The organism is Burkholderia sp. Ed8 (assembly GCF_040761425.1).
Classification (GTDB): Bacteria; Pseudomonadota; Gammaproteobacteria; order Burkholderiales; family Burkholderiaceae; genus Burkholderia; species Burkholderia seminalis.
Map to the genome: position 1 here is coordinate 2,443,831 of NZ_CP142886.1, position 57,671 is coordinate 2,501,501.

The window sequence follows — 57,671 nt, forward strand, 5'->3', positions numbered from 1 at the left end:
CAAGAATCCAATTTGATTGGGCAGGTAAGTACTCGATTGGCTGACAGAATTAAAGGCGACGTAAGGCTGGCGGCGACATTTGCACCAGGAAAAATTTCTTGCCCTGTCTATCTTTGTGAAGCTGAAGAGGGTCGAGCATTTGCAGACCGGAGCGGTCTACTCGAAGTGAGCGATCAGTTCAAAGCGGTCAAGCGTATCGGAGGAAACCATTTTACGATCCTTAACAAAGAAAATGCAAGCGACATTGCGCAATTTATTTCGTCGATTCTAACGAATCGGAGTTTTCATTGAGGATTTTAGAGCGCTAGTTGCGATTTTCAATCGGAGAAAGTGATATGGTTGGTGCAGCTTACGAAGCAGCGTCAAAAAGCTCTAGCGCCCATAAGGGTATGTTGGACTGGGTCGCGTTAGAGAAGATCTCTGGCTCTAACGATCGCCTGGCGATAGAGGTAATTGTTAACTCCCTTGTTGAGCTTGGGATGAATAGTGAATTAGCTGGTGCCAATTCGTTGGCCGATTGTGTCAGCCAATTGAAAATTCGACCGGCCTATCGAAAACTGGTTTCCAGATGGATTCAGACGGCGTGTGCACTGGGTTGCTTTAGTGATGCCCGAATGGAATCCGAGATTCAAAAAAAATCGATTTCGGACGGAAGAGTTCCGGAGATTGTGCGTATCTGTACTGACGTCGTTCTTGGTCGGCGACATATTTTGGAATTTATCTTCGGCTCAGCTCGACCAGATTGGTTTAAGGCTTATACGCCTGACGATTATGATGCGGACCCTGTTTCTAAATACTTGCACGAAATCACTAAATCAATTGTCTCGACTCGGGTGGCTGGGGCTGATGGTGGTAAAACGCTTCGTATACTTGAGGTGGGTGCTGGAATGGGAGGATTGAGTGCGCACATTTTTCCATTGTTTGAGCGATTTGGAAAGTATGAGTATGTTTACACGGACATCAGTAAAGCACTTCTTCGTCAAGCGGCGCAGCGATTTTCTGGTGTAGAGAATATTTGTTATCTGGATTACGACATAAACAAGAACCCGCGAGAATGTGGCATAGTTGGGCGGTTTGATCTTATTCTAGCCTTTGATGTACTGCATTGTGCAAAGAACTTGCAGGCAACACTCGTCCATCTTGCGGATTTGCTCAACGAGGACGGTTGGTTCGTAAACGAACAATTGATCGAGAATCGCGATAGTCATATGCTGATTCCGGGGTTGATGCCAGGATTTACAGATTTTGAAGATGAGCGCCTTGACACGTTCAGGACGCTTATATCTGAATCTAAATGGAAGGAGAAGTTGAGTATCGCTGGTCTAGCTTGTACGAGCTCGTTCCCAGAGGATGCGCGATGCAAAGAAATTCTAGGGCACGCTGTTATTGTGGCAAGCCGATTTTAAATATTGCTTGATGATTTTGATGCGATGCAGCCGATCTTGGCATATACAACAAAGGGATAGTACGTTGATATGAACAAAGAAGAGTTTGTGGCGTATTACTCGGGACTCGATGAAGGGCAGCGCGCTGCCGTGAAGGAGTTGTTAGCAAGCAAGGGAATGATGAATGTCTTGCCCATGGTGGCGGTATCGAGGCAACAGTCATTGGCACTGTCATTTGCGCAGGAGCGGCTATGGTTCCTGGACCAGCTTGATGAGCGCAGTGCGAACTACAACATCCCGGTGGCATTGCGGCTCGAGGGAAGGCTACAGGTTCGGTTGCTGGCGAGCGTGCTGCAGGAGGTGGTGGAACGTCATGAGTCGCTGCGTACAACATTCGAGACGATTGAGGGATTGCCAAGGCAACTGATCCGGCAGCACATGGATGTGCCGCTGGAGGTTGAGGATTTGAGCGACCTGCCGCCCTCGCAGCGGGAGGTGCGGGCACGAGAGTTTGCACAGCAAGAGGCACAGCAGCCATTCGATCTGAGCGAAGGACCATTGATCCGGGCCCGGGTAATCCGGTTGGATGAACAGGACCATCTGCTGTTGCTTACGATGCACCACATTGTCTCCGATGGGTGGTCGATGGGGGTGCTGGTTCGCGAAGTGGCGGCGCTGTACGCGGCATATGTGAACGGTCAGGCATCGCCGCTGCCGCCGCTGGCGATCCAGTATGCGGATTTTGCGCACTGGCAACGCCAGTGGCTTAGTGGAGAGGTGCTGGAGCGGCAGCTCGGTTACTGGAAGCAGCAGTTGCAGGAGGCGCCGACGCTGCTGAGTTTGCCAACGGACAGGCCGAGGCCGGTGGTGCAAAGCCACCGTGGAGCGACACTGGAGTTTGTGCTGGATGCGCCGCTGACGGCAGGGCTGCAGGAGTTGGGGCGGCAGACGCAGGCGACGTTGTTCATGGTGCTGACTGCGGTGTTCAACGTACTGCTGGAGCGTTATTCGGGGCAGGCGGACATCTGCATAGGTACGCCGATCGCAAACCGCAACCGGACTGAGATCGAGAACCTCATTGGTTTCTTCGTCAACACGCTGGTGCTTAGGACGCGGGTGTCGGGGGATGAGACGTTTGCGGGCTTGCTCGGGCAGGTGCGCAAGACGGCCCTGGAGGCGTATGCGAATCAGGATGTGCCGTTCGAGCAGTTGGTGGAGGTTCTCAAGCCGCAGCGGCATATGAGCCATTCGCCGCTGTTCCAGGTGATGCTGGTGTTGCAGAACGCCCCGATGGGCGAGCTGGAGTTGCCGCAGTTGAATCTGCAGCCGATGTCCTCGGACAGTGCGACGGCCAAGTTTGACTTGACGCTGAGCTTCACGGAGTCGCAGGGGCAGTTGTACGGTGCGCTGGAATACAACACGGATCTGTTCGATGTACAGACGATCGAGCGGATGGTTGGGCATCTGCGACGGCTGATGCAGGAGGTGGTGGCGGATCCGCGCAAGAGGCTGGGTGACCTTCAGATGCTGGACGATCAGGAGCGTCATCAAGTGCTGGTGGAGTGGAACGACACGCGGGTGACGTATGACCGGGAGCAGACGATTCACGAGTTGTTCGAGGCGCAGGTGGAGCGCAGCCCGGATAGCGTGGCGGTGGTGTTTGAGGGCGAGCAACTGACCTACGGGGAGCTCAACGAGCGGGCAAACCGGCTGGGGCACTACCTGCACGGGCGCGGGGTTGGGGCGGACAGTCTGGTAGGTATTTGCGTGGAGCGCAGCCTGGAGATGGTGGTGGGGTTGCTGGGGATCTTGAAGGCGGGCGGTGCGTATGTACCGCTGGATCCGGCTTATCCGCGGGAGCGGTTGGAGTTCATGCTGGGTGATGCGAGGCCGGTGCTGGTGCTCACGCAAAGTGAGTTGCTGGGGGCGTTGCCGATGCAGGGTGTGCCGACATTCTGTCTGGACAGTCAGTGGTCGGAGCTTGGGCAGATGCCGCAGCAGAACCTGGCCAACGTCACGCACCCCGAGCACCTGGCGTACGTCATCTACACCTCGGGATCTACAGGCAGACCCAAGGGAGTGGGGATTAGCCACCACAATTTCTGTCGACTGCTCGCGGCGACCGAGGGCTTTGGCTTCGGGCCAGAGGATGTCTGGTGCCTATTCCACTCATTTGCGTTTGATTTTTCCGTTTGGGAGATGTGGGGCGCGCTGCTGCACGGTGGTAGGTTGGTCGTGGTTCCATTCATCGTATCGAGAAGTCCGGAACAGTTCCTGCGGCTTCTGCAGCGCGAACGGGTCACCGTGTTGAATCAAACGCCGTCGGCATTTCACGCTCTGCTGGAAGCAGATCTGGGGGGCGGTGCTACAAACGAGTTGCAGCTTCGACGGGTGATTTTTGGCGGTGAGGCGATCGACAAACTCTCGCTGGGAGATTGGCTGCAGAAGCGGCGTGGGGTCGAGCTGACCAATATGTATGGGATCACGGAGACTACCGTCCATGTGACTTGGATGCATCTAAAAGAACGCACGAGCTTCGGATCATCGGTGGGGCGGCCCATTAACGATCTGAGCGTATACATCCTTGACGGTGAACTGAACCCGGTACCGATAGGAGTGGCCGGGGAGTTGTACATAGCAGGCGCTGGTCTGGCGCGCGGGTATCTGAACCGGCCCGGGCTGACGGCGGAGCGGTTTGTGCCCAATCCGTACGGTGCGCGAGGTTCGCGCATGTATCGCACCGGAGACCTTGCACGTTATTTACCGGACGGCAACATCGACTACCTGGGACGAATCGACCAGCAGGTCAAGATTCGAGGGTTTCGTATTGAGTTGGGTGAGATCGAGGCGGCGCTCAGCGGGTTTGAGGGCGTGCAAGAGGCGGTGGTGCTTGCCCGTGAAGACGAACCTGGAGAGAAGCGGCTGGTGGCGTACGTAGTGGGTGCGCAGGAGGGCGAAGAGCTTGAGGTATCGAGGCTGCGGGCACATCTGCAAAGGAGCGTACCGGAGTACATGGTACCGGCGCATTTCGTGCTGTTGCAGGAGATGCCGCTGACACCGAACGGGAAGGTGGACCGCAGGAAACTGCCGGCGCCGGAGACGAGTCGGGGAGAGCAGGGATACGTCGCACCGAGGACACAGACGGAAGAGGTGATAGCGCAGGTATGGGCAGAGGTGCTCAAACTTGACCGCGTAGGAATCCACGACAACTTCTTCGAGTTGGGTGGACATTCGCTGCTGGCAATCAAAGCATTGCATCTTATCAATCAGCGGCTAACAACGGAAGTTCGATTATCCTCGTTTTTCCACAGCGTCACTCCTGTGGAATTGGCCCAGCGAATTGGCGAATCTCGAGGCACGAAAGACGCTCCTGATGCGGGTGCAATTTTCTGTGGTGCAAGTCCAATTCTTTCCGATGCAGATGGATGGAAAGATCCATTTCCTGTAACTGATATTCAACGGGCATATCTCGTTGGCCGTCACGGTGATCTAGAGCTCGGAGGGGTCGGTGCGCATGTCTACGCCGAGTTCGAGTTGCCGGAAATTGATATCAATCGTGTAGAGGTAGCAATCAACGTACTCGTCCAAAGGCACGGAATGCTGAGAGCGGTTTTCAGTGATACAGGTAATCAATCGATTTTGGAACATGTTCCTTACTATCAGATCAAATTATTTGATTTGAGCAATCTCGATTCCGTCGAAGCAGAGGCGCGGCGTAAAGAATTTAGAGAAATTCAGTCGCATCAAGTTTTTATGCCGAATTCCTGGCCGCTGTTTAACGTTTGCGCTACACGCTTGCCGAACTCGCGGATTGTGCTGCAAATTAATATGGATGCGTTGATAATTGATGCGGGAAGCACCGAAATTTTGAGAAGAGAATTTGAGGCTATTTATGTGAATCCTCGGATTGATTTTCACCCGCTGACGATATCTTTTCGTGATTATGTCGTTGCTTTGGAAAAATCGGCAAAACCAAATTTAGAAAATGTGCTCGAATATTGGGATGGCCAGTTCCCATCGATGCCTCATCCTCCATCGCTCCCGAGGCGTGAAGTAAATGGCGCAAGAAATAATAATAAATTTGAAAGGCGGTTTCGCATTTTTGATAAGATCGAGACTTGTCGATTAAGAGATTCGGCAAAATCCATGGGGGTGACCATAACCGCCTTCATTCTTGCTGCCTTCATCGAAATTTTGGAGAACTGGAGTAAAGATCCAGATTTCACTCTAAATGTTACAGCTTTCAATCGACAACCACTTCACCCGGAAATTGACGATATCGTAGGTGATTTCACCACCATGATGATGTTGAAGTCCGATTCGAATGTGATGGATTTTGAAGGGCGTGCAAAATCTGTTCAAAAAAAGATTTTTCTGGGTCTTGAAAATTCGGTTTTAAGTGGGATGGCTATCAATCGTGAGTTAGCTCGCCGGAAAGGAATGCGAGAGCAGCTTTTGCCAGTTGTATTTACTAGTACAATGGGAATTGCAAGGGATTTTAATGATTCTGATTTGTTGATGGATCCAGATTATGCAATTACTCAAACTCCGCAAGTCTGGCTCGATCATCAATTGAGTGAACGGGACGATCAAATATCGATTGTCTGGGACTCCGTTGTCGATTTTTTTGAATTGGGTCTGTTAGATGAAATGTTCCTTGCTTATGTCACCAGATTGGAGCAGCTCTCGAATGACATGGATGCACGGAGACGTGGGCTGGAGCTGACATCAGATCCGGTCCAACACGTGTTACCAGCCAAGGGCCTTCTTCATGCCGGATTCGAAGCACAGGCCCTTGCACGCCCCGATGCAATAGCGCTTGTGTCAAGCGATGAAGAGATCACTTACGGTGAGTTGCGGACTCGTGCAAGAAATCTCGCTTTTCATCTGCAAACAGCCGGGATTGGCAATAACGAGCTGGTTGGGGTGTGCACAAATAGAGGCGTGCACCAGGTTGTCGCGGCCCTTGCCGTTTTGTACTCCGGTGCCGCGTATTTGCCGATTGATGCAGAGTGGCCTGCGGAGCGCGTGAACAGAGTCATTGTCGATTCGAGAGCCAGAGTGGTATTGGTTGACAAAACAACGGAAGCACTGGTTGACTCGCGAAACGAAAAATTGAATGCAGATACAGTTACAATTTCAAATGAAGAAATAAGGCTGTCATGTAATCCTAGTCCTGAAGATCTCGCCTATGTTATCTATACCTCGGGTTCAACGGGAAAGCCGAAAGGAGTAATGATTCAGCATTTTTCGGCTGTAAACACTATCTGTGATATTTGCACTTCCTATGGATTGACTGATGCTGATAGTGTGTTGGCGGTATCGGCATTTACCTTCGATCTTTCGGTGTTTGACATATTCGGATTGTTGTCTGTGGGCGGTCGCGTAGTGCTTTTAAATAGCGCCGAGGCAATGAATCCGGGGTTCTGGCGTTATCAGGTCGAAAAGCATGCTATTACGTTTTGGAATAGTGTTCCTGCGCTGATGACATTGCTGCTCGATGGTGCGTCAAAGGATTCTTGTGAAAAGCTGTCTTCGCTAAGGACAATTTTTTTGTCAGGTGATTGGATACCATTAATTCTGGCAAAGCGATTAAAAAATATATTTCCAGATGCGAGGGTTGTTAGCCTTGGTGGTGCTACCGAGGCATCAATTTGGTCTATTTTTCACGAGATTAAAGAACTTCCGGAGGAATGGATAAGCATTCCTTATGGCAAGCCTCTGCGGAATCAAGGCGTATTCGTTCTAGATCAAGAGTTGCGTCAAAGATGTACTCATGCTGTCGGGGAGATCTACATTGCAGGAAGTGGATTGGCAGCCGGATATTGGAATGATGATTGCCGGACAATGCAAAGTTTTGTGCAGCATCCGAGAACCGGAATTCGCTTATATCGAACGGGAGATCTTGGGCGATACATGAGTGATGGAAGCATTGAGTTCCTTGGCAGGGAAGATCATCAGGTAAAAATTAATGGTTACCGCATCGAGTTGGGGGAAATTGAGGCAGTGATCGATTCATATCCTATGATCGCTAACTCCGTCGTGGTTAGTGATGATACGAAGAGTGGATCTAAGACGTTGGTTGCATTTGTAGTAGAGAGTACCGGTGAAAAATTGGAAATCCATAGATTAAAAGATTTTATCTCGGCGCAGTTGCCGCGCTATATGGTTCCTAGCCAAATTTGGGTTGTTCCTTCTCTTCCATTGACTGCGAACGGGAAGGTAGATAGAGCAGTGTTAGTTGCAAATAGGTCAGAGGATAATGCTTCAATTGATGATGTCGCCGAGTTGAGTGAAACAGAGAGGCGAATTGTTGTTCTTGTTCGAGAGACGTTGCATCTTCCCACTCTTGATTTGCGGGAGAATCTGCTGGTTGCTGGGGCATCTTCGCTAGATCTTGTGAGAATTTCTAATGCTTTAGCAAATGAATTTGACTTCGAGCCGGATCTCATGCGCTTTTTGGATGAGCCTTGTGTTCTTGAAGTTTTACAAATGTATCGCGAGTGGGATATTAAACGGGGTGGATCGGTTCCGGGGGTGGACATGGAGGAAATCAACCTGTGAAAGCACTTGACCTGATCGACTTTGTCTCAAATTCGGGTGGAAGTTTGGAGGTCGTTGACGGACACGTCCGATGCAGAGCACCTCGCGGTGTGTTGAGTCTTCAAATAATCGAATTGTTGAAGGTTCATCGGGATGAACTCGCAACATTGCTCGCGGAGCGTCGTGTACGGCGGGTAAATCGGCTGCAGGAGAACCAACGTGAAAAGCCGTTGGCACTGTCATTTGCGCAGGAGCGGCTATGGTTCCTGGACCAGCTTGATGAGCGCAGTGCGAACTACAACATCCCGGTGGCGCTACGGTTAGAAGGGACGCTGAGTCTTGATGCGCTAGAGAAGACCTTTAATGACGTGGTTCGTCGGCACGAGATACTGCGCACTACATTTATCGTGGTCGACGCACAGCCGGCACAGGTGATCTCTGAGTTGCAAGAAGTGCCGCTGGAGGTTGAGGATTTGAGCGACCTGCCGCCCTCGCAGCGGGAGGTGCGGGCACGAGAGCTTGCACAGCAAGAGGCACAGCAGCCATTCGATCTGAGCGAAGGACCATTGATCCGGGCCCGGGTAATCCGGTTGGATGAACAGGACCATCTGCTGTTGCTTACGATGCACCACATTGTCTCCGATGGGTGGTCGATGGGGGTGCTGGTTCGCGAAGTGGCGGCGCTGTACGCGGCATATGTGAACGGTCAGGCATCGCCGCTGCCGCCGCTGGCGATCCAGTATGCGGATTTTGCGCACTGGCAACGCCAGTGGCTTAGTGGAGAGGTGCTGGAGCGGCAGCTCGGTTACTGGAAGCAGCAGTTGCAGGAGGCGCCGACGCTGCTGAGTTTGCCAACGGACAGGCCGAGGCCGGTGGTGCAAAGCCACCGTGGAGCGACACTGGAGTTTGTGCTGGATGCGCCGCTGACGGCAGGGCTGCAGGAGTTGGGGCGGCAGACGCAGGCGACGTTGTTCATGGTGCTGACTGCGGTGTTCAACGTACTGCTGGAGCGTTATTCGGGGCAGGCGGACATCTGCATAGGTACGCCGATCGCAAACCGCAACCGGACTGAGATCGAGAACCTCATTGGTTTCTTCGTCAACACGCTGGTGCTTAGGACGCGGGTGTCGGGGGATGAGACGTTTGCGGGCTTGCTCGGGCAGGTGCGCAAGACGGCCCTGGAGGCGTATGCGAATCAGGATGTGCCGTTCGAGCAGTTGGTGGAGGTTCTCAAGCCGCAGCGGCATATGAGCCATTCGCCGCTGTTCCAGGTGATGCTGGTGTTGCAGAACGCCCCGATGGGCGAGCTGGAGTTGCCGCAGTTGAATCTGCAGCCGATGTCCTCGGACAGTGCGACGGCCAAGTTTGACTTGACGCTGAGCTTCACGGAGTCGCAGGGGCAGTTGTACGGTGCGCTGGAATACAACACGGATCTGTTCGATGTACAGACGATCGAGCGGATGGTTGGGCATCTGCGACGGCTGATGCAGGAGGTGGTGGCGGATCCGCGCAAGAGGCTGGGTGACCTTCAGATGCTGGACGATCAGGAGCGTCATCAAGTGCTGGTGGAGTGGAACGACACGCGGGTGACGTATGACCGGGAGCAGACGATTCACGAGTTGTTCGAGGCGCAGGTGGAGCGCAGCCCGGATAGCGTGGCGGTGGTGTTTGAGGGCGAGCAACTGACCTACGGGGAGCTCAACGAGCGGGCAAACCGGCTGGGGCACTACCTGCGCGGGCGCGGGGTTGGGGCGGACAGTCTGGTAGGTATTTGCGTGGAGCGCAGCCTGGAGATGGTGGTGGGGTTGCTGGGGATCTTGAAGGCGGGCGGTGCGTATGTACCGCTGGATCCGGCTTATCCGCGGGAGCGGTTGGAGTTCATGCTGGGTGATGCGAGGCCGGTGCTGGTGCTCACGCAAAGTGAGTTGCTGGGGGCGTTGCCGATGCAGGGTGTGCCGACATTCTGTCTGGACAGTCAGTGGTCGGAGCTTGGGCAGATGCCGCAGCAGAACCTGGCCAACGTCACGCACCCCGAGCACCTGGCGTACGTCATCTACACCTCGGGATCTACAGGCAAGCCTAAGGGAGTGGGGATCCGACACAAGGCTGCGGCAGTGTTTCTTGGATGGGCTGGACAAACATTTAGTTATGAAGCCCTTGCGGGAGTGCTTGCTTCTACATCGATCTGTTTCGATCTGTCGGTCTTTGAACTGTTTGCGCCCTTGTCCAAGGGTGGTAAATGTCTATTGGTAAAAGACATCCTGGAGGTTGTGCAGAGCGACTTCATCGGCTCTGCAGTAAGGTTGATCAATACAGTCCCGTCGGCTATCGCTGCTGTTTCTCGACTTGGATGGCGAGAGACAGATTTGCAGGTAATAAATCTCGCAGGGGAACCACTAAGCCAGGAACTGACAGCTCATCTGAAAAGGGCTTTCCCGACCACCCAGATCTTCAACCTCTACGGACCAACAGAGGACACCACTTACTCAAGCTATCGGCAAGTCGACTGTTCTAGCGGAGTGAATATCGGTAGGCCGCTGGCGAACACACAGATCTACATCCTTGATGGTGAACTGAACCCGGTACCGATAGGAGTGGCCGGGGAGTTGTACATAGCAGGTGATGGTCTGGCGCGCGGGTATCTGAACCGGCCCGGGCTGACGGCGGAGCGGTTTGTGCCCAATCCGTACGGTGCGCGAGGTTCGCGCATGTATCGCACCGGAGACCTTGCACGCTATTTACCGGACGGCAACATCGACTACCTGGGACGAATCGACCAGCAGGTCAAGATTCGAGGGTTTCGTATTGAGTTGGGTGAGATCGAGGCGGCGCTCAGCGGGTTTGAGGGCGTGCAAGAGGCGGTGGTGCTTGCCCGTGAAGACGAACCTGGAGAGAAGCGGCTGGTGGCGTACGTAGTCTCGAGCCCTATTTTAAACGAACGAGACCGTCCAAGTGACGAGCGAGTTATGCAGTGGGCCGCGACATTCGATAATATCTATTTGGAAGCAGATAAGTCAGTCATCGGTAAAGAATTTAATACAGCGGGGTGGACAACTCGCTCTGACGGAAGTGCGATTCCAAATCAGCAGATGCAAGAATGGGTGTCTTCAACGATTTCTCGCATCCTCGGGCTGAAGCCGGAGAAGTTAATCGAGATAGGTTGCGGCACTGGATTGCTGGCACATCAAATTGTTGGAAACTGCGCTCGGTATGTGGGAACGGATATCTCTGCTGAAGTTATTCGGCAGTTGGAGTCCGATCTGGCTAAAAATAACGAAAACGTTGAATTGTTTGTCAAATCAGCCAATGATTGGGTTGGATTTGGTGAGAATGAGTTTGATGTCGTTGTTATAAATTCTGTATCGCAATATTTCCCCGGAGAATCATATCTCATTGAGGTGCTTAGTGCCGCAGTTAATGCGACTTCCGATGGAGGGCATATCTTCGTTGGGGATATACGAAATCTCTCTTTATCAACAGCATTTTATGCATCTGTTGTGATGGCACGGGCAGGCGAAAAACTGTCGACAGCTTCTGCTCGAGAGCAAATCAACCAGATGTATGATCTGGAAGCCGAGTTGTTGATAGATCCAGAGTTTTTTCAAAAATTAAAGTCGATCCTCCCTAGGATTTCAGCTGTTCATATTCTTCCGAAGATTTCGCCTTATGCCAACGAGATGACTAAATTTCGCTATGACGCGATCATTTCTGTCGGCCATAAATCATGCATTGAAAAAATAAAGCCATCATGGGAGAGAAGTCTCCTTAGTGGGGAGGAGATTCTTGAAAAATGTATAGAGGAGGGTTGTGAGTGCAAGGCTATTCTTGGTTTGACGAATCGTGTAGTTGCTCCAGACCTGCATGCTGCTCGCCTCATTGAAGAGAATGCTGATGCGTCATCTACTATCGAGTCGATCCGCTCATTGATATCGAGCGAGGATTATCACGGAGTCGATCTTTGGAAGATTTCCGAGGCAGCGGGAAAGGCGGGATGGAACTGTCAGTTTGCAATGAATTCTGAGGGCGAAATACATCTTTTCTTGTCACGAGAGAGAGTAACTGTCGACTGGAGCTCTCTGCCATCTGAGAAAAGGGGTGGACGGATGACCAATAATCCGGTCGGTCTGGATCCTACTTCTATGCTGAAGGATGATCTGCGGGCACATCTGCAAAGGAGCGTACCGGAGTACATGGTACCGGCGCACTTCGTGCTGTTGCAGGAGATGCCGTTGACCCCGAACGGGAAGGTGGACCGCAGGAGGCTGCCGGCGCCGGAGATGAGCCGAGGGGAGCAGGGATACGTCGCACCGAGGACACAGACGGAAGAGGTGATAGCGCAGGTATGGGCAGAGGTGCTCAAACTCGACCGCGTAGGAATCCACGACAACTTCTTCGAATTGGGCGGACATTCACTGCTGGCGACGCAAGTGATCTCCAAGCTGCGTCGAGAACTGGAACTGGAGTTGCCTCTGAAAGCCGTGTTCGAGACGCCAACGGTGGAAGGACTGGCCGTGCGGGCGGCGTCGGAGGTGTCGCTTGGAGACGCGCTGCCCATGGTGGCGGTATCGAGGCAACAGTCATTGGCACTGTCATTTGCGCAGGAGCGGCTATGGTTCCTGGACCAGCTTGATGAGCGCAGTGCGAACTACAACATCCCGGTGGCATTGCGGCTCGAGGGAAGGCTACAGGTTCGGTTGCTGGCGAGCGTGCTGCAGGAGGTGGTGGAACGTCATGAGTCGCTGCGTACAACATTCGAGACGATTGAGGGATTGCCAAGGCAACTGATCCGGCAGCACATGGATGTACCGCTGGAGGTTGAGGATTTGAGCGACCTGCCGCCCTCGCAGCGGGAGGTGCGGGCACGAGAGCTTGCACAGCAAGAGGCACAGCAGCCATTCGATCTGAGCGAAGGACCATTGATCCGGGCCCGGGTAATCCGGTTGGATGAACAGGACCATCTGCTGTTGCTTACGATGCACCACATTGTCTCCGATGGGTGGTCGATGGGGGTGCTGGTTCGCGAAGTGGCGGCGCTGTACGCGGCATATGTGAACGGTCAGGCATCGCCGCTGCCGCCGCTGGCGATCCAGTATGCGGATTTTGCGCACTGGCAACGCCAGTGGCTTAGTGGAGAGGTGCTGGAGCGGCAGCTCGGTTACTGGAAGCAGCAGTTGCAGGAGGCGCCGACGCTGCTGAGTTTGCCAACGGACAGGCCGAGGCCGGTGGTGCAAAGCCACCGTGGAGCGACACTGGAGTTTGTGCTGGATGCGCCGCTGACGGCAGGGCTGCAGGAGTTGGGGCGGCAGACGCAGGCGACGTTGTTCATGGTGCTGACTGCGGTGTTCAACGTACTGCTGGAGCGTTATTCGGGGCAGGCGGACATCTGCATAGGTACGCCGATCGCAAACCGCAACCGGACTGAGATCGAGAACCTCATTGGTTTCTTCGTCAACACGCTGGTGCTTAGGACGCGGGTGTCGGGGGATGAGACGTTTGCGGGCTTGCTCGAGCAGGTGCGCAAGACGGCCCTGGAGGCGTATGCGAATCAGGATGTGCCGTTCGAGCAGTTGGTGGAGGTTCTCAAGCCGCAGCGGCATATGAGCCATTCGCCGCTGTTCCAGGTGATGCTGGTGTTGCAGAACGCCCCGATGGGCGAGCTGGAGTTGCCGCAGTTGAATCTGCAGCCGATGTCCTCGGACAGTGCGACGGCCAAGTTTGACTTGACGCTGAGCTTCACGGAGTCGCAGGGGCAGTTGTACGGTGCGCTGGAATACAACACGGATCTGTTCGATGTACAGACGATCGAGCGGATGGTTGGGCATCTGCGACGGCTGATGCAGGAGGTGGTGGCGGATCCGCGCAAGAGGCTGGGTGACCTTCAGATGCTGGACGATCAGGAGCGTCATCAAGTGCTGGTGGAGTGGAACGACACGCGGGTGACGTACGACCGGGAGCAGACGATTCACGAGTTGTTCGAGGCGCAGGTGGAGCGCAGCCCGGATAGCGTGGCGGTGGTGTTTGAGGACGAGCAACTGACCTACGGGGAGCTCAACGAGCGGGCAAACCGGCTGGGGCACTACCTGCGCGGGCGCGGGGTTGGGGCGGACAGTCTGGTAGGTATTTGCGTGGAGCGCAGCCTGGAGATGGTGGTGGGGTTGCTGGGGATCTTGAAGGCGGGCGGTGCGTATGTACCGCTGGATCCGGCTTATCCGCGGGAGCGGTTGGAGTTCATGCTGGGTGATGCGAGGCCGGTGCTGGTGCTCACGCAAAGTGAGTTGCTGGGGGCGTTGCCGATGCAGGGTGTGCCGACATTTTGTCTGGACAGTCAGTGGTCGGAGCTTGAGCAGGTGTCGCAGCAGAACCTGCCCAATGTCACGCACCCCGAGCACCTGGCGTACGTCATCTACACCTCGGGATCTACAGGTAGGCCTAAGGGTGCTGCCATCTCAAGCCATGGCTTGAGCAACTTGATCCGAGCGTTTATTTACGACTTTGATATATCCCATGTTGATTCGAGCTTGATTTATTCTTCAATCAGCTTTGATCTTACGCAGAAGAACTTATTTGCTCCTCTCGCGGTCGGTGGAACCGTGCATATGGGGTGTAATGTATATGATCATCAATCTGTCTCCGCTTACATTTCCAATTGTCGAATTTCGATATTAAATTGCGCTCCGAGCGCGTTTTATCCATTAATGCAATGTGGTACCAATCATCACACGTGGGCGTTGAGAGTGCTGTTTCTGGGCGGAGAACCGATTCAAGTCCATTTACTCACAGATGGATTTGGCACCGGGACACAATGGCCCAGTTGTTACAATACTTATGGTCCAACGGAAGCTTCGGACGTGGTATCTCGGTACCAATTCGATCCATTGCAGCTCACAACAAGCATCCCGATTGGGAAACCGCTGGCGAACACACAGATCTACATCCTTGATGGTGAACTGAACCCGGTACCGATAGGAGTGGCCGGGGAGTTGTACATAGCAGGCGCTGGTCTGGCACGCGGGTACCTGAACCAGCCCGGGCTGACGGCGGAGCGGTTTGTGCCCAATCCGTACGGTGCGCGAGGTTCGCGCATGTATCGCACCGGAGACCTTGCACGCTATTTACCGGACGGCAACATCGACTACCTGGGACGAATCGACCAGCAGGTCAAGATTCGAGGGTTTCGTATTGAGTTGGGTGAGATCGAGGCGGCGCTCAGCGGGTTTGAGGGCGTGCAAGAGGCGGTGGTGCTTGCCCGTGAAGACGAACCTGGAGAGAAGCGGCTGGTGGCGTACGTAGTGGGTGCGCAGGAGGGCGAAGAGCTTGAGGTATCGAGGCTGCGAGCACATCTGCAAAGGAGCGTACCGGAGTACATGGTACCGGCGCATTTCGTGCTGTTGCAGGAGATGCCGCTGACACCGAACGGGAAGGTGGACCGCAGGAGGCTGCCGGCGCCGGAGATGAGCCGAGGGGAGCAGGGATACGTCGCACCGAGGACACAGACGGAAGAGGTGATAGCGCAGGTATGGGCAGAGGTGCTCAAACTTGACCGCGTAGGAATCCACGACAACTTCTTCGAATTGGGCGGACATTCACTGCTGGCGACGCAAGTGATCTCCAAGCTGCGTCGAGAACTGGAACTGGAGTTGCCTCTGAAAGCCGTGTTCGAGACGCCAACGGTGGAAGGACTGGCCGTGCGGGCGGCGTCGGAGGTGTCGCTTGGAGACGCGCTGCCCATGGTGGCGGTATCGAGGCAACAGTCATTGGCACTGTCATTTGCGCAGGAGCGGCTATGGTTCCTGGACCAGCTTGATGGTCGCAGTGCGAACTACAACATCCCGGTGGCATTGCGGCTCGAGGGAAGGCTACAGGTTCGGTTGCTGGCGAGCGTGCTGCAGGAGGTGGTGGAACGTCATGAGTCGCTGCGTACAACATTCGAGACGATTGAGGGATTGCCAAGGCAACTGATCCGGCAGCACATGGATGTGCCGCTGGAGGTTGAGGATTTGAGCGACCTGCCGCCCTCGCAGCGGGAGGTGCGGGCACGAGAGTTTGCACAGCAAGAGGCACAGCAGCCATTCGATCTGAGCGAAGGACCATTGATCCGGGCCCGGGTAATCCGGTTGGATGAACAGGACCATCTGCTGTTGCTTACGATGCACCACATTGTCTCCGATGGGTGGTCGATGGGGGTGCTGGTTCGCGAAGTGGCGGCGCTGTACGCGGCATATGTGAACGGTCAGGCATCGCCGCTGCCGCCGCTGGCGATCCAGTATGCGGATTTTGCGCACTGGCAACGCCAGTGGCTTAGTGGAGAGGTGCTGGAGCGGCAGCTCGGTTACTGGAAGCAGCAGTTGCAGGAGGCGCCGACGCTGCTGAGTTTGCCAACGGACAGGCCGAGGCCGGTGGTGCAAAGCCACCGTGGAGCGACACTGGAGTTTGTGCTGGATGCGCCGCTGACGGCAGGGCTGCAGGAGTTGGGGCGGCAGACGCAGGCGACGTTGTTCATGGTGCTGACTGCGGTGTTCAACGTACTGCTGGAGCGTTATTCGGGGCAGGCGGACATCTGCATAGGTACGCCGATCGCAAACCGCAACCGGACTGAGATCGAGAACCTCATTGGTTTCTTCGTCAACACGCTGGTGCTTAGGACGCGGGTGTCGGGGGATGAGACGTTTGCGGGCTTGCTCGGGCAGGTGCGCAAGACGGCCCTGGAGGCGTATGCGAATCAGGATGTGCCGTTCGAGCAGTTGGTGGAGGTTCTCAAGCCGCAGCGGCATATGAGCCATTCGCCGCTGTTCCAGGTGATGCTGGTGTTGCAGAACGCCCCGATGGGCGAGCTGGAGTTGCCGCAGTTGAATCTGCAGCCGATGTCCTCGGACAGTGCGACGGCCAAGTTTGACTTGACGCTGAGCTTCACGGAGTCGCAGGGGCAGTTGTACGGTGCGCTGGAATACAACACGGATCTGTTCGATGTACAGACGATCGAGCGGATGGTTGGGCATCTGCGACGGCTGATGCAGGAGGTGGTGGCGGATCCGCGCAAGAGGCTGGGTGACCTTCAGATGCTGGACGATCAGGAGCGTCATCAAGTGCTGGTGGAGTGGAACGACACGCGGGTGACGTATGACCGGGAGCAGACGATTCACGAGTTGTTCGAGGCGCAGGTGGAGCGCAGCCCGGATAGCGTGGCGGTGGTGTTTGAGGGCGAGCAACTGACCTACGGGGAGCTCAACGAGCGGGCAAACCGGCTGGGGCACTACCTGCGCGGGCGCGGGGTTGGGGCGGACAGTCTGGTAGGTATTTGCGTGGAGCGCAGCCTGGAGATGGTGGTGGGGTTGCTGGGGATCTTGAAGGCGGGCGGTGCGTATGTACCGCTGGATCCGGCTTATCCGCGGGAGCGGTTGGAGTTCATGCTGGGTGATGCGAGGCCGGTGCTGGTGCTCACGCAAAGTGAGTTGCTGGGGGCGTTGCCGATGCAGGGTGTGCCGACATTCTGTCTGGACAGTCAGTGGTCGGAGCTTGAGCAGGTGTCGCAGCAGAACCTGCCCAATGTCACGCACCCCGAGCACCTGGCTTATGTCACTTATACCTCAGGATCTACCGGCAAGCCGAAAGGCGCTTCTTTACCCCACGTAGCCCTTGTAAATTTGCTGGACTGGAGTGACCGCGCATTGCCTAAGCCTAAACACGGTTTAGCATTGGCGTCTCTAAGTTTTGATGCGAGTTTCTATGAAATTTTTACTTCACTAGCGAAAGGCGCAACCATTTTTGTGGTTGCAGAAGAGATACGCACAAACATCGAGAGCCTTTGTACCTACGTCAATGTTTATCAAATTCAAGCAGCCATGTTTCCAGTCGCAATTTTGCAGGCGATGGCAGTGTGGCTGCAGGGGGCCAAACAGTCACTTTCCTCGCTAGTTGAAGTGATTGCGACAGGTGAGGCTCTGACAGCGACAAGTGCGATCTCTAACTTCGTGCAGGGACGAGGCGGCCGGCGACTCCATAATCTCTATGGCCCGTCCGAAACCCATGTGGTAACCGCATTGACTTTGCGAGATAACCTCGATTTTGATGGTCCGCTGCCACCATCCATCGGCACGCCAATCTTTAATACGCAGATCTACATTCTTGACGGTGAACTGAACCCGGTACCGATAGGAGTGGCCGGGGAGTTGTACATAGCAGGCGCTGGTCTGGCGCGCGGGTATCTGAACCGGCCCGGGCTGACGGCGGAGCGGTTTGTGCCCAATCCGTACGGTGCGCGAGGTTCGCGCATGTATCGCACCGGAGACCTTGCACGTTATTTACCGGACGGCAACATCGACTACCTGGGACGAATCGACCAGCAGGTCAAGATTCGAGGGTTTCGTATTGAGTTGGGTGAGATCGAGGCGGCGCTCAGCGGGTTTGAGGGCGTGCAAGAGGCGGTGGTGCTTGCCCGTGAAGACGAACCTGGAGAGAAGCGGCTGGTGGCGTACGTAGTGGGTGCGCAGGAGGGCGAAGAGCTTGAGGTATCGAGGCTGCGAGCACATCTGCAAAGGAGCGTACCGGAGTACATGGTACCGGCGCATTTCGTGCTGTTGCAGGAGATGCCGCTGACACCGAACGGGAAGGTGGACCGCAGGAGGCTGCCGGCGCCGGAGATGAGCCGAGGGGAGCAGGGATACGTCGCACCGAGGACACAGACGGAAGAGGTGATAGCGCAGGTATGGGCAGAGGTGCTCAAACTTGACCGCGTAGGAATCCACGACAACTTCTTCGAATTGGGCGGACATTCACTGCTGGCGACGCAAGTGATCTCCAAGCTGCGTCGAGAACTGGAACTGGAGTTGCCTCTGAAAGCCGTGTTCGAGACGCCAACGGTGGAAGGACTGGCCGTGCGGGCGGCGTCGGAGGTGTCGCTTGGAGACGCGCTGCCCATGGTGGCGGTATCGAGGCAACAGTCATTGGCACTGTCATTTGCGCAGGAGCGGCTATGGTTCCTGGACCAGCTTGATGAGCGCAGTGCGAACTACAACATCCCGGTGGCGCTACGGTTGGAAGGGACGCTGAGTCTTGATGCGCTAGAGAAGACCTTTAATGACGTGGTTCGTCGGCACGAGATACTGCGCACTACATTTATCGTGGTCGACGCACAGCCGGCACAGGTGATCTCTGAGTTGCAAGAAGTGCCGCTGGAGGTTGAGGATTTGAGCGACCTGCCGCCCTCGCAGCGGGAGGTGCGGGCACGAGAGCTTGCACAGCAAGAGGCACAGCAGCCATTCGATCTGAGCGAAGGACCATTGATCCGGGCCCGGGTAATCCGGTTGGATGAACAGGACCATCTGCTGTTGCTTACGATGCACCACATTGTCTCCGATGGGTGGTCGATGGGGGTGCTGGTTCGCGAAGTGGCGGCGCTGTACGCGGCATATGTGAACGGTCAGGCATCGCCGCTGCCGCCGCTGGCGATCCAGTATGCGGATTTTGCGCACTGGCAACGCCAGTGGCTCAGTGGAGAGGTGCTGGAGCGGCAGCTCGGTTACTGGAAGCAGCAGTTGCAGGAGGCGCCGACGCTGCTGAGTTTGCCAACGGACAGGCCGAGGCCGGTGGTGCAAAGCCACCGTGGAGCGACACTGGAGTTTGTGCTGGATGCGCCGCTGACGGCAGGGCTGCAGGAGTTGGGGCGGCAGACGCAGGCGACGTTGTTCATGGTGCTGACTGCGGTGTTCAACGTACTGCTGGAGCGTTATTCGGGGCAGGCGGACATCTGCATAGGTACGCCGATCGCAAACCGCAACCGGACTGAGATCGAGAACCTCATTGGTTTCTTCGTCAACACGCTGGTGCTTATGACGCGGGTGTCGGGGGATGAGACGTTTGCGGGCTTGCTCGAGCAGGTGCGCAAGACGGCCCTGGAGGCGTATGCGAATCAGGATGTGCCGTTCGAGCAGTTGGTGGAGGTTCTCAAGCCGCAGCGGCATATGAGCCATTCGCCGCTGTTCCAGGTGATGCTGGTGTTGCAGAACGCCCCGATGGGCGAGCTGGAGTTGCCGCAGTTGAATCTGCAGCCGATGTCCTCGGACAGTGCGACGGCCAAGTTTGACTTGACGCTGAGCTTCACGGAGTCGCAGGGGCAGTTGTACGGTGCGCTGGAATACAACACGGATCTGTTCGATGTACAGACGATCGAGCGGATGGTTGGGCATCTGCGACGGCTGATGCAGGAGGTGGTGGCGGATCCGCGCAAGAGGCTGGGTGACCTTCAGATGCTGGACGATCAGGAGCGTCATCAAGTGCTGGTGGAGTGGAACGACACGCGGGTGACGTACGACCGGGAGCAGACGATTCACGAGTTGTTCGAGGCGCAGGTGGAGCGCAGCCCGGATAGCGTGGCGGTGGTGTTTGAGGACGAGCAACTGACCTACGGGGAGCTCAACGAGCGGGCAAACCGGCTGGGGCACTACCTGCGCGGGCGCGGGGTTGGGGCGGACAGTCTGGTAGGTATTTGCGTGGAGCGCAGCCTGGAGATGGTGGTGGGGTTGCTGGGGATCTTGAAGGCGGGCGGTGCGTATGTACCGCTGGATCCGGCTTATCCGCGAGAGCGGTTGGAGTTCATGCTGGGTGATGCGAGGCCGGTGCTGGTGCTCACGCAAAGTGAGTTGCTGGGGGCGTTGCCGATGCAGGGTGTGCCGACATTTTGTCTGGACAGTCAGTGGTCGGAGCTTGAGCAGGTGTCGCAGCAGAACCTGCCCAATGTCACGCACCCCGAGCACCTGGCGTACGTCATCTACACCTCGGGATCTACAGGTAGGCCTAAGGGCGTAATGACTCGCATGGGAGGCGCCATCAACTATCTCAGACATATCATTGGCAGGTACCAACCAACAGCGAGCGATAGGACACTTCAGCTTCCAACATTTGCTTTCGATGCCTCTGTTAGAGATATGTTTGGAACGTTGATAACTGGCGGGCAATTGTACTTACTGAATCCGTTGGAATCTGGTAATCCCGAAGCAATCTCGCAGAAGCTATATACACTTGGAATCACGCAGATACTGAGCATTACTCCATCCATGTTGGCTGCTATCGCTGCCATGCCACGAAAAGAAGATTACAGCCTTCGCATAGCACTTGTGTCCGGGGAGGAGCTTACCGAGGCCATCGCAACGACCGCTAGAGCACTGTTCGGAAGTCAGGTGCGGTTGGTTAACCAGTACGGGCCAACTGAATGCACTATGACTACTACATACGGCGAAGCGCTGCAAGCAGCCCGTCCTAATATCGGGCGCCCAATCTTTAATACGCAGATCTACATTCTTGACGGTGAACTGAACCCGGTACCGATAGGAGTGGCCGGGGAGTTGTACATAGCAGGCGCTGGTCTGGCACGCGGGTACCTGAACCGGCCCGGGCTGACGGCGGAGCGGTTTGTGCCCAATCCGTACGGTGCGCGAGGTTCGCGCATGTATCGCACCGGAGACCTTGCACGTTATTTACCGGACGGCAACATCGACTACCTGGGACGAATCGACCAGCAGGTCAAGATTCGAGGGTTTCGTATTGAGTTGGGTGAGATCGAGGCGGCGCTCAGCGGGTTTGAGGGCGTGCAAGAGGCGGTGGTGCTTGCCCGTGAAGACGAACCTGGAGAGAAGCGGCTGGTGGCGTACGTAGTGGGTGCGCAGGAGGGCGAAGAGCTTGAGGTATCGAGGCTGCGAGCACATCTGCAAAGGAGCGTACCGGAGTACATGGTACCGGCGCATTTCGTGCTGTTGCAGGAGATGCCGCTGACACCGAACGGGAAGGTGGACCGCAGGAGGCTGCCGGCGCCGGAGATGAGCCGAGGGGAGCAGGGATACGTCGCACCGAGGACACAGACGGAAGAGGTGATAGCGCAGGTATGGGCAGAGGTGCTCAAACTTGACCGCGTAGGAATCCACGACAACTTCTTCGAATTGGGCGGACATTCACTGCTGGCGACGCAAGTGATCTCCAAGCTGCGTCGAGAACTGGAACTGGAGTTGCCTCTGAAAGCCGTGTTCGAGACACCGACGGTGGAGGGGTTGGCCATGCGGGCGGCATCGGAGCAGATTATCCCACAGGAGCTTCCTCAGATTATTCCATTGCACCAAGGGACAGAGGCCGAGTCTAATGAGCGAGTGTGGGAGTTATAAATATGAAGCTCAACAAAATTTCAAAACGGCAGGACATGACGGCCGTTTCAAGTGCGCCATCAACAGCAGTGGGTAAAATTTTCATGCTGGGTTAAATTAAGTGAATATGAAATTAATGATTGAAATTTTCAACATAAAATATGTCTGTATTTTGTTTATCAATCAGTTTAAGAAGTCATGAGCTCTATCGATAATTCCGCGATCCGACTGATCTGCTTTCCGCATGCAGGTGGAAGTAGTCGGACTTATATTCCATGGAAGCAGTATGCGTCATTTCTTGAAATTGTAACTGTTCCACTTCCTGGCCGAAATTTCCCCACGGGTAGTCAAACGCCAACCAACTTTGCAGAACTTAGCGAGGCGCTGATGCACCACGTTCGACAAATGGTAAATGGGGTTCCATATGCATTATTTGGTCATAGTATGGGGGCATTGTTAGCGTATGAGGTCACACGTTTGATTGAAAAAGCAGCGGCGCGATTGCCCATGGCGGTTTTCGTGTCTGGATGCCGATCACCTCAACGTTGGACGCAACATGGATGTCGATCATCCTGGACAGATTCCTACATACTTTCTAACTTGGTTGAGTTGGGGGTACTCCTAAAGAGCTTGTAGAACATAAAGAGATGCGCGAGATTCTTCTTCCCATCTTGCGATATGACTACGCGATGATTGACAGTTATGTATATAAGCATACAGACGCTCTTCGCTCTTCGATTGGCGTTTTGGGTGGTCTCGAAGATGCGGATGTGACGCTAGAAGATCTCAATGGTTGGCTGCAGCTAAGTTGCGGCCGCACACAATTAAAGACGTTTTCAGGAGGGCACTTTTTTTTGAATTCGGAAATGAAAGAAGTCGTGACGTTTGTTGAGAGATTTCTGGATATTGAAAGAGGGGTTTGAGGGTATTTGCGCAAGCCGGTGTAAGTCGCATTAGATTCGTGTGGCTGTTTTATATTGGAAGGCTTTTGGCTAACTAATAAATGACTGCAATGAAGAACGGTACGATCTTTCTATTTCGGGAATTCGCATGGAAGTTTCGCGCGTTGATTCTCATAAAAGGGATAAAGAGTAGCCCTCGGCGAATTCCGGGAAGGGCCGTCGCTGGAATTCTTGCGGGTATGGGGCCGGAGGCGGGGGCAAAGTTCGTTGAGATGTTCGTTCGATGTTGCACAGCCGAACTTGACTCGCAAGGTACCTATATTTGTGACCAGGCCTATCCAGAACATTGGGTCGCCCAAATACCCTTCAGTGACAGAAGCGTGGCGCTAACATCATCCGATCGCGGGGTAGACAAGCTTTTGAGTGAGTTTACCGAGGTGACTGCTCGTTTTGTCAAGTTGGGGGTAACTCACATCGCGATACCGTGTAATACGGCACATGCTTGGCATGAGAAGTTGGAAGTCCTTTTTCCTAGCATCGAGTTTTTACATATTGGTCGGGAAGTTGCTCAGTTTTTGACAGAGCAGAAAATTACCCGGACTGTTCTTCTTGCAACGCAGGGAACTTATCGATCGGGTATATATCAACAGACATTGGCATTGCACGGTATCGTGTGCTATGTGCCTTCTAATGACGCGCAGATGCTACTTATGAAAGGAATATACGAGGGAGTAAAAGCCGGCGACATAGGGTTTGCGCAGAAGTGCTTTTCGCAGGTTGCGGCAGACCTTAGTGAGGAGTATGACTGCAATTCGTTTATTCTTGGTTGTACGGAAATTCCCTTGGCCTTCGTAGCGCCCTCTGATGAATGTGTGGCAATAGACGCTGGATTGGTACTTGCTAGAGCACTTGCCCGACACTGTGTCAAACATGGGTCAAACGAGGAGCCGGATCAGTGATCGTAGTGGCATATGCTGAAACATAAATTTTGTTGCTTCATTGTCGTGAGTTAGTTTCGTGAGCTGTTCTTCACAACGTCCTCGGTTGCGCCAGGGATGGCCATCGAGTAACTAATCAGTATTTCTCGAGGTGAGAATATGACAAACCAAACAAGCACTTCCTTGTTCAAAGTCGTGGTCAACGAAGAAGGGCAGTACTCGATATGGCCTGCCGACCGCCACCTGCCGGAGGGGTGGATTGCCCATGGCGAAGCGAGCCCGCGTGAGCAGTGTCTTAGCCAGATTGACTCAATCTGGCTCGATATGCGTCCTAAATCACTACGGGTTAAAGCGGAGAGCAATTGAAGCACGTATACCTTTGGCGTAGACGGTTGATATTAATCGGAAAAGACGTGCCTCCCGTAATTTAATCATTTATCTACAAAGGCGAAAACTCATGCCGTATCTACAGCAACTAGTTCTACCTCAGCCGGCTAGAGTCATTGTCCTAAACGGAGCATCGAGTGCAGGCAAGACTACATTGGCGAAAGCGATGCAGGCTCTTTGGGGGGCACCACTTCATCACGTTCAACTCGATGCATTCAGAGATATGGAGCCGCCCGACTATTGGACAGGGTGGGAGGGGCGGGAAAAGATGGAAACGGAGCTGATGTTATGCGCGCTGTGTTGTGCCATGTACGCAGCCGTTGGTGAGTACGCGAAGTATGGTCAAGAGGTAGTTTTGGATACTGTCCTTAGCAACGCACGTGCAAGGCACTTACTTGTCGAAAATCTCGCCCACATTCCTGTATATCTCATCGCAGTGAAGTGTGATGCTGCTGAACTGGCGCGGCGCGAGAGTGCCCGGAGCGATCGTAGTGTTGGTTTGGCGGCCAGTCAGGTGGATTGGATCCACAAATCGATGCAATACGATTTTGAAGTAGATACTACTGGAAAGGAAGTGGATAAGGTCGCTGCTGAAATATCAAACTGGCTGGCCGATAATCCCTTGCCATTGGCATTTGAGCGGCTCAACACGCAGTTAAATTCCGGTTAAATTTGGTGTTGTAAAGAGGCGTGGCTTGTGCGGATATCGGCCAACTCTTGAGGTGGCTGAAATTCGTGCAGATATTTATGAGAGATGACTCGAAATTTCATGGATGGAAGGTGCACGGAGTAGATTCTGGTTGGATGAATGTGCATTCGGAAAATCTCCCGTGAGAGCACTTCGTTAAGTGTGGAATCGGGCCATGTTGCTAGTAAACTGGAGAGGAAAGGTATGAAATCTGGAATGAATGGTGGGTTCGGCGAGTTCGAGTCAGGAAATAAATCCGGTTTTGATTTCCGGTTGAATGAGCAGGATATTGAAAATTTTAGGCGAGAAAGTGTGATTAATCTCGGGAAGGTCTTTTCAGACGAGGAAATGAAGAGTGTTCAAGAATCATTTGATGGTGTCTGTGCAGATCCGAATCACATTGATGTCATCACTGAGAGTGGCTCGGGGATTGTCAGGAGTGTGATGGGTTGGGAAAACGCAAATCCTCTTCTCGCACATTTTGCTACAGATATTCGGATTCTTGGGGCCGTCCAATCGATAATTGGTGAGGATGTGGTTTTTCATCAAACGAAATACAATCCCAAGGCGCCCAGTGGGGCTGGGGAAAAATGGGATCCTCATCGCGGTATCACGTTTTGGCATTACTTGGACGGCGTGCCAGATCCGACCAAAATCGTCTCTATTTTTATTGCGGTTACCGATCAAACAAAAGAAAATGGGGCGACTTATACGTGGAAGCGCGCTCATCACATGAGTATGGATGATCTTAGGGATGAGACTGATTTCAGTAATCGTCAAGATGGAGATAATAGTTCTGACACTGGGGCATATTTGTCGCTCCAGATAAAGCCAGAGAAAATCGCGGAATACGATCGGAAATTCGAGAAAATCTACCTTGAAGGTCCGGCTGGTACTGCTTGGATTCTCGATTCGAGGAATCTCCACGCCTCGCAACCGAATCTCTCCAATAAAGTTCGCGTCCTAGTGGCAAACGTCTACCGTAGTGTAGATAACCATCCAATTCATCCTAGGGATAATATTAACCTGTGTAATACGGGGTGTACCCCGATTAAGCCGGCAAAGGGTGAATTCGCGTGAATCCTCGGGAAGGAGTGGCGCGAAACGAAGTGGATTTTGTATTTAATGAACTAGGTAGGTAAAGTCTTTGGTCGCGTTCGCGCAAAATGTGTAGTTGTGAGTTGACGTTCGAAATTAATGTGCTGCTTCTTCGGTGGTCGGAACGAGGGTCTTGGGCTCTGTCGCGTTATCGCGACAGAGCATCATGCTGCCTGTCGCTTATTAGGGGTATTCTTTATGCCGGGGTGCGGTGTGGCGAGTCGATGAACATCGATGTTTTAGAGTGAATTTTATGGGGCGAGAGATTTCTGTTTGTATTTGACGTTTTGCCCTATTTTCGTGATCGTCCAGCGATGGTCAATCGTGCTTGTGCTGCTCGGTGACTGGACTCGCTATTTTCTTGTCGATGGTGTGCTCGTGCTGTCCCGGGGACGCATTAGTCATAGATGGTTTCTGCGTGCGCATTCTCGTCCATTTCGTTATTTTATTCATGGCTATATGAGGGCCGTTTTTTAAATCGGTCATAGTGCGCCCACTTCAGAGTCGCGTTCGCAATCCAAAATTTCGGAGGATCGGTTTATGACATTCTGGCTGCTTCAACTAGCCATCATCGTCGCGGCGTGCGGATGCTTCGGCGCGCTTGCAAGGCGCATCGGCCAGTCACGTGTTGTTGGCGAGATCGTCGCGGGTATCGTGCTTGGGCCGTCGATCATCGGTGCTATCACACCGGAGTTCTACGCGACTGTGTTCGGGCCGTCTGCATCGGCTGGCATCTCCCAGCTCGGTGAGGTTGGCGTCGTCATGTTGATGTTCGATGTCGGCCTGCATCTCGAACTCGGCAAGAAAGGCGATGGACTGAAATCGTTCCAACCCGCACTGCTCGTCGCTGCATGTGGGATGGCATTGCCGTTTGTCCTCGGTATCGGCGCCGCATTGTGGTCGCGGTCAGCGCTCGCGGCGAACTACCCGAAACTCGAATATGTCCTGTTTTGCGGTGTCGCGCTGTCCGTATCTGCTGTCCCCGTGATGGCGAAGATTGTGTTCGACTTGAACCTTACCCGTCATCCGGCTGCTAGGCTTGCGTTGGGGGCCGCGATGATTACCGACCTCGCCGGCTGGATTGCGCTCGGTGTTGTCGCATCGCTATCAGTGGCGGGATCGGGTGCAATCAGTTTTGTCGTCGTAATCGCCGAACTGCTTGGTTTTGGCGTCGTATCAATCCTGCTCGTGAAGTTCATTGTGCGGCCGCTGTGCAGGCGCGCCAAGTCTCCCGGCGAATGCCTGTCGATTGTCGTACCATACATCTTCGCTTCCGCGTGGGGAACTGCGGCGCTCGGGTTTCACAGCTTGTTCGGCGCGTTGTTCGCGGCGATCCTACTGGGAGACTTGGCCAATTTGCGCGAAAACTGGGATGCGTATTTTGGCAGCTTCGTACGTATGATTTTGCTGCCTGTGTTCTTCGCGTACGCTGGACTGCACGCGAAGCTTAGCGTGCTAACGACGTCAGCCGCGTGGTTCTGGTTTGCGGTGTTCTTTTTCGTCGCGTTCGTTGGCAAGTTCGGGGGCTCGTTTCTCGGCGCGCGCGCAGGCGGTACCGGAACGCGCGATGCCGCAATCATCGGATCGTTGATGAATACGCGAGGCCTGATGGAGCTAGTCGTACTCGCGATGGGGCTGCAGATGGGCGTGCTGCCCGAAAATGTCTACGCGATCCTTGTGACGATGGCGCTCGTGACCACAGCAATGACAATTCCGTTTGTGCGCTTGTTTAATGACGGAAGCACGTACCACATACTGCGCGACGCTCGGCACGTTACCTCATCCGATCCACATTGACTGATACGGCGAACGGTCCTGGGGTGTCCGATTAGCGGCTAGGCTCGATATGACTTCGCATGTTCACGCAACTTGCACGGGATTGTTTACGCCGACCGGAAATTGAGCCACTTGTAGGGATCGCGCCGACTGAAAACTGAGCCGGGCAATCAACCTATCCTGCTAGCTTTTCAGGCAGGGTGTTTGGGGATGATCCCGATGACCATGATTGGCAAGGTGCGGCGTATGTTCCACCGCCAGAACAAGTCGGTACGCGAGATATCGCGTCTCACAAGCCTATCGCGCAACACGATTAGCAAATACCTGAACGTGGATGTTCAGTACGCGGTCTTTTAACGACGCCCCTCAGTGGTTGAGGGCAGCAGGCATTCTCCAAGGCATGAGATCGGCGTAAGCACGAGACCAGTACCGTCTGTGAACGCTCGGTGACGAGTGCCATGATGTCCTGTGAAGGACACGAATGACCAGTCGTGTCCACGATAGGAGTTGTGGACAGAGTGACTCAGACAGTCGAGATCCCGCCGAAACGGCAAACTCGCCGACATCCCACGGAATGGAAGCGGACCATCGTCGCGCTGACATTCGAGCCCGGCGCATCGGTCGCCCGTGTTGCTCGCGAGAACGGCATCAATGCCAATCAGGTGTGGGCATGGCGTCGCCTCCATGCGCAAGGCCTGCTAACGGACGATGCGATTCCAGACGCAATGCTGCCGGTTGTCGTCAACGAACCGTCTCAGCCGTCGATGGCGCTCGAGGTGCCGACTGCGACCGACAACATACCGTCCGGCTCGATCCAGATCCAGCATGGCAAGACGTCGATTCGCATCGAAGGCGCGCCAGACCCGGACGTGCTGCGTTCTGTTCTCGATCGCATTTTACGATGATCGGTCTGCCTCAAAACACGCGGATCTGGATCGCGGCGGGCGTCACCGATATGCGATGCGGCTTCAATTCGTTGGCCGCGAAGGTACAGACGGTGCTGGAGAAAGATCCGTTCTCTGGACACGTGTTCGTGTTCCGGGGCAAGCGCGGTGACCTGCTGAAGTGCTTGTATTGGAGCGACGGCGGGCTATGTTTATTGGCGAAGCGGCTCGAGAAGGGGCGTTTTGCGTGGCCGCGTGCTGACGCCGGCGTGGTCGCGCTCACAACCGCCCAACTGTCGCTCTTGCTCGAGGGTTTCGATTGGCGGCAGCCGGTCGAAGCCGCGCGCCCACGCAGCGCGCTGTAAACCATTGTTAACTGGTGCTCGCGTGATCATGGGCAGTCGTAAACTGTCCTCATGGAATCGACCTCGACCGCGCTGCCCGACGACATCGACGCTTTGAAAGCGTTGCTGCGTGAGCGCGACGCCCAGGTCGCCGAGCTGCGGCAGCAACTCTCGTCGCGCTCACTTGAGATCGAGCACCTAAAGCTCACGATCGCGAAACTGCGCCGCATGCAGTTCGGCCGTAAATCGGAGAAGCTGGATCGTCAGATCGAGCAGCTCGAATTGCGGCTGGAGGATCTGCAGGCCGACGAAGGCGCCGCCGATGTAGCAGCCGCTCCCGAGGCAAAGCGGCCGCGCCGCGAAGGTCCGAGCCGCAAGCCGCTACCCGAACATCTTGAACGCGAAGAGCGCGTCCATCTGCCCGCCGATGATGACTGCCCCGATTGCGGTGGACAGCTCAAGCCGTTGGGCGAAGACGTCGCGGAGCAACTCGAATACGTGCGTGCGCACTTCCGTGTGATCCGTCATCGCCGCCCGAAGCTGGCCTGCGCGCGCTGCGATCGCATCGTGCAGGCTGCGGCGCCGAGCCGCCCGATCGATCGGGGCATCCCGGGTCCGGCGCTGCTCGCCCACATCGCCGTGTCGAAGTTCGCGTACCACCTTCCGCTGCACCGCCAGGCGGTGATGTACGCGCGTGACGGCGTCGAGATCGATCCCGGCGCGATGGGCTACTGGATGGGCAGCATCACGGCGCTGCTCGCACCGTTGGTCGACGCCGTGCGCCGCTACACGCTGGCCTGCGGTAAGGTGCATGCGGACGACACTCCGCTGCCGGTGCTGGCGCCGGGCAACGGTCGAACGAAGACAGGACGTCTCTGGGTCTACGTGCGCGATGATCGGCCGAGCGGCTCCGACGAACCGCCGGCGGCCTGGTTCGCCTACACGTCAGATCGCCGCGGTGAGCATCCGCAGCGACATCTCGCTGACTTCACTGGTGTGCTGCAGGCCGATGCGTTCGCGGGCTATGCCGAGCTATATCTCGACGGGCGCGTCCAGGAAGCCGCATGTATGGCTCACGCGCGCCGGAAGATCCACGACCTGCATGCGGTGCGCCCCAACGCCGTGACGGAGGAGGCGCTGCGCCGGATCGGCGCGCTCTACAAGATCGAAGAGCAGATCCGCGGCAAGCCGCCCGACGAACGGCGCAGTGTGCGCCAAGCGCGGGCGGTGCCGCTGCTCGACGACATGAAGCGTTGGTTCGAAGCGACGCTCGCCAACCTCTCTGCAAAATCTGACACGACCAAGGCGATTCGGTACGCGCTGAATCGCTGGCCAGCGCTCGTCTACTACTGCAGCGATGGGTGTGCGGAGATCGACAACCTGATTGCCGAGCGAGCATTGCGAGCCGTCGCTCTCGGACGGCGGAACTATCTGTTCGCCGGCGCCGACTCCGGTGGCGAACGTGCCGCCGCGATGTATAGCCTGATTGGCACGGCGCGCTTAAACGGCCTCGATCCCGAGGCGTATCTCGCCTACGTGCTCGAGCGCATCGCCGACTATCCGGCTAACCGCGTCGACGAGCTGCTGCCGTGGAACGTGGCGCCGTCGCTGCCGCCTACTGCTCGCGTCGACCCCATCCGATAGCGTCGCAGAGCTCCGCAGTCAACAACCTGCACTACGGTACTGCTCGGGCGCTTACAGATCGGCGTAGTCGTCGGCAGTTGCAGCGAGCGGCAACCTGGTGAACAGCCAGACCAGATAGCGATACGGCTCGATGCCGTTCGCCTTGCACGTCTCGACGAGGGAGTACAGGTTGGCACTGGCCTGCGCGCCGGCGACAGTATCGGAGAACAGCCAGCCCTTGCGGCCGACGACGAACGGCCGGATCGCGTTCTCGCACAGGTTGTTCGAGATCGGCCAGTTGCCGTTACCGACGTAGCGGACCAGCTTGGGCCACTGTCCGCTCATGTACTGCAATGCCTTGCCGAGCAGACTCGACGGCACGACGCCTGGCAGATGCTCGACCAGCATGCGCTCGATGATGGTGAGCACGCGGGCGCTGTACCGGGCACGCAGTCGCTGCCGGCGTTCAGACTTCCACTTCGCGCTGCGCGCCTCGGCCGCGAACAGCTTGCCGATCAGCACGACGAAGCGCGTCGCCAGTAGGTCCGGCGAGCGTGCCGCCTTCGGCACCGACTCCTCGGCCTTGATGAAGCCGCGGCGCACGTGTGCCCAGCATCCGAGATGCACGAGCTGGTGATCGTGGGCGATGCCGTTGTAGAGCTCGTACCCGTCAGTCATCAGCACGGTGCCAGGCTGCACGCCGGCATAGAGCTTCTGCGCATGCTGGGCGCCGCGCCCCGGCGAGTACGAGAACATCCGCACAGGCGGCCCCGAGCTGTTGACCTGCGCCCACAGGTAACTCTTCGCCTGCGGCCTTCGTCCCGGCTCCTTCAGCACCTGGAACGTTGTCTCGTCGCCGTAGATCAGGTCCGATTCGAGCAGCGCGTCGCGCATCAGATTGATCACCGGCTGCGTGGCGAGCCCCACCCGCACTACGCTGGCGGCCAGCGTGTTCGACGAGATGGCGCCGCCGAAGCGACGCAGCAGCGTGGCCTGGCGATACAGCGGCATGCCGTACTGGTACTTGCCGGTGATGATCCACGCCAGCGCGGATTCCGTGAGCAGCCCGCGAGGGATGATACGCGCCGGTGCGGGCGTGACCTTGATACCGAGATCGCAGCATGGGCACGCGTATTTGACCCGTTGGTGCTGAACGACGCACACTTGCTCGGGAATCACGTCGAGCTGTTCGCTCGTTTCCACGCCGATCTCGACGAGAGCATGGCCATCATGCGCGCAGAACCGTTCGGACTCGGGCAACTCGTGTCGCACGACCTCGCGCGGCAGGTTCGGATCGAGTGGTTTGCGCCCACGCTTGCCGCGCGTGTGAGCGGCGACCGATGTGCCGGGCATATCCTCGCGCGCGGGCGCGTCGGTAGTCGTCGCCAGCGCCTCGGCTTCGTTGAACAGACCGAGCTGGTCAGCATGGCGCGCTTCGCTCGATGCGCCGAACAGTTCGTGCTTGTAGGCCCGCAGTTTCTCCTCGGCCAGATCGCGCTGAGCCGTCACGAGTCGAAGCTCACCGCGCAGCGCATCGCGTTCGGCGCTCGCGGCAATCAGCGCCTCGTACTCCTCGGCGCTCAACATGACGGGATTGTTCGGCATGGCCGGTTAGACCATGTCGCCCTCGTCGTGTTCAGCTCATCCGCGCGTAATATCGCTGGGGATGCTTCTGGATCACGGCCAGGTCGATTCCGTCGAGCAGCCAGTGCAACTGCTCAGCGCTGAGCGTGATCGTGTCGCCTCCGTTCGGCCAGACGAAGCGGTCGGCTTCGAGTCGCTTGAGCAGCAACCAGAAGCCGTTGCCGCCCCAGCCGAGAATCTTGATGCGATCGCGTCGTCGGTTGCCGAACACGAACAGCGCCGAGGTCATCAGATTCAGGCGCATCGCCTGTTCGACCAGAATCGACAACCCGTTGATGCCCATGCGGAAGTCGACTGGATCGCGATGCAGATAAACCTTCAGCTCTTCGTCGAACCGGAACACGGCAGCCTCCCGAGCATCTGGATCACCGTGGCCAGCTCATCGACACTCGCCTCGCCGAGATCAAATTCGACACCATTGGACAAGCGCACATGTAACGAGAGCGCCATCAACGACGGGGCTGGTGGCAGTACTGGGGAAACGGCAGGCACGGTCGACGCAGTCGTGACGACAGGAACGAATGCCCGCGCTTCACTCATCGGAACCCGACGGGCAGTGCCCGGAATGTCGATCGATACGCCGTCGATCACCAGCGGGTCCGGCCTCGTTGGGGTTTGCAGCGTATGCTGCTGATGGCGCGAGATCCAGCGGCGCAACTGATTCGGATTGACGTCATGGTCCATAGCCGCCCGGGCGATCGATACCCCCGGCTTCAGGCAAAACTCGACCAGCTCCCGCACGGCATCTTCATCAAATTCCCGCCGGCCATCCCGTCGTTGGCCAACTACCAGTCTGCTTCGAAGGTCCTGTTTCTCTGTCATCATGGTCTGAGTGCATGTGTCCACGCGGACACTTAGCATCTGACCTTATGCCTACCATTGGTAGGGCGTCGTTTATTGACGGCTTACGATGTTCAGGAAGAACCGAAGTATCAACGGCGCGCGCAATCGACGACACGTTTGCCGACCCACAAGGCCAGCGACATCGACGCGCTGCTGCCGCATAGCTGGCAACCTCTCTCGACCGTCGCCTAAACTCGCTCGTCAAGATGGGTTGGCTGGCCGCTTACACTGCTCCGGCTAACGGGTAGTGTAGACCGAACGATGTGACGAGCGGCCTACCGGGACTTGTAGCTGAAAGCTCCGTCGGTGTTGGCGTAGGGATTCGCCTCCTTGCGCCGGGTAGCCGAATTCAGATCGGACATACCCATCTGCTCACGCAATGGCGCCGGAGTGGTCTTTCCCGGCTTCGCGTCAGCCTTGATGTCTTCGATCCCGCTCCCCCACACGTTCAGCATGCCCTTGGCTACTTCCCGGAAGATTGGGTAACGTTCCGCGTATTCGGTGACCATCGGTGAGACTTTGTGCACCGCGCTCGTGATCCGCTCGCGCGCTTCGTCCATATCGCCCTTGCTCAAGCCCAGCCGGGCACCCCCGTATGCCGCCAGCATGCGACCCGACGCCCATACGCGTTTTCCATTCAGCGTCAACGCGGGCAGATGCGTCTGATACTTCGGGTAGACGGTCCCGCTCAAAACGTCATAAACCGGAGCAAGCCGAACGTCATCCCCGCTTGAATAGACGAGCGCGAAGTTCTTCAGGTGAGCGTCGGCATTGCGAATCGCATAGTTCAGCAGGATTAGCGTGTAGAGACGCCGCGCAGTGTCCTTGAACGTCTCACGCGGCACATAGTACGCGGTGAGCTTGGCAAGGTCCTCCAGCGACCCTCTGTATTTGTCGACGGCATTGTTTGATTTGAGAGAGCAGTAGTCCTCGACCGCAAGTACCTGGTCATTTGTTTGGCGGTCAAAGCGACGTACGGCTAGCACCTGCCCGTCGTCGGACAATCGCGTCTCAGGCACCTCAAGGCCAGCTTCGCGAGCCACTTCAAGGCACAGGTATTCGTTGATCGCGAGCCCTGGTAGATCCTCGAATCCTGTCTTCACGATGAACTCGTCGGTCCAGACCGTTGCCCGGTCGTCTGGCCGAATGAGCGCCTTGGGCATGACGCCCGAGACCCCTTCCGTGATCCCGCCCTCAAGCTGGCGCAGAAGGTTGTCGCGTGAGTCGGCCGCCGCAAGTAGCCCAGCCATATCGGCTTTGCTGGCGACGATCGCAGGTGTAACGCCTCTCGGAACGACCTGGACACGCCCGATCGTGTTTGCGCCAGTAAGCGCAAGCAGACCAATATCACTCACGTCAGCGTGAGGGCCAAGACGGCGAATCATCAGATCCTTCTTGAAGCCTTCCGGCAGATTCATTTGGAAGAAGGGGTGCAGCGTCTTCCAGCCATATGATTCCGCACGCACGGGCATGAGCAGGGATACGAGGTCTGTCGCCGGAACATCGGGAAGGTAGGTGAAGACGTATTTGCCGGCCTCCTCGGCTAACGTGCCAATCTGCTGACCATTCACATACACGTCAAGGGGGGCGCGGGTCACGACTGGCCCTCCGTGGCCTTCAGGCGTTGAGCGGCGTTCAGACGCACGCGCTGGCGAGGCGGCGCGTTGTCTGATTCGATGGGCTCAATCAGGACGTCGTCGAGCGTGCGCCGATGGCCAGGCCGGCGGGCGATCAGTTCCAGGCCGACCGCGTCGAACAGGCTGAGCATCTTGACGGCGCCGATTTCTGGCAGCGCCCCCGTCTCAAACGTGCTGATGCGGCCGCGCGTCACGCCGGTGATATCGGCAACCTGTTGTTGGGTCAGATTGGCGGCCATACGCGCACGGCGGAAGGCCTCACCCAGTTCGGCAAGGTTCATGTTCAGTATCCGGTACATTAACGCGAATTTAGTTACTAACGTATCATATAGCATACATTGCATCTCTGCAAGTAACGTCTCATATGTTAGGCATTAACAAGGATTAATCACGTAATGTTCACTATGTGATTCATAAAGACGGTGGCGGGAGGCGGCCAGCGCCGCCGCGCATTGCGAAAGCACGGGCCGCGAACCGCGTCGTGTAACTTTTGCGCATGCGCCATGAAACGTAGTCTCGCTAGCGCGAGGTGCATTCCATCTCAGCGGAGCGCAAACAGTTTCCACGCAGCCTCGGATGCAACGAGCCTTTCACGCGACTCCACAACGGACATTTGCTACCGCGCGTGGCTGTCTGCTTGCGTCGCCGAACGGATCGATAACGAGATAAGGAACCCTTACCGCTGCGGCACGATTGCCAGTCTAAACTCAGGTTCAACATGGACAGGTAGCCTCTGCGATTCAGCCTCGCGACGAAAGGGTGTCGTTCATTGATCGCGTACGTTCGTACGCCGCCGAGCTGACCCAGATCTGCCGTGCCGGTATGACTGCTCCGAAAGCAACGGAATGCTATCAGCCCGATCACGTGGGAGCGAGGCAATCGGCAACTACCACCCTCGGCGCGATTCGGCGGCGGCTGATGAGGATTGCTCGGTAGCTCGTTCAACCGGATTTGGTCGACGTGCTTACCTATTTAAATGGTGATCGGATGCTGCTGTTGTTACGTGAGCGGGATGCCGTCTGACGGCGCGACATGCGTGACGGGGCCCGCCGGAACGCCGCGCTGACTTGGCGCGCGCGTTTCGCCTCTTCCCCGTGGAGATAGGTCGAGGTGGTTGCCACCGAGGCGTGGCGCAGGTTGTCTCGCACGACAACCAGCTCCACGCCGGCGTCGAGTGCATGCGTGGCATGCGTATGGCGCAGCCAGTGGGGGCTCGCGCACCGCAGCTTCGCCGCGAGTGCCGAATTGCGGGTGTTCACGCGCTCGGCGGTCTCCCGAAAAAACTCACCTAACACCTGCCGCAACCGCGCCGCACTGATGTGGGCCCCGCCAGGGCGTGCTGCACGATGGACCACATTGAGGTCGGCGACCAACGGGGTGGCTGGCTGCCAATGGGGGCGCCTGACCGGCAGACCCCGTGCCTTCAGCGTGCGCCGTAGCGCGTCCCGCGCGAGCGGCGGCAGGGCCACGCGCCCCGATTTCGCCCCTTTTCCCATTACCTCGAGCCATAACGCGCCGCGGGCGTCCGTCGCGATGTCGCCCAGCGTTGCGGCCACCAGTTCCTGCACGCGCAGGCCGGTCGCGTAGCCGAAGTCGAGCACAAACCGCAGCCGCTCGGCAGCCGGGGCGCTCCAGCCGGTCCGCTCGAGCTGGTCGGCTGCAGTTCGCACGACCCGCCACTCCCGGTCAGTCAACGCCCGCCCGGTATCGAACGGCGCGCGCGTTGCGCCGCCGCGGACGGTCACCCCCGCAAACGGATTGAGCACGACATAGTGCTGGCCGACCAACCACCCGAAGAGCGCGCGCAGGACGGCCAGCGCATAGGCTGTTGAGCGCGTTGTCAGGTGCCCGGCAAACGGGCGCCAGGCCGGTGTGGCGCGCGGGCACGGCGGCCCGATCCAGCGCGCGGCGGGCGTCGGATGTCGCAAGAAGGTGCGATAGGCGATCGCGTCGTCGGTGGTGAGCGATGAAAGTGGAACGCGCCGTTCCACGATCGCCCACAGCAACAGCCGCTCCGCCTCGCGCCGGTAGGCACGTGCGGTGTGCGCCGATTCGTGCAGTGTCAGCCAAGCCTCGATCGCCTGGTAGTCGTTGGACGCGGCGAGGCCACAGGTGTCGCGCGGGGCCCGGAAGCGGCCGTGTGAGCCATCGAGGGCCGCGGGCAGGGACTCAAGTGACCATAGTGGGACGAGTTGAGCCCCGTCGGCCTCGTAGGCGACGAGCGTAGCGGCGCGCTGGACCAACGCGTGATGGGCGGCCAGGAAAGTCTCGAGGCGTTGCGCGCCCTGACGGCCGAGGCCCGCAATGTTCCGCCACCAGCGCTTGCGCCGCGCCCGGTGCACGAGCAGGTCGGCGAGCGAGTTGATGTGGGCGGTGGCGAGGGCGCGTGCGGTGCGCGGCGGCAGCCACCGGTTCACGGGGTCGGCTGGCAGCGGTGCGGGAATGGGCGTGGTGCGTAGCACGTCGAGGGCGACAACGACCTGCGCTGCATGGCGGGTGCGGTCCGCGGCCGGGTGCGTGAACAGTGGAATCAGGTCGTCGCGCTGGCGGGCCGTCGCGCATGCGACGAGCTGACGACGGATGCGGCCCAGGAGGCCACGCGACGATTGTCCATCGGCCTTGCGGTGCGGCAGGTAGCGCGCGACCGCCGCGCGGGCGGTGAGGCCTTCATGCCAGGCGCGCAGGGCGGCCAGCGACGCGAGATCGGGCAGGGCTGTCCCAGCGAAATTTCCGTCGCCCGGCCGTGCGGAGGAGGTCGGGGCAGTACACATGCATCCAGTTTAGGTCGCCCATAGGCTCCATGCGATAAGGATATTTATCGCAAACAGCCTGAGCAAGCATCCACCGCCGGACGCGTTACGTAGTCGCTTTCGGTCTTGGAATGGCGTTTTAACCAGTCTCGGTGCCGCGCGTACAGTTAGGTAGTCAGTGCTTTCCGATGGTTCGTCGGTATGGTCGACGAGCGCGAAGCGCGAGTTCGAAATCGAAGAAGCGAGCCTTATTCGATGTCAGCTATGCACCGACTGAAGCTTTCGCCTTTTCATATTCTTCTAAGTTTGCAATGACAACTGGCGTTTGTTTCGGGTCATCAGTCAACGTGATTGGTCCTCGTAGCGCAAATTCGTTTCGCATTCGTTTGTCGAAGTAGTAGAGCATCGCCATGCGTACCTGCAGAACCACGCGTCCGTTGAACATGCCGTAGTCGAGCTCGATCGCTTTCTGCTCCCACTCAGTCAGACGAGGGTTCGGCACGAGTTCAACAGCAAAGTTTGTGTGCCACAACTTGTCGTCTGCGGCGTCCGCGCCTGGGGCCTGCTCGTCACGCGCATCACGGCATCGAGACAGGAGGAAATCCTTGAACCGATTGTCGCGATGGCAAAAAGCTCGCATGTGCCACCTGAAACCGTCGGATGCGAATGCGTGCGGTGTAATACGACGCCAGACGGCGGTCGGGCCAGCGCTGCTGAGCGACTGATATTCAATCTCGACAGATTGATTTGTCCGGATCGCTTTCAGCACGGCGCGCAGCAACGGTGCGTCAACCCGTCGAGCCGGTATGGGCAACGTGGCAGTGACAGGGGCGTCGCCTAGCCACGTTTCCTCCTTATCTACGGTGTTCGCAGTCAAGGCACCCAACTGCGCGAGATAGCGTTCAGCGTCTGGTTTTATGAAGGCGCAATGAAAGCTTTCGGTGGCGAGGTACCGTTTGGAGCTGAGGTCGTAACGCAGGTTCTCGGGTGCGCCTTTTTGGTACTCGGTCAGATCATTCGACGCCTGCTGGGCCGACACACCGAAGTGATCAACGATATGAGACCTATTTATCGAACCCTGCCAGTACGCCGTAAAGTCAATAAATTCAAGGCGTTGTTCGGTTCCCCAGCGCTTCTTGGGAGATGCTTCGCTCATGCCAGTCCTCGATACGTAAAGAAACTTGATCCATCGTGTTTGTTTGATGTATCATGAAATTGTACCTGTCGAAGTCCGCTGTAGGGTAAAACCTGTGGTGCGGTGCAGCATGGGTGGTACGGGGTAGACGGGGGGCAGAGCCATTCCATATCCGAGGTGACCAACATGGCTGAAGCAAACCAAGATTTTAAGTATCTGATTAACGGGAAGCCGGCGAGCACGGACGACCCGACGCCAACTAGCGCGCAGATCCTGGCGGACGCCGGGTATGAGCCGGCCGATGACTACGTGCTGATCCAGCGCAGCAAGTTCGGTTCGCGTGTGGTGGCGTCGGACGACGTGCTGAATGTCGGCGACGGGCATGCCGAATTTTTCGCGTTCGAAGGCGGTGAAGCGTTCGAATTCACGGTGAACGAGCATTCGGTTTTTTGGGGCGAACAAACGATCCGCGTCGACCAAATCCGCTCTCTCGCCAACGTGTCGGAAGACAATGACTTGGTGTGGATTCGCGACGAAGCCGGCAATGAAGTCTTGAAGTCGGGCGATGTCTTTCAGCTGGGCAAGCGAGGTATCGAACACCTGCGCACGCACAAGCGCCCGCCGCCGTCGCTCTATGTCTTCTTTGTCGACGGTGTCGAGTACAAGACCGAACACGAGCGTCTGACCGGCGCTCAAATCACCGCGATGATTCCGGGCTGGGATCCGGCGAATTCGCTCGTGCTCGAGGGCGAGGGTTCCGAGCCGGATGAGGTGATTCACCCGGCGACCGTGGTTGAGTTCAAAGGACGCGCAACGCCAGCGCACTTTGCTATCGTTCCCCCGGCAACGTTTGGTGACGCATGAAGAGCGTCGAGGAACAATTCGCCGACGTGCAGCGGGTGTACCCCGGGGCGACGCTCACGTCGGTGGGCGGGGGCATGTACTTGGTGCGAATTCCGCAGGTGCCGTTACCCGACGGCTGGTCGCAGGCTTGCACCGAAGTGCGATTCATCGTTCCGAACGGCTACCCGTATGCAGCACCGGACTGCTTCTGGGCCGACAGCTCGCTTCGCCTGAAGAACGGCGCGATGCCACAGAACGCGAATGTCGGACAAACGATGCCGGGCCAACTGGACGCGAACACATTGTGGTTTTCGTGGCACGTCAACCAGTCATGGAACGCGTCGAAGTGCACGCTGACGACGTACGTGAACGTTATCCTCAATCGTTTTAAGGCGGTGCAATGAGCGAACTCGTCATCAGCGCACCGACGCTTCATTATCTCAATGAGTCTCTGGGCGCTGCTGTCGAGCGCGGAGCGGTCCTCTATCTGACGCGCGACCTCGACGGGGACCGCTACCTGGTTAGAGAGGTCGAACTCGCCCAGCCCGAGGACTGTTTGCACGCCTCGGCTAGCGAGATCACGTTTGCGCCGCAATTCCTCACGCGCGTGACGAGGCGTGCACGTGAGGGGGGATTTTCGCTCGCGCTTCTGCATACGCATCCCTCGGGCTACAACGATTTTTCCCCCGTCGATGACGAGACCGAAGCCGGTCTACAGGGGTTCATGTCCGATCGTAACCCCGCGCATGAGTGTTTTTCAGTTGTGCTTTGCGACGGCCACGTCATCGCACGGACGTTTGGCGCAGCCGAGCGCGTCAATGTACGCATCGTCGGCGCAGAGGTACTGCTCCCTGGTCGTTCGGGTGAAATCCAGCAGGACGAACGCTATGACCGGCAGGTGCGAGCATTCGGCGAGGAAGGCCAGGCGATTCTCAGCTCTATGACAGTCGCAATTGTCGGCCTCGGCGGGACCGGGTCGGTTGCCGCACAGCAACTGGCGCATCTGGGTGTGGGTTCCTTCGTACTCGTCGATTCCGACGTAGTCGAGAAAACCAATCTGAATCGCGTGGTCGGAGCCATGGAACAGTCGGTGGGCCGCAAAAAGGTGGATGTGGCGGCGCAGATGATTGAACACATCAATCCCAAAGCGCGCGTCAGCCGTTATATCGGCTCAGTTATCTCCGGCGAAGCGTCGGCGCTGCTGCGAAAAACCGACTGCATATTCATTTGCACCGATTCCCATTCGAGTCGGGCGTTTGTTTCCGAGTTTTCCTATCAATACCTAGTGCCTGCCATTGACGTTGGTGTTGGCATCAACGCGCTCGACGGCAAGATCCAGGCGATGACCGGGCGCACGCAAATGCTCGCGCCCGGGTTGCCTTGCCTCGTGTGCAGCAACGCACTCGACTCGCGACGTATTCGCGAAGAGCTGATGACGGATGCACAGCGCGCCGCTGATCCGTATTTCAACGAGGGTGGCGTGAAACAGCCTGCGGTGATATCACTGAACAGCGCGATGGTGTCATTGGCCGTGACGATGCTTCTCGGCGCATTCACTGCGATTCCCGCTCGCGCGCGTTGGCAGTCATACGACGCAGTGACCGGTGTCGTCCGGTTGCTTAGGACCTCACCGCAACTGGATTGTGGCGTCTGCGGCCCAGATGGTGTTGCTGGTGCGGGTGACTCGCGCCGTCTGACCTTTCTTCCCGCGGAGGGACGGTGAGCATTGCAACTAACATCCTCTGGTATGGCGTTGCGCCACTGCCTGGTACGCGAGAAAAGCTCGAAATTCGCGGCTTCCAGGTCATGGAGAACCCACCGTCCGAGTCTGTTAAAGACTCGTTGCTTGGCGCGACATCGGTCGTCGTTGTCAACCAGCTGTCAACGGACTCGAATGAGATTGCGGCGCTCTGCAAGCTGATTCCGAGGTTCATCGATCACGGCATCCGCATTGTGTTCCTGGCGGAGGACCGGGCGGAAAGACTGCGGATTCGCGAACAGGCTCTCGTGCAGGTGAGCCCAGTTTATCCGTGGGACAGAGAGGTTCGCTTCGCGCCCAATCTTAAAGGGATACATTTCGACCATATCGTTCGATTCGAACGTGGGCCGAAGTGGACGGGCTGCCACATTAAGGAGATTGGCCCGGAGGAAAAACTGACGGAGGACGAGCGACGCCTCGTCGACCGGGCTTTCCCGAAGGCGCAGGAAATACACTTGCGAAAAATCGCTCCGGGTTTCTCCGGTTCGAAGGTATTCATGGCGTACGAGAAGCGCCTTGAGGCTGAGAGCTCGGTTGCCCACTGGACGCAGCCACGACTCGTGAAAATCAACAAGCGTGAACCGTTGGGTAGAGAGGTTCGCGCGATGGAATTGGTCTCTCCGTTTGTTCCGTTTGAGTTACGGCCGAACCTTGAAAGATTCGTCGAAGGGTTCCATAAGGCCGTGTATGTTGCCGACTTCGTGGACAAGTCAGAGTCCCTCCTTGATGCGGTGCGCGCTGGGCGCGCCGAGGCTGCTATCTCGAACCTGTTCAACCGGACATTGCATCGATGGCGGGACCGGGCAAGACAGACCATCATGTCTGATGAGCCGCTCGTCACTGCTGCTGAACGGTTGAAGATGATCTCCCCTCAAGAGATTCAGCACGAGTATCTTGACTCGGAACCCATCCAACGGGAGCAGATCGACCCGGTGGGCCTCTGGCAGTCTTTGCAGGATATTAAGTTTCCGCATCGTGTCGCGACAATACATGGCGACCTGCATGGTGAGAATGTGCGGGTACGAGGGGATGACGCGATCCTAATTGACCTTGGTGCGGTCAAGGGAGATACCGAAGTGGGGATGGGCGCACCGCTCTGCTTTGACGTCGCGATGCTTGAAGTTGCCCTCGTCTTTACTTATCGAGGTTCCGAGGATGGACCGGATGTCTTTGACCAGTCGGAATGGAAGGGTGAAATAACCCCATACTACACTCTCGACGCGATACTGAGCAGTTGCCCTCACGTAGAACTCGAGCCGAAACCGGACTCCTGGCTCTTTGGGTGTCTTCAGCGTATCAGGGCGTTCGGCATTTATGAGCAGAGCGATAGTTTTGAGTATCCGATTGCACTTGTTGTAGCGATGTGGCGTTGGTGCAAATTTCAGGCCGCATCCAATGCAGACAGGGGCCGTCGCGTCGTCGCGTTGGAACTCGGCGCAAAGCTTAGCGAAGAAATTATAAGGAAGAGGAATCGTGACTAAAGCACTGCGAGTTCGCGACCGAGGAACCGTCACACACCGGCATGCCGCAGACGCATTACTGGAGGGGCCGGGAGATTTCGTTTTGGTGAACCGGGGCGTGCCTCGTTCATTGGTGCTAGCATGCCCTGATGGTTGTGGCGAAACGCTCACGATCAATCTTGATCCGCGTACAGATAAAGCATGGCGCCACTACCGAAAGCGCAATCAGTTGTCAGTGTTCCCGTCGGTTTGGCGGGACACTGGTTGCCAGAGTCACTTCATCATCTGGCATCACACTATCCTTTGGTGCGACGGCTCAGACGACGGCGAAGAAATTGTTGTCGAGGACGAGATCGAATTGCGCCGGCGTGTGCTTCCCTTGTGCTCGGACGAGTGGCAGCACTTCACAACGTTAGCTGAGGCATTGGAAGAGGTGCCATGGGATGTGAATCGTGCCTGTACCCAGCTCGCACGAAGAGGTTTTCTCGAGGAAGGTCAACGGAAACAGCGCGGCTTTTTCAGGCTTACCGCGAAGGAGTGAAGCTCAGATCGTTTCCGTGCACGTCGCGGGGACGATTCAACTCTAGCGAGCGACATCGTTCGCCGCTTTACGTCTCCGATAGCCCTGCGCAATCCCCGGGCTTTGTCGAGCACAATCGTTTCCGCATCAACGCAGGCGAGCTCAGTCGGCTCTCTGGAGCGATAGAGCTGTGTTTCGGAGGATACTGGGACTTGTGTCAATGAATGTCGTCGCCGGGCGGAGCTTTCAGGAGATTTGAATGAGCCGTGTTCTTCGCGAGGAAAAATTCGTTCAGTACAACGGATTTTATGGAAAGCCGAACTGCAGATCGGTGGTATTTCAATTGTACGAAGGGGCGTGCGTCACTTGTCGCCGGCCGATTGAAGGGGATAATTTTCACGTCGCGCACATAATTGCGCGGAGCCATCCAGCGTTAATGAAGAAATACTTTTCTTATCTCGATGTCGATAATTTGCTCAATCTGAAGCTGTCTTGCCCGCGTTGCAACAGCAAAGAGAGCAATTTCGTTGTGGACGCACTCATGCTGCAAGGTGCTTTCAATTCGTCAGCTAGAATCATTTCATCCCGACTTGAATGCGTGCTGGAGAAATTGCAGACGGTCGTAAAGCGTATTGAGATGAACGGTGCAGACCCGAGGATATGCACTGATGTACTATACATTGATGCTGACGAGATTCGGGCGTTAGCGGTTGACTGGCACGGAGCTCTGGTCGTCCCAAGAACTGAGCTTGACGCTCGCGTTGCCGAAGCGATGAGGAATAAGTTTGGGAGCGACGGCGACGCCTGGGATGCCTACCACGCAGTGGAAGAGGCTATTGGGTTTTTTCGAAACCATATGGAGATCAGAAGCGGTGGTGGCTACTCAATTGATTCTGATGGAAGCCTGCCTTGGTTGAATGAGGCAAAGGGGAAGCTATGCCGGGAAGGGGAGTTTCGACCTATTCGAGAGACGGTGCTGACGGCTGGCCTGATTGATGGAATTTACCTGGATCCAGATGAGCTGAGTGAGCGCGGGGGCTTGTTGTTTCCACTGCGGACGGAAGTTCAACGGTGGTTCCGCGATATATTCGCCACGATAATCCGGGCGCAGCATAAACTCGAGCGGGGCGCACACAAGAAATACCACGCATTGAATGAACATGAATGGCATGCTATTTGTGAGTGCTTCGACAAGCTCAGCGTCATTGAATCCGGCATCGGGAAAGTCGGAAAACGTTTAAAAATTCCCGACATCATCGCCCATTTCGGGATGAGACAATACAAGCTGTGCTTTGGAGAGGACGATGTCTCAGTTTCGGACGAAGTAAGGCACATGTGCCGTGCAGTTGCAACAGATTCGGCGTGGGGAGACGGCGTTTTGATGCTTAAGTCCAAGCTTCGACCATGGCTGGCGCGCGCATTCTCAATTGCAGACCGAGCGGTGGATCAGGCTATCGGGACGAGGTTGGTGTTCGTCGGTGATGAAAGGTCGTTCTACCGTCGATGGATGCCGAGATTGCCAAATCTCGACGGAAAGACCCGAGAGGAGGTCCGCCTTGAAGCTTCTACACGGTCGACTCGATTGAGAAGAAGGGCAGCCCACTGAGCCATCGCATGATCGGCGAAATGCGCGTGCGCCAGCTCTCTCCGAAGGCGCAGGACACCTATTTTCTGTGTCACGAGTTCGCCCGGTGTCTTGATCGCTCGCCCAACACAACCACCGGACCGGCGGCGCTATCAATTCTGTCCGGTGGATCGGTAAGTCGCTGCCGAATATTTCCTGCCCCAGCGGCCAGCACTGGCCGCAACGTTGGACGCGGCAGAAAAAACGGCCGCAGCCGGCCTACAGATCATCAGTATCGTGGCGCGCCGAGCTGTTTCTGCAGCCAACCGCCGTCGGCCAAAGCAAGCGCCAGTTCGGCGGGGAATGGCTTCAGTCCCAGCCAGTCGTCGTTGGATGTATTGCCGGGCACGCTTCGTCCGCCGCAGAGCGCGTCGAGGTCTGATTGCTTGACGTGCTTGGGGCCGGCGCCAGCTCACTGCACGAAAAAATAGCTCGGCCGCCTAGGCTCGGTGACGCGGATGAGCCACCCGCTGCCGTGGCGGCCTCCCATTCGCCCTGAAACTTGTTTGACACGGCTACCCCCTGCTTGAAAAAGTCCGTCGAGCGGGCGGTGCATTCTTCGGTAGGATTGCTTAGTGGTTGGGCCATTGTTCCTCCTGATACCGTATCGATTCCGCGATCAACCGGCTGGCGAGGGCGTAGCGCTGGCGCGTCGTGGCTTTCCCAGCCAATACCGTGAGTCGGAGGATTCTTTTCTTGATTGCCTCGCCGTATGCCTCGATGGTCTCGATCTCGCTGAGCTTGCATTCGGCAATCAAGCGAGCAGCTTGTGCGGCGGCCGGCGCTCCTTGCGGTACCGTGTAGGTCCAGCCCTTGCCGATGATCACGTTGGCATGGTAGTCATCGAAATATGGGTGTAGCCATCTGTAGATGCCTGCTCCGGCGAGATAGCTTGAGGACGTCAAGCTGCCCTGCGCGCCGAGATCCCTGGTGTTCTTTTCAACGTTGCAGGCATGACAAGCGAGCGCCAGATTGAGATAGGTGAAGGCCCACCGGCGGTACTGCGCTTTCGATTTGTCAAGAAAATGTTCGATATCCTCGTAGACATTGCGCCGTTCAATCAAAATGAGTCGACGGCAGTAGATGCATCGACCTTCCTGTTCCGCGCGTAAATTCATGCGCAGCCTTCGTTTCAGGTCGCTCAGTGACGAATGACCCCAAGTGATTTTTTCGGCGAAGAATAATCTGAACAAGGGGCGATTTTCCTTCCTCCGTAGGATCATGCGGTTGAGGTTTTGGCCGTCGGAAAGTCGAGCTGGTCCGAGCGTCATGCGAGAGCCTCCCGCGCTTCCTTGATGCTTTCCAGCGTTAGGTACAATGGATCGTCCCGGTCGAGCTGTACGTTCATCGCCAGAAGGCTATCGGCCGCGTCGCGGAAGGGCACTGGGCTGATTTGCATTTCGACCATAGTTTTTAGGCATTCTTGGACGAGCGTCAGGAACGAGATGGCGCGCGGCGAAATCAGGCCGAATTGCTCTTTCAAGACTGTGTCACTCGTATTGCCAAACATCTCCGAGTGCGACCACTGTTGGCTTGAGGCGAGATCAAGGACGTAGGTCAAGCTGTTTTTTGCGCCCGCTACAATGAGCGGGGAATGGGTTGCGATGATTAGTGTTGAGTTACTAGAAATCTGGGACATCGCCGTCCAAATGTCGCGAATGATGGATCCCTGCCACTTGGGATGTAGCGAGTTTTCCGGCTCGTCAAAAATGACAACTGACGCGTCAATTACGCTGAACGCCATAGCAAGGACAGACAGAGCGTAGCTGCGTTCTCCGGAGCTCAGATCCGCTATATCGAACTTTTGGTCACCTTTGGTAAACGAGACCCCGCTGACATGCACCTTGTTGTCCTTGAGTTGGCCCACTCTCGTCTTACAGCCGCGCTGTTTTAGGAACGGCAGGCCTAGATCGATTGCGATATCCAGATTGTCGGAAGTTGTATGAGGTGCGATGTCCTTGGTGTTGCGTCCGCGGCGAAACTTAAAATGGATCATGTGACCCAACGAGATTGACTCGAGCAGGCGCTTTGCCGTTGCTGCGCGTTCTGCCCAGTCAGCGCAGTCGGTCATCAGAAATTCGGCAAGGCGGCGGTATGGGGCAACCTCTGAGAACATGTTCGAATTGGTGCGCCGCCCGAAGTACGCGTAGGCCGTGCCGTCGTGGTGCCGTGGAAATTTGTCTAGTACGGTTCCAGACAGGCAGATTAGTCGGCTCACGGCAGACGAGCCCGAATGCATGTTGCTGAGATAATTTTCTGTCATACGCGCTAGAGCGCGTGTCTTTCCAGAACCGTTTGGGCCCGTCAGAATGAAGATCCGGCCATCACTGGGCAGCCGTTGTAGCAGCGTTGAATCCAAAGTCTTGTCCTAGTTCCGAGACGTCGATCACCCGGTGGCAGGATCAGGTAGATGCCTGGCGTGAGCTGGGTCGCTTGCAGGGTGAGGTGCGCGGTGCGTCGCATCGTCGTGCGCCTAACGACTTCGGATGCCAATGACTTCACCCTACGTGTGTAGGGAGGGTACATCATGTTGGTGTAGGTCGTATCCGTGTGACCACGGTAGGCTATTCAGCGTGCGACTTCGCCATCCCTTATCGCCTTCTCGTTTGCTGGGAAAGGTGGCTTTTCTCGCTTCTTGGGCTTGTAGCTGCAAGCAGGGAAGTTAGAGCAGGAACGAAACTCTCCGTAGCGCCCACGACGCAAGACCAGAACGCCTCGTTTGCACGAGGGGCATTCTTCCTCTTGAACGACCTCGCCGTCGGTGTCGGTGATCGACACCGCGCCGTCCTGCTCGAGTTCACGCAAGAAGTTGGAGCACTGACCGCGTGCCGTGAACATGGCCACGCTACGCCGAGCCCGGGTCAGGGCCACGTAGAACAGGCGACGTTCCTCTCCGTTAGGATAGTTGTCCCCGGCGGGCATGGCCAACGCCAGTACCGGGTCGTCAGCGCGCGTGTTCGGAAAGCTCCGGCCGCGTAGCACGCTCAGCATTTCCGGCAAGATCACGTAGTCGGCTTCGCTTCCCTTCGATCGGTGGACGGTGAGGAACGACGCATCCACCCAGCGCTCGAAGCGGGCCTTGTTGGCCGGGACGTACTGTCGATCGGCGTTGTACCGGCCAAGCACGAAGACCGAAACCTTCCCACCGTGCCCGGCGGGTATGCTGCCGTCGCGGACCCCATAGGCCAGTTTCATCACGAACTGATCGATGGCGTTGGCCAGCTTTTCCTTGTTGTCCACCTGAAACGCCTGGAGCACGGGTCCGATGGCGGGGGTGACGGACGTCACGCGTTTGCTGATCTGCGTTGGATTCTTCGACACGAACCGGCTGGACACGTCGCACAGCGCTTGCGGACAGCGGAACGTCTGTTCGAGCTTGAGAACTTGCCCGTGGCCGAACCATTCCCGGAAGCCGGTCATCACCGACACGTCCGCGCCGGCGAAGCGGTTGATGGACTGCCAGTCGTCGCCCACGGCGAACAGGTGTCGCCCAGGCTTCTGAACCAGGGCGCGGCACAAGCGGGCCCGAGCCCGGGAGGCGTCCTGGAACTCGTCGGCCATGATCAACTCGTAGGACGCCTCGTACCGACCGCTTTCCAGATGCTCGGCCGCTAGGTTCAGCATGTCCTCGAAGTCGATGCCGTCCTCGGCCGCCAGCGCAGCGTCCCACGCTTTGATGATGGGCTCGGCGATGTCGAGGAACAGGCGGTGCCTGTGCTTGAACGCATCGTCCGGCAGGGCGTCCAGGCGTTGGCGCAGCGCCGCCGCGGTCAAGCAGTTGCTTTTGGCGTGGCTGATGAACGTTCTCACCAAGGTCACCAGTTCCGCTGCCTCCATGGGTTTCTGACCGCCCGAGGGAATCTCGCGATCCGGGTTGGGGTCGAGTTGGACGCCCCGGCGGGTCAGCTCGCTGGCGAGGTGCTTGAACACGTCGCCGGTGCGGACCTGGTGCGACGTCGTTTCGATCAACGACGTCCCACGTTCCCGATGCAACGTGCGCTTCCAGTCGACGCCGGTAAGGTAGTCGCCAAAGTGTGGCGGGGCGTTGCCGTTGGCGTCCAAGGCGAAGTGCTCGTGGTACAGATCAATGCCCGGGTAAAAGAAGTCCGGGCGGTATTGGCGATGGTCCTCGTCGGCGGTCTTGAACTTGTACCGCTCCTCGTAGAGGTAATCCACGCCGTTGTAAAACAGCCAGTTGGAGAGGGTGGCCTCTTCCTGGCTGCGCACGCGCTTCCCGTCGGCGGTGAGGGTTCGGCCGTTGCCTTGATCGTCCCAGACGTCGGGTGAGCCGTTCGATCCGAACGCAGGCAGATCCTTGCCAAACACGAACCGGAAGAGGTCCCATTGGGTTCGGAAGGTGGCGGAGCGGTCCTTGAGCTGATCGACGATCTCGGTCAGCTTGCTGATGCCGCCGGCGGTGTCGGTGGCCCAATCCGGGACGTCAGGCTTTTCCTTCGTAGCCTTGCCGATGATGCCAAGGCCAAGGGCATGGAAGGTTGAGGCTTCCACCGCGACGTCGTCCATGCCCAGCCGCTCGAACGATTTGGCGGCACGTTCCGCCAGTTCGACGGCGGCCTGCTTGTTGAAGGACAGCATGACGATCCGTTTCGGCGCGACGAAGCCCCGGTTGATCGCGTAGGCGGCCTTTGCCACCATGGTGGACGTCTTGCCCGAGCCGGCCGACGCAACGACCTGCACGCGGTTGTCGAAACAGATCACCGCTCGCGCTTGCTCCTCGGTCAGCGGCTTGCGCTCAACCCGGTCGAACAGGTCCTTGCACGCCGTCAACTCGCGCTTCGTGTGGGCCGCGTTGAGGGCGGCCCAGTAGGGGCGATGGTTGGTTTCCCATTGGACCAGGGAACGCTCCACATCGGCAGCTTCCTTTCCGAGCCTGGCGTTCACGTTGGCCTTCGTCATGCGCGCACGAATGGCCTTCACGTCGATGGACGGTCGGGCCGCTTCAATGGCCGCCTGCACCTCGTGTGTGATCCATCGCCGACCGGCTTCTGCAGCCTGCTCTAGCTGGGTCTTGTGGTCCAGCCAGTCGAGCACGGTCTGATGTGCGTCGCGCACGAACGCCACGTCCTCGCGGACTTGCTTCTCGACCAGCGCAGCTTCCACAGCACTGGTTAAATCGGTCCCTCGGGCGTTGGGCAGCCCGTCTACCTTCACGGCCCGCGAGGGGCCTGGGTGGAGCGTGACGTCGGTCCAGAACACGCCCGGATTCACCCGGTACGAGCCGGCGTCGTCGACGTTGACGGCGTGCGTTTTTCCATCCACCGTCAACGACAGTTTCAAGCCTTCAAGGAAGAGGCGCCAATCCGGCGATCGTGTCAGTTTTCGGCCCCACGTGGAGGGAGCCCATTCTTTTTTCATCGTCTACCCTGCAATAACCCCGGAAAACCGGTCTCGGTCATGCCAGAGACCCGGTCGCGTCATGATAGCCTGACGCTGCTTTGCAGGCGGGCCGCGCATGCCATGCAATGAGCATCGGCATCACCCGTTGGCACGGCATCGGAGGTGGGGTTTTCGGGTCCGTCGGATCTCACCTCGGCCCGTACAGCTTTTCCTCGATGGCCGCGTCGAGCCACGCGACAAACTGCTCCACGGTGTCGATCGTGGCTTCGAGGGAGGCCTGGCTCACGTGCACCGTGGGCGGCGCCAACCAGGTCTGCGCGTCCGGGTCCAGGCGATCGAGCAGCTCCACCTCGCGGGCGTCCAGGAACACCGAGCGCGCGGCGCCCGGTTTCCGGTCGGCGTGCTTGGGCCGGTTGGTGGTGATCTCCAAGTCGTGCTGGATCCTGTTGCGGGTCAGCACGATGTCTTCCAGGACGGCGATGGGCACCGGGCCGTCGGCGAACGGGATCTTGAACGCCTCGGTGAATATCGTGTCGTAGCCCCGCACCCAGCCCTTCCTGAACACGCGTCTGCGGTCCTCGGGGCTCAGCTCCTCGCAGTGGAGCCTTACGCGCGTTTGCAGGTACGCCTGCAACGCCGACGCCAGCATGCACAGGCACGCATGGCCTAGGACGTCGATCGAATCGTTGGCCTCCTGCCATTCGACAATGAACGCGGGCTCTGGGTCCTCCGAGTACGGCGGAACAAACGGCTCTTCCTCATTCTCGATCCTGGTCCGACGTTCGACGAAGGGCGCCGACGAGCGGGCGTAAAGCTGCCGGATGAAATCCAAGCGTTGGTTCAGAAACCAGGCCACGTCCATGGCGGTCCTTCGATTGCAGGTGTCCGAAACGTTGCGCCCGGCACCATGCGCGGCACCGGGCGGATCATGCGTTTACGCGGTCTGGCGCGATCGCTGGGCCTTGTGGTTGGCCAGGAAGGTCTCGATCCCATGGGTGCGCGGGAACGCCTTCTTCACGGCCTCGTGCGTGACCGTCCCATCGTCAAGCAGGCGGGTCAACTCGTCCTCCCAACGCACCAGGCGGTGGGCGGTCAGGAACTCGTCGACGTCCGTGGATCGCTTGATCCCCCCGACGTCGTGCCCGCTGGCGATGTAGAGGTCGGCGACCGAGGCGGTGCCGCTGGCCGTCGGGATGTCGACGGTGGCCGCGATGGCGATGATGCGGGTCAGCAGCCTTTCCTCTTCTTTCGCACTGCCGTAACGGGCGGAGGCCATGAACACCTGCGAGAGGTCGCTGCCGTAGGCCCCGCTGATGAGCAACATATCCTTGCCGGCCTCGAACAGCCGGTCCGAATGGGTGTAGCTCGGGGTGTAGACGATCCGGCGATACCCCTGGGCGTAGGCGCTTTCGATCGACGGCAGGTACGGCAACGCCCGGATGGCTTCAGGCACGTCCCAGTCCTTCGACGGGGTGGAGCGGTGCCGGGGCATGACACGGACGGCAGGGCCCGCGTGCTCGGTCAAGGCGAGCGACGCCGCCACCAGGTGAATCGCGGCGTGGTCCTCGATGGCACCCGAGCCGAACAGCACAAGGCCGCTCGTCTTGCCCGCCAAGGCGTCGCGCAGCGGACCGAGCACCGAGGCCGGGAACGCGTCCGTCGTGGCCACGGTGGGCACGTGTTCGATGCGTGGCCATGACCGGGTGAACGGCGTGACCGCTTCCAGTTCTCCCGCGTCCGTGACGACGCCGATCAGCGCAGTGTCGTGGTCCGTGTGGTTGGGGCGTGACGTCACGATCAACTGGACGTCCTCGTTGATGGTGTCCGGCGTCGGCGTGTCGAGAAGGACCGCGATGCGATGCCCGGAGTTCAGGGCATGGTTGCAGGCCATTTCGAGGCGCTCGCCCGCGTCGTTCCACGACTGCTGGTCGAGCTTGAGTGGCCCGACGACCAGCAGCGTGCCGCTGGGCACCCGATCGAGGCCCGACGACCACAACCCGTAGTCGCCCAGGTCGATGCTGCCGGACCATCCGTTGCCGGCGCTCTCGGCATAGACCAGCGCGCCGTCGGTGGCGTCCTCATACGCTTCCAGAAGGGCGTCGATCGCGTCCGAGGAGGTCGTGACGTAGACGCCCGGCACGGGCCCCGTCGGCCAGATCTGTGGGGCACTACGGGCGACGACCGCGCCGGGCGGCGACAGGGCGACGACCAACTCCTGCGGCGACATGTCGACCGCGAAGCGCTTCTTCAGACGGAACGCCAGGCGGCCAGTTGAGGTGGTGTCCAACTCGGCCGCGGCGACGCGTTCGGGGAATGCCATCACCTCGGGCCAGTTACGAAGCCCGGGCAGCGCTGCGATCAGATCGAGCGCCTGGCCGTGACCAAGGGAGGGGTGCGTGGGCTGCAAAAGGCCGCGGACGAGCCCGGCCAGCAGCTTCAACTGCTGCGTATCCATTGCTTTCTCCAGGGGCGGCAAATCCGGTGCACGCTTTGCGGACCGCCCATCGAAAACAAGGACTATGGAATGGGGTAGGTGCGGTGAGACATCGTCTTCGTCATGCCCCGAAGGGCGCGTGCGGCAGGCGACGACAGCCTGTCACCACTATATCAGGAATACAGGGCCGTTCGGCACAAGATCAGATAGTTCTCGTACACCCGTGCAAACTGCGCTGCGAGCTTGTCGAGTTCGGTCGCATCCCCCAGGTCGTCAGCGTTCGGACGGTCCCGAAACTGTGCATGCACAACCCAGATCCGATCGGCCGCCTTGCCGTACAGCGATGTGCGGTCGCCCAGGTCCTCCGACAACGCGTCGCACGCGTTGTACAGTCCGCGAAACGCTTCACGCAGCGTCTCGTCGTAGAACGCGGTGGCGAACCCAGTGCGCGGCCTCTTGCGTTTCGGTGCCTACAATGGCAAGACGTTCGAGGGCTATCCGAACCTTCGGGCTGACGTATTCGCGTCAAGGGGCAGACAGGAGGAGAAAGGGGGCGATTGGACTGATCGACATGATCGTTTGGGCCTCAACAACCGATTTTCGTTTATTTGACGCGTCAGGCTATGTGAGTGCCCTGCAGCTGCTTGGCTGCGTTAATCAGGATTTCGCGTCGATCGAGTGCATCCATCGGAGCAACTGGCTGACCTTCACGGTCCCCGGTGCCCGAGATCCATCCATTCTCGAAATGGAACCAGGCAGCGATTTTCCACGAGTCGGCGACGGGGCCGAGTGCTTCCAGAATTTCCTTGATGATCGGCAGCGGGTGGCATGTTGCGTCGAATTGGTAGGCGGCAAAGTATTCCTTGCCGCCGATGGACACGCTGAAAATGCGACCGCGACGCCTCCAGTTGCTGGCCGGCTGCGCCCTGTTAGCGGGGGACTTGGTCTGGAGCGCATTGATCTGCTCTGCGGTGAGCCAGTCACCTCGCGCAAAGACCGCGCGCATGGTCTCCTGACGCCGAATGCGTTCCTCGATCAGGGGCGCGGCCGGCGCCGACAGTCCGGTGATCGCGGTGGCAAGATCGTCCGCCCGCTGGATAATCACTTCCTCGAAAGGTGTTGTCGTCAGCACGGCTGCCACCAGATCCTCCAGGCCTCGTTTCAGGGACGAAACGATCGCTGGATCGGTGCCGGCCGGCAGGCTTAGGCTGAGCACAAGATCCGCAGTTGGGATATCAGTGGTCTTTGGGTCTTGGACTTGGATCATGGTTACCTCATTTGATTACTTGCAGCCCCTGGTATTTCGGGGCTGTGGTCATCTCGGTCATCCAACACGTGCTTTGCCAGCAAGTCGCGAACACGCTTCATGATCCAGGCGATCTCGGCCGGGGAAATATCCCACTGTCCCAAGGAGACCTTCTTGGTTATTTCGGTTTCGATGCGGGAAAGCGAATCGGACTGTGACTGCAACGGGTCCTCGGTGAATTTCCTGCGGGTGTAGGTTGCGAACTGTCTGGCGAGATCTTCACAAGCATCGTATCGCGTGAATAGTTCTTCGTCGGTCGGCCCTGAGATAAGCCGGCCGCCGGCACGCCGGAGTAAGAGTTTCGGTCGATACCCGCCAATGGCACCTTGGGGGGACTCCCGAGGAAAGTCTTCAGGAATGGTTGGGTAGCTCATCGTTGTGACCCTCTCGACAGCGCTTCGGATTATTCATGTAAGTACACGGCGGTGCGATTTGGTAGGGATCAGATTTGATGCCGGTAACACCGGTGGCACCACCAATCGGTAGCAATCTGCTTTATCGGAACAATGAACTGCCACGCGAACACCGCCGCGAATATCAAAACCGAGGCGAGTCCGATGGATCGCGGCAGGACCCACGGTGTGACAAAATCTGCAATTACTGCGGCAATGCAGGCGATGAACGCGTCTACGTCGGGCCAGCTTCTCTCGTTTGTGCTGGTCGATTGTCTGGGTGTCGCTTGCTAATACGGGGCCATCGGAGCCTTGGGTTATTGCTTTGTCGTCCCCACCAGTTCCGATCGGGTGCGTTCCAGGGTGGGTGGGGAAAGCTTGCCCTTCCGGTCGAGCGCAATGAATTAGGCGCCCGACAATCTGGCGATGACGTTCTCGCACAGGGAACAAGCGGTTCGGACGGGTGCACGGATGTTTCGGTCTAGATTTTATTTGCTGCCGGTCTCTCTCATCTCGCCATCATGGAATCGCTCCACCGGGAGGTGCTGTGACCCTGGAGTGCCTTCCGCGCCGGCCTCGTTGTATGTAGATAAACTGAAGTCATCCCGGGAGGGGGCGACTTTGGGGAGGGAGTGTATTTTGCAGTTACTTAAAATATGGCGGTGGAGCAAAAATTCCATCTTGAGGAGTTTCTGCAATGCAGCAAAGGCGAAAGTACCATTCTCGCCGGAGATCGATATTCGATTCTGGAGTACGCATCATATGGTCATCGTTTGCCTTGATGCGAAGCCGACGCGAGACCCCGCGCGATCATGAAATGATCGCGACAGAGAGGACTTCATCATAGTTCAATGAATATTGATGCGCGTGCGTAGCCGTGACATTACTGTCGCCGCTTCCGGCGCCAGTTTTATTCTTTGGGGCATCGACTGCATTTCACGGTAATTTTTCGATCACGCCAAACGCAAAGCACGACAATGAAAGAAGATTTTGAGGAGCTGATGGTGTGGGAAAAATAACATTCGTTCGGAATTTTCCGGTTAACGGGGATCGGCATTAAATCGGGCGAAAATGTCTTTATAACATTTCTAGATTGATAGTGCTGGTGGTCGCAGAAATCATGAAATGTTTCATAAATGAAAATCGGGATTTTGATTGGCCGGCTATTTTGGGAGTGTTGTGCTAAATGCTTCTTGATAAGAAGTAAGATGGTGGCCGCGACTTATGCGTCGGTAATGGAAGAGTGCATTCTGACGCTTAAATCGTGCCCTAATCGCATCGATCAGATTACCGCACGGGTACGTGATGATTCCGGCCAAGAAGTGGCTGGGGAAGGGAGCTTGCAAGTGACGCGCACGCTTTTCGGTGTACAGCTATGGCGTGCGCCGAAATTTTACGGCGGTATGGTCGATTGCTTGAGTTGCAGGCTAAAAAAGCAATGCGTTCATCCTTCTCATATTGTAAATGTCATTGCATGATAATTGCGTAATCACGATCGCAATCAGTTCTGCCACATTCACGTTTCAACGGACGATGATGTTAAAATTCCGGGCGTCGTCTCGATATTGGCGACGGGTCCTACGATATTGTTGGTGGACTGGTGCGCTCCATCTATGGTCGGAATTTAGTGCGAGTAGCGATGCAATGGCGCTATTGTGATTGGTAGGCTTATATGAAGCGAATTGCGAACTTGAGTGCATTTGAGTGCAAGACACCGCCTAAGACATCGTCCGAAAGAGTCGGCTGCATTCTCGAACCATAAGTTCATTTGTCGATTGGACTGAACAAGGTCATTGATTTGAGGTGCGCATCACTCTGTATCATCTCTCACGCCCGTGCAGCAACTTTTTCGACTTGAAATGCGGCCAGATGTTCATAGACTCCGACCGGTGGAAAAGGTCTACGGTCCCCGTCTGGAGTCTTGCGGTCGTATCTCGACCAATCGTTTTTGGGTGATGAGCCAGCAGAGGAGGCGACGACGATGAATCAGGGCCGTCAGAATCGGCCAGGGAAACTGATTGCTTGAAACTAAACGGGCTCCCGGTCGGCAAACCGGGAGCCCGTTTGTCTCGGCCTAGTATGGCAGAGCGTGAACTCACTTCCTGTGAACTCATACTCTGCCCAACCGGCCCGTTTGTCAAGAGCCAACGAGCGGAGGCAGGTATGAACACGTCTATGTACTTTGTCGACGATGCAATGTCGTCCATACGCCAAACGATCTGCGCCACGTACGGCGCGTATGTCGGCGCGGAAGTGGTGTCAGATGTCACGCAATCGTCGATTGACGACGCACCTAACGATGAAGGCCTTCCCCCACAGGAACGGCTGTGGCGTGCAGCAACTATCAACCGCGAATTATTCGAATTGTCACGGGACCCGACACGCCTATACGACGGGAGCGGCTCCAGCTTCGCCTAGCCGAGCTTGCAAATGGCCGTCATCACACGCTTTTGATGCTCCGCGGGCCGGATGATGTGGGCGCCCAGCTTCGCGCGGCAACCTCGACCGCGACGCTGTGTGCTCAACTTTCAGAGCGATCGGTCTTTATCGGCGTTGACGGAATCGACCAGCGACTCACATCACCGAGTTCGGTCGCGGCCCAACTGGCAACGTTAGTAAACGTCGGCGCAACAATCGTCTGCACCGTTGATGGTCGATATAGCGACGCTCATTTGCTGATGTTTCATCTCCGCACGCTTGGTATCACAGTGGTTCGGGAGAATCTGTGCTCCTCTTCCGTAACGGAAATTGGCGTAACTCCGCGGTTTCCCACTGTCCACACTCCGGCGCTGACCGCGTACGTGGCTCGAAAGCATGCCGACTCATTTACGCAGATTGACGTCGCCGACGGCACAGTGCCTGACACGAGGCCGAAATCGAAGCGATGCCGGCTCGATGAATGTGCAGCGCGTTTCGCTGCGGCCTACTGCAATCCTTTTGCCATCAGCCGCCTTCTGGCAGAGAGGAAGTGGTAGTTGGGTCTGCCCGTCACGGCATGGAATGTGACGGGCTGTTTGCGCAGCCGCGACAAATTGCAGTCCCTCCATCCACGGTTTCAACGTTGAGCTCAGTCGGTGCGAGGACGAAACAAGTCGATTGCGTGAAGGTCGACGGCACGGCCCGCTGCTGTCGGGCCGCGGCTAATGGAAGCCTGGCCGTCGCCGAATGATATGAAGGAGGCTGGTCATGACTAGCAGAACCGTTCGTATGCGTCGGACCACGATGGAACGCAAATTGAAGGAGCAGGAGACTGCGAAGAGAGAGGGGAGGCA

At 57.2% G+C, this 57,671-nt stretch carries 36 protein-coding genes and 1 pseudogene (2 of these 37 only partly in view); 22 read left to right on the forward strand and 15 right to left on the reverse strand.

Features of this window, described 5'->3' with window-relative positions:
- The 14 genes and pseudogenes from VXM69_RS25300 to VXM69_RS25365 all read left to right on the forward strand — a co-directional run.
- A protein-coding gene (locus VXM69_RS25300) for an amino acid adenylation domain-containing protein (protein WP_367189405.1) crosses the window boundary here: on the forward strand, positions 1–291 show its final stretch. It extends 3,801 nt beyond the left edge of the window; the window shows 291 of its 4,092 coding nt (coding positions 3,802–4,092); its start codon lies off the left edge, out of view; it ends in the stop codon at positions 289–291.
- Between the two features lie 44 nt (positions 292–335).
- Complete coding sequence (locus VXM69_RS25305) at positions 336–1,406, forward strand: class I SAM-dependent methyltransferase (protein WP_321968471.1); 1,071 nt, start codon at positions 336–338, stop codon at positions 1,404–1,406.
- Between the two features lie 69 nt (positions 1,407–1,475).
- Positions 1,476–7,949, forward strand: coding sequence for an amino acid adenylation domain-containing protein (locus VXM69_RS25310; protein WP_367189406.1), 6,474 nt, complete (start codon positions 1,476–1,478; stop codon positions 7,947–7,949).
- Positions 7,946–22,075 (forward strand): non-ribosomal peptide synthase/polyketide synthase, encoded by a 14,130-nt coding sequence (locus VXM69_RS25315; RefSeq protein ID WP_367189407.1) that lies wholly within the window; start codon positions 7,946–7,948, stop codon positions 22,073–22,075. The genes VXM69_RS25310 and VXM69_RS25315 overlap by 4 nt, the downstream gene beginning before the upstream one ends.
- A gap of 177 nt (positions 22,076–22,252) precedes the next feature.
- Positions 22,253–22,690 carry a thioesterase II family protein gene (locus VXM69_RS25320; RefSeq protein WP_367189408.1) on the forward strand — a complete coding sequence of 146 codons (438 nt, stop codon included), beginning with the start codon at positions 22,253–22,255 and terminating at the stop codon, positions 22,688–22,690.
- Positions 22,678–22,977 (forward strand): annotated as a pseudogene (locus tag VXM69_RS25325) (thioesterase II family protein); the annotation flags it as partial. The gene VXM69_RS25320 and the pseudogene VXM69_RS25325, both read left to right, overlap by 13 nt.
- An 80-nt stretch (positions 22,978–23,057) precedes the next feature.
- Positions 23,058–23,915: an amino acid racemase gene (locus tag VXM69_RS25330; RefSeq protein ID WP_321968096.1), complete on the forward strand. Its 858-nt coding sequence runs from the start codon at positions 23,058–23,060 to the stop codon at positions 23,913–23,915.
- Positions 23,916–24,053: 138 nt separating this feature from the next.
- Positions 24,054–24,260, forward strand: a complete 207-nt coding sequence (locus tag VXM69_RS25335; RefSeq protein ID WP_367189409.1) for an MbtH family protein — start codon at positions 24,054–24,056, stop codon at positions 24,258–24,260.
- A 91-nt stretch (positions 24,261–24,351) separates the two neighbouring features.
- The gene (locus VXM69_RS25340) at positions 24,352–24,951 is read left to right on the forward strand and encodes an AAA family ATPase (protein WP_321968094.1); all 600 of its coding nucleotides are present in this window, start codon (positions 24,352–24,354) and stop codon (positions 24,949–24,951) included.
- 222 nt (positions 24,952–25,173) lie between these two features.
- On the forward strand, positions 25,174–26,049 hold the full coding sequence (locus tag VXM69_RS25345; RefSeq protein ID WP_367189410.1) for a phytanoyl-CoA dioxygenase family protein: 876 nt from the start codon (positions 25,174–25,176) through the stop codon (positions 26,047–26,049).
- A gap of 558 nt (positions 26,050–26,607) precedes the next feature.
- Positions 26,608–27,864, forward strand: coding sequence for a cation:proton antiporter (locus VXM69_RS25350; protein WP_321968092.1), 1,257 nt, complete (start codon positions 26,608–26,610; stop codon positions 27,862–27,864).
- Between the two features lie 470 nt (positions 27,865–28,334).
- Complete coding sequence (locus VXM69_RS25355) at positions 28,335–28,748, forward strand: transposase (protein ID WP_080298168.1); 414 nt, start codon at positions 28,335–28,337, stop codon at positions 28,746–28,748.
- Complete coding sequence (gene tnpB / locus VXM69_RS25360; protein WP_038785480.1) at positions 28,745–29,092, forward strand: IS66 family insertion sequence element accessory protein TnpB; 348 nt, start codon at positions 28,745–28,747, stop codon at positions 29,090–29,092. The genes VXM69_RS25355 and tnpB (VXM69_RS25360) overlap by 4 nt, the downstream gene beginning before the upstream one ends.
- Positions 29,093–29,143: 51 nt before the next feature.
- Complete coding sequence (locus tag VXM69_RS25365; RefSeq protein ID WP_367188812.1) at positions 29,144–30,715, forward strand: IS66 family transposase; 1,572 nt, start codon at positions 29,144–29,146, stop codon at positions 30,713–30,715.
- A 51-nt stretch (positions 30,716–30,766) separates the two neighbouring features.
- Here the strand turns inward: VXM69_RS25365 and VXM69_RS25370 are convergent, their stop codons facing one another.
- The 7 genes from VXM69_RS25370 to VXM69_RS25400 all read right to left on the reverse strand — a co-directional run bounded on the left by VXM69_RS25370 (position 30,767) and on the right by VXM69_RS25400 (position 38,724).
- On the reverse strand, positions 30,767–32,299 hold the full coding sequence (locus tag VXM69_RS25370) for an IS66 family transposase (RefSeq protein WP_367189411.1): 1,533 nt from the start codon (positions 32,297–32,299) through the stop codon (positions 30,767–30,769).
- A gap of 31 nt (positions 32,300–32,330) precedes the next feature.
- Positions 32,331–32,681 (reverse strand): IS66 family insertion sequence element accessory protein TnpB, encoded by a 351-nt coding sequence (gene tnpB, locus VXM69_RS25375; protein ID WP_121863073.1) that lies wholly within the window; start codon positions 32,679–32,681, stop codon positions 32,331–32,333.
- Positions 32,657–33,199, reverse strand: coding sequence for a transposase (locus tag VXM69_RS25380; protein ID WP_175907237.1), 543 nt, complete (start codon positions 33,197–33,199; stop codon positions 32,657–32,659). The genes tnpB (VXM69_RS25375) and VXM69_RS25380 overlap by 25 nt, the downstream gene beginning before the upstream one ends.
- Before the next feature lie 257 nt (positions 33,200–33,456).
- On the reverse strand, positions 33,457–34,779 hold the full coding sequence (locus VXM69_RS25385) for a type II toxin-antitoxin system HipA family toxin (RefSeq protein ID WP_367189412.1): 1,323 nt from the start codon (positions 34,777–34,779) through the stop codon (positions 33,457–33,459).
- A complete protein-coding gene (locus tag VXM69_RS25390) occupies positions 34,776–35,099 on the reverse strand; it encodes a helix-turn-helix transcriptional regulator (protein WP_321968090.1) in 324 nt (107 codons plus the stop codon). The genes VXM69_RS25385 and VXM69_RS25390 overlap by 4 nt, the downstream gene beginning before the upstream one ends.
- Before the next feature lie 687 nt (positions 35,100–35,786).
- Positions 35,787–37,589 carry a phage integrase family protein gene (locus VXM69_RS25395; protein WP_367189413.1) on the reverse strand — a complete coding sequence of 601 codons (1,803 nt, stop codon included), beginning with the start codon at positions 37,587–37,589 and terminating at the stop codon, positions 35,787–35,789.
- Positions 37,590–37,830: 241 nt separating this feature from the next.
- Positions 37,831–38,724 (reverse strand): WYL domain-containing protein, encoded by an 894-nt coding sequence (locus VXM69_RS25400; protein ID WP_367189414.1) that lies wholly within the window; start codon positions 38,722–38,724, stop codon positions 37,831–37,833.
- 165 nt (positions 38,725–38,889) lie between these two features.
- Here VXM69_RS25400 and VXM69_RS25405 point away from each other — a divergent pair, with 165 nt between their 5' ends.
- From VXM69_RS25405 to VXM69_RS25430, 6 genes are all read left to right on the forward strand, one after another.
- Positions 38,890–39,567 carry a multiubiquitin domain-containing protein gene (locus tag VXM69_RS25405; RefSeq protein ID WP_321968087.1) on the forward strand — a complete coding sequence of 226 codons (678 nt, stop codon included), beginning with the start codon at positions 38,890–38,892 and terminating at the stop codon, positions 39,565–39,567.
- A complete protein-coding gene (locus tag VXM69_RS25410) occupies positions 39,564–39,950 on the forward strand; it encodes an E2/UBC family protein (protein WP_321968086.1) in 387 nt (128 codons plus the stop codon). Before VXM69_RS25405 ends, VXM69_RS25410 begins: the two co-directional genes overlap by 4 nt.
- Entirely contained in the window at positions 39,947–41,269 is a 1,323-nt protein-coding gene (locus tag VXM69_RS25415; protein WP_321968085.1) for a ThiF family adenylyltransferase, read from the forward strand. Before VXM69_RS25410 ends, VXM69_RS25415 begins: the two co-directional genes overlap by 4 nt.
- Positions 41,266–42,786, forward strand: coding sequence for a hypothetical protein (locus VXM69_RS25420; protein WP_321968084.1), 1,521 nt, complete (start codon positions 41,266–41,268; stop codon positions 42,784–42,786). Before VXM69_RS25415 ends, VXM69_RS25420 begins: the two co-directional genes overlap by 4 nt.
- Positions 42,779–43,306, forward strand: coding sequence for a DUF6527 family protein (locus tag VXM69_RS25425; RefSeq protein WP_321968083.1), 528 nt, complete (start codon positions 42,779–42,781; stop codon positions 43,304–43,306). The genes VXM69_RS25420 and VXM69_RS25425 overlap by 8 nt, the downstream gene beginning before the upstream one ends.
- 238 nt (positions 43,307–43,544) lie before the next feature.
- On the forward strand, positions 43,545–44,891 hold the full coding sequence (locus VXM69_RS25430) for an HNH endonuclease (protein ID WP_367189415.1): 1,347 nt from the start codon (positions 43,545–43,547) through the stop codon (positions 44,889–44,891).
- 590 nt (positions 44,892–45,481) lie between these two features.
- Here VXM69_RS25430 and VXM69_RS25435 read toward each other — a convergent pair.
- From VXM69_RS25435 to VXM69_RS25470, 8 genes are all read right to left on the reverse strand, one after another.
- Positions 45,482–46,180: a hypothetical protein gene (locus VXM69_RS25435; protein ID WP_321968081.1), complete on the reverse strand. Its 699-nt coding sequence runs from the start codon at positions 46,178–46,180 to the stop codon at positions 45,482–45,484.
- Entirely contained in the window at positions 46,177–47,268 is a 1,092-nt protein-coding gene (locus VXM69_RS25440; RefSeq protein WP_367189416.1) for an AAA family ATPase, read from the reverse strand. The genes VXM69_RS25435 and VXM69_RS25440 overlap by 4 nt, the downstream gene beginning before the upstream one ends.
- A 209-nt stretch (positions 47,269–47,477) precedes the next feature.
- Complete coding sequence (locus VXM69_RS25445) at positions 47,478–50,285, reverse strand: UvrD-helicase domain-containing protein (protein ID WP_367189417.1); 2,808 nt, start codon at positions 50,283–50,285, stop codon at positions 47,478–47,480.
- Positions 50,286–50,454: 169 nt separating this feature from the next.
- Positions 50,455–51,129: a hypothetical protein gene (locus VXM69_RS25450; RefSeq protein ID WP_367189418.1), complete on the reverse strand. Its 675-nt coding sequence runs from the start codon at positions 51,127–51,129 to the stop codon at positions 50,455–50,457.
- A 72-nt stretch (positions 51,130–51,201) separates the two neighbouring features.
- Entirely contained in the window at positions 51,202–52,722 is a 1,521-nt protein-coding gene (locus VXM69_RS25455) for a hypothetical protein (RefSeq protein WP_367189419.1), read from the reverse strand.
- Between the two features lie 152 nt (positions 52,723–52,874).
- A complete protein-coding gene (locus VXM69_RS25460; protein WP_321968076.1) occupies positions 52,875–53,072 on the reverse strand; it encodes a hypothetical protein in 198 nt (65 codons plus the stop codon).
- A 245-nt stretch (positions 53,073–53,317) separates the two neighbouring features.
- A complete protein-coding gene (locus VXM69_RS25465; protein ID WP_321968075.1) occupies positions 53,318–53,968 on the reverse strand; it encodes a hypothetical protein in 651 nt (216 codons plus the stop codon).
- A 2-nt stretch (positions 53,969–53,970) separates the two neighbouring features.
- The gene (locus VXM69_RS25470) at positions 53,971–54,381 is read right to left on the reverse strand and encodes a hypothetical protein (protein ID WP_321968074.1); all 411 of its coding nucleotides are present in this window, start codon (positions 54,379–54,381) and stop codon (positions 53,971–53,973) included.
- A 1,154-nt stretch (positions 54,382–55,535) separates the two neighbouring features.
- Between VXM69_RS25470 and VXM69_RS25475 the strand changes: the two genes are divergently transcribed.
- Complete coding sequence (locus VXM69_RS25475) at positions 55,536–55,877, forward strand: hypothetical protein (RefSeq protein WP_367189420.1); 342 nt, start codon at positions 55,536–55,538, stop codon at positions 55,875–55,877.
- Positions 55,878–57,585: 1,708 nt separating this feature from the next.
- Positions 57,586–57,671, forward strand: the start of a protein-coding gene (locus tag VXM69_RS25480; protein ID WP_367189421.1) for a TnsA endonuclease C-terminal domain-containing protein. 733 nt of this gene lie beyond the right edge of the window; 86 of the gene's 819 nt are visible here — the first part of the coding sequence; it begins with the start codon at positions 57,586–57,588; its stop codon lies beyond the right edge, outside the window.

Excerpts from the sequence above, each read along its gene's own strand:
- VXM69_RS25475 (WP_367189420.1), top strand. The coding sequence starts at position 55,536 with ATGAAAATCGGGATTTTGATTGGCCGGCTATTTTGGGAGTGTTGTGCT.
- VXM69_RS25335 (WP_367189409.1), top strand. The coding sequence starts at position 24,054 with ATGACAAACCAAACAAGCACTTCCTTGTTCAAAGTCGTGGTCAACGAA.
- VXM69_RS25465 (WP_321968075.1), bottom strand. The coding sequence starts at position 53,968 with ATGATCCAAGTCCAAGACCCAAAGACCACTGATATCCCAACTGCGGAT.
- VXM69_RS25470 (WP_321968074.1), bottom strand. The coding sequence starts at position 54,381 with ATGAGCTACCCAACCATTCCTGAAGACTTTCCTCGGGAGTCCCCCCAA.
- VXM69_RS25340 (WP_321968094.1), top strand. The coding sequence starts at position 24,352 with ATGCCGTATCTACAGCAACTAGTTCTACCTCAGCCGGCTAGAGTCATT.
- VXM69_RS25410 (WP_321968086.1), top strand. The coding sequence starts at position 39,564 with ATGAAGAGCGTCGAGGAACAATTCGCCGACGTGCAGCGGGTGTACCCC.
- VXM69_RS25450 (WP_367189418.1), bottom strand. The coding sequence starts at position 51,129 with ATGGACGTGGCCTGGTTTCTGAACCAACGCTTGGATTTCATCCGGCAG.
- VXM69_RS25390 (WP_321968090.1), bottom strand. The coding sequence starts at position 35,099 with ATGAACCTTGCCGAACTGGGTGAGGCCTTCCGCCGTGCGCGTATGGCC.
- VXM69_RS25445 (WP_367189417.1), bottom strand. The coding sequence starts at position 50,285 with ATGAAAAAAGAATGGGCTCCCTCCACGTGGGGCCGAAAACTGACACGA.
- VXM69_RS25370 (WP_367189411.1), bottom strand. The coding sequence starts at position 32,299 with ATGCCGAACAATCCCGTCATGTTGAGCGCCGAGGAGTACGAGGCGCTG.
- VXM69_RS25400 (WP_367189414.1), bottom strand. The coding sequence starts at position 38,724 with ATGAGCGAAGCATCTCCCAAGAAGCGCTGGGGAACCGAACAACGCCTT.
- VXM69_RS25330 (WP_321968096.1), top strand. The coding sequence starts at position 23,058 with ATGACTGCAATGAAGAACGGTACGATCTTTCTATTTCGGGAATTCGCA.
- VXM69_RS25310 (WP_367189406.1), top strand. The coding sequence starts at position 1,476 with ATGAACAAAGAAGAGTTTGTGGCGTATTACTCGGGACTCGATGAAGGG.
- VXM69_RS25305 (WP_321968471.1), top strand. The coding sequence starts at position 336 with ATGGTTGGTGCAGCTTACGAAGCAGCGTCAAAAAGCTCTAGCGCCCAT.
- VXM69_RS25380 (WP_175907237.1), bottom strand. The coding sequence starts at position 33,199 with ATGCTAAGTGTCCGCGTGGACACATGCACTCAGACCATGATGACAGAG.
- VXM69_RS25395 (WP_367189413.1), bottom strand. The coding sequence starts at position 37,589 with ATGTGTACTGCCCCGACCTCCTCCGCACGGCCGGGCGACGGAAATTTC.
- VXM69_RS25320 (WP_367189408.1), top strand. The coding sequence starts at position 22,253 with ATGAGCTCTATCGATAATTCCGCGATCCGACTGATCTGCTTTCCGCAT.
- VXM69_RS25345 (WP_367189410.1), top strand. The coding sequence starts at position 25,174 with ATGAAATCTGGAATGAATGGTGGGTTCGGCGAGTTCGAGTCAGGAAAT.
- VXM69_RS25415 (WP_321968085.1), top strand. The coding sequence starts at position 39,947 with ATGAGCGAACTCGTCATCAGCGCACCGACGCTTCATTATCTCAATGAG.
- VXM69_RS25365 (WP_367188812.1), top strand. The coding sequence starts at position 29,144 with ATGGAATCGACCTCGACCGCGCTGCCCGACGACATCGACGCTTTGAAA.
- VXM69_RS25350 (WP_321968092.1), top strand. The coding sequence starts at position 26,608 with ATGACATTCTGGCTGCTTCAACTAGCCATCATCGTCGCGGCGTGCGGA.
- tnpB (WP_038785480.1), top strand. The coding sequence starts at position 28,745 with ATGATCGGTCTGCCTCAAAACACGCGGATCTGGATCGCGGCGGGCGTC.
- VXM69_RS25430 (WP_367189415.1), top strand. The coding sequence starts at position 43,545 with ATGAGCCGTGTTCTTCGCGAGGAAAAATTCGTTCAGTACAACGGATTT.
- VXM69_RS25435 (WP_321968081.1), bottom strand. The coding sequence starts at position 46,180 with ATGACGCTCGGACCAGCTCGACTTTCCGACGGCCAAAACCTCAACCGC.
- VXM69_RS25405 (WP_321968087.1), top strand. The coding sequence starts at position 38,890 with ATGGCTGAAGCAAACCAAGATTTTAAGTATCTGATTAACGGGAAGCCG.
- VXM69_RS25455 (WP_367189419.1), bottom strand. The coding sequence starts at position 52,722 with ATGGATACGCAGCAGTTGAAGCTGCTGGCCGGGCTCGTCCGCGGCCTT.